Raw genomic sequence first — 57,671 nt, 5'->3', positions numbered from 1 at the left:
AATTCGGTAAATATTCAGCTGTGAATCAATATCAATGTCCAGTTCTTTATCAAAGCGTGTTGTATTCAGCCGGATATGAAACGGTGCTTCCTCCTGAATTTGAGAAGTCAGCTTCGACATCGCCTTGACTAAACCTAAATCGTACAGCAGCTGCGGCCGAAGTTCATGACATGTTTCTCTCGTGGTTTGAATCACCTTAGACATTTGTTCATTCCATGAGATAAGCGATTGTTCAATAGACGTTGGGCATTGATCGTTTTGGAAATTCGTTAAAAACATCTCTGACTGTCTTTTCAGTGATATCAAATCCTGCAGCACGGAATCATGAAGATCCCTTGCTAAATCGGAGCGCTGTTTTTCTTCCATCGCAAACATGACTTTTTTCAGCCAAGCAGGATTCGCTTCACGCTGCTTCAAATCTTCAAGATGCTCCATCAATTCTTCGATCTTGACGACATTTTCTAAACTGACACTTGTATAAAAAGCCAATGTTTTCAGCCAAGAAATCTCATCACGCGTCAATTTCGGTGTCTGTAAATTGGATAAACAGCAAATCATAAACGAGTGACCGCCCCGCTCGCCAATTTTCATCATAAACCCTTTATCAAGCTCAATGATTTTCCCGACTTCCCCTAAAATATCCTGAAATTGATCCACATACTCTTTCCATAGATTGCTATCACCTGAAGATTCATCAATCTCTTCAATCTGTCCATCTGGCTTCACTTCAAGCACAAAGGCTTTATTAACAACAAGCACTTCTAAAATGGTGTATTTCAAATGATACAGCACTTGATGAAGTGATGACGCCTCACGAATAAGCTGCGTAAATTTAAACACGCTGTCCTGGTAATTATGCTTCTCTGAAAAACGCTTCAGACGAAAACGGAAATCTAGAATTTCTTTGAAATAGAAAACAGCCAGCATGAGCGCGTAGGTGATTAATGCGAGCTTCAGTGTGTACTTCAAATCTTCTGGTTTTTGCAGAATATAAAACGTGACAACAACAAAAATGGTCGGTGTGATGGCTAGAAAGCCATAGTATTTCAGTCTACTAATCAAAAAATCCATATTGTAAAGCTTGTTTGTCATGAATTGATACACGAGTGAAAAAGGAATGAGCAAGACAAAAGAAGTTAAGAAAAAGGGATCTACCACATAAATACGAAATAAAACATATGGAATTGCAAATAAAAATATAAATGGACAAAAGGCTATGATATTAATCATGACAAAAAACTTTAAAACAGACCCCTGCTCTGTCTCTTTATATTTCCGCATTCCATTGATAATCACTTTGAATGACATGATAATAGAAGCGAAAAAGAATAAAAGATTTAAACTTGGCATGTATCTTGCTATCGCTGAATCTATTGGAACTGCTAGCTCTATCACCAGATTAATTAGTGGAAGACTGTATAAAATACGTATCATATTTTTAGTCGTTATACGCAGGTCAAATTCTTTGAAATATTGATAAATGAAATGAATATAAAAGATAAATACACTTGATAAACAAAATGTGATCACATAATGGCTAAATCTATCACCAATACCTGAAGTACCTGCACTAAGATATCCGATACAAATCGTTAATAAAAATAAAACTAAAAGAAATGCTGATTTTCGTTGGACCTCTTTGTTAATTCTAATGATAAAGAAGATACAAAATAAACAAATTGAATACAGGACGAGAGGAATTAAATAGACAAATAAACTTTCTTGACCAATCAATGTCTTATTTTTAAGGGTGATCATTTGGTTGCCTCTTTGAATATCAATTCTTTGCACATTCCTAAGCTCACCATTGATCAAATGATCTTTGTTGTTAGCAGGTTCCCCATTGATTTTAAGTATAATATCTCCTTCTTCTAATCCTGATGTGTAGGCTAAAGAAAGATATTCAACTTTGACAACTTCTGCTTGACCGTTCTTGTTCTCCGCTACATGTGCTCCATTAAAAATATCAAATACATAAATATATGAAACATAGATCACAAATAAAAAAGACAGAAAAACCAAAAAAGCAGATAGTTTCGTATAAGTTATCTTCATGTATAAAACATCCTTAACTGGAGAACTTTTAAATCATTTTTAAATGAATAGTATCATTTATAGTACCATATATAATCTGCAGACATTTGCCCTTTTTTAATGCCCTGAATGATTGCTTTCATGGTTTGCTCATCTGTGTGAATTAAACTTGCATTCCCTAAGTCCAATTCATTCACAACACTAGGATTATTCATTAAATATGCAATAACATTTTGAATGTTCAATCATTGCCCTCCTTTGTCATAAATGCATACAATTGTTCCTTATTTGTTTTAGGTAAATCAAGTTGTTCAATCCCTTGCCTCATTTTTAACAGCATAATCTCTCTCATTGATACCATGTACTGAGTCAAACCAGCTTCAAGTAATTTCTGCTTCAGCTGAAATGACTTTTGTTCTGACTCATCTAAACGACCGGAAAAGAACGTAAGAAGCTCTTGACTGGCATCGTTAAAACCTCTTTGTAAATAGCTAAATGCCAGCGTTTGTTTTTTTAGAAAATCTCCGTTTGTTTTCGAAAATAACGCAAAAAAATCGTTACTGATCTGTTCAGCAACACCATAACATATTGAATATGATTCCACAGTTGAGTTGATTTTTCTCGTCGCTAAATAAACACCCAGTACACTAGAAAGAGCTGTTAATGATCCTGATTTTTTCCTTAACACCTCTACACACTCTTCTTCTGTTTCATGCATATGACGCAAATCCTCATGTTGTCCTTCCATTGACCATTTGATGAGTTGGAACAGTTTCTCAATTAGTTGAGAATCATTTTCACCTATTGATATGATGAATTGGGTACTCAGCGTATACAAATACGTAGAAGCATTGATGGCCACTCCTTGGTCGACGTTCATCCAAGGATACGAATCATTGTCCTGATCTTCAATATCATCTAATATATCGGCTGATAAGATGAGAAGTTCAATCCCTGCTGACAATTGTGTAATCGCTTGCTTGTCTTGTCCGCCAAATGCCTCATAATGCTTGTAAGCCAATTGCCCAAAGGGAAATTCATTCTTTCTATCTGTAAATTCTAGAAGCAGTTGTTGTAAATCCTTCTGCCTGACTGCATGTTGAATAAAATCAGACATATTCTGCTTGATTTTTGTATTCTCTAGATAGTTTAGCATACTCGCTCTTGTACCTCACCCTTCCGCCTTTTATTTTACTAAAAAGACATGAGCAAATGTCCACTGACATCACTATTTAACAATTATATAATAATATATCCTTTTTTTGTATGTATTTGGATAAAAAAAAGACTTGATGATTATCAAGTCTTTAAGAAATTTTCACATATTCATATTTGTCGTATTGATCAATGCTTTTGTTAATGTTATGAAGAGAAGCCGTTGTTTCTCTAATTTCGTTTTCAAGTTTCCATAATAATTGTTTAAGTTCTTCGATTTCATACTTTTCCATCGATTCCACTCTCCTTTTTTGGAAGATCAATGTATTTGTGTATGGTGATTGGGTCATAAGTATTTGATCTGCTACTAACAGTGTAAATGTAATTGAGTATTTTTTCACCGAAAAGTATGCACAAAATGTGTGCGTGATACCGCAAAATTCAATAGGTCTTTTTTCATCATTTTCTGACTTTTCAAATCATACTTTTATCTCAATTTCAAAGGAACTGCGTCATTTTTGCGACAAGAATAGGCATCATTCGTCATACTTTTCTCACATCAGAACGTATGATCCCTTCCATATCCTCGGTTTTGCGTGTTATAGGTCAGACGACAGACCCTATTGTGGACACCGCAATTTTTTGGCGACATTCACCGAAATTGACCGCAAAAGTACCTATTTTTATGTTGGATTTATAAAGATAGAAAGATCATTTTGATTCTTTATTCTGATTTTCTACATACATTTAAAACAGATATCCGTCCAATTTCACGTCAATGAGAGAAGAGGTGACCATATGTTTTACTATGTTCCTTATCCTGCTTTGCAGGTCCCCGCAATGAGCCATGCATACCCGCGCACACCTATGACTTTTCCTCCAGTAGATGCCCACTCGTTTCAACGAGCCGCAAAAGAATCAGCCCGACTTGTTGCTGATGCTTCACTCATTACACAGCAGATTTCCAGCTCGCTTTCATTTGCACAGCGCATCATGGAGGCTGCTGAGCGCTCTGATTCGACAAGTGTCATCCGAATGCTGAAGCAAATCGGTGTGAAAAGTGGCATTGACATCCGCTTTAGTCCAGAAGGCATTCGTATCTACTTGTCTCTCGCCTCTAGCAGACTTTTTCTTCTTTTACAGTGGGCATAACAAAAAAAGCCGCTCTGACGTGAGCGGCTTTTCTTAAGATTCAAACATTTTATGACACCATTCAATGGCTTCTATATAACAGCCGTAGGCTTCTTGCTTCGGGAGTTCCCCATTTAACATCTCATCATCCCATTCATTTCGTTCAATCCGTTTGGCTACACCTAGCACAAATGAATAATCATTTTCATAGCCAAGCAGTGCCTCACCAACTTCATCAGAAAGCGGCAGCTCTTTCACAAGTTCTGTAATATCTGCCCTGACAAGCGTATCAATGAGAGAAAACATACCTGTCAGCATATAAGAGGCTGGGTGCTCTCGTTCAGTACGACTCGCAATCAGTTCACACGTTTTCGCCCGAATGAATGACATTTTGATAATTTCTTTTTGGCTTGAGTTGGCTTGGACATTCAGTTCTTTAAATGAAAGAATAAAGATCCAGCGCCGAATTTCATTAAACCCAAGCAGGATAATCGCCTGCCGGATACTTTTGATTTGATAAAGACGTCTCATGCCGCCTGAATTCAGCATTTTTAATAATTGATATGACAGCGAAAGGTCACTTTCAATAAAATGGGTCACGACCTGGATATTCGGCTGTTCCTTGCTCAGCTCATTTAAGAGCTGGTGGTACGCATGGAAGCTGGTCGATAATGCTCGTCCTGATATGACACGAGGCTCGCTAAAGAAATACCCTTGAAACAAATGGAAGCCGGCTTCTAGCGCTTCTTCATACTCTCTTCGCGTTTCCACCTTTTCTGCAAGGAAGCGAAGTCGATATTTTTTATACGTATGTAGAATATTTCTTCGTTCTTCCGATGTGGTCTTCAGAAAGTCAATTTTTAAAATATCAATGCAATAGAGGAGTTCGTCAAGCAACTTGTCACTAAAATGTGTTCCGCTTAGAAAAAAATCATCAAGTGCAATCGTATATCCCCATTTTTTTAACTGCTTACATCTCATAATAAGTGCCGGGGTAATCGGTACATTTTCTAATATCTCGATCACAAGCTGATGCGGATCAAAATAGGTGAGCAGATCAGACGAAAGTAAGCTTTCGGTGAAATTAATGTAGCATCGTTTGCCCTCTGTCAATGTTTCGATACCGATATTTAAAAAGCTATTTATAATGAGGTCCGTTGTCGCTTGGTCACCGTCTTCAGCGCTATATGTATTGGTTTCACTATCTCTATAAAGCAGCTCATATGATACGACTTGTTCTTTTCTGTTAAAAATAGGCTGTCTCGCAACAAACACCCTCAACTGCTCCAATCCTCCTTTATGCAATGACAAACAAGATGTGCTTTCAGTATACCAAATGATTGTGCTTATGGTTCACTTTGAATCGGTCAAAAAATAAAAAAAGAGATCACCCGGCTTGATGATCTCCTTTTCTTCCAATTAGCTTTCATAAAGCTCTTTTTTAATTTTATTTTTCACGTCATGGATAAACTGCATCTTGTTATCCCAGCATTTTTGACTCAAATCGACTGGATATTCTTCTGGTTTGCTGATTCGTTTATATTCCTCCCAGAAAAGTCCGAGGCTATCCTGCACATAGGCTTGAATCGTTTGAATATCCGGATTGTCATATACAAGTTTTCCTTGTTCGAAAATAGGGACATGAAGATCCTTAGCCACAAAGTTTGTAACAAATTTGCTGATAAATGTATGCACAGGGTGGAACATTTTCAGTTTATCCTCACTATGAACATCTTCCTCTTCGAGCGCAATGTAGTCACCCTCAGAATGATGATTCAATTGATTGATGATGCGGTACACACGTTTACGTCCTGGTGTTGTCACTTTCTCTGGGTTAGACGAAATTTTAATGGTATCGTTCATTTTTCCATTTTCTTCAATAGATACGAGTTTATACACTGCACCAAGAGCTGGCTGATCAAATGCTGTGATCAGCTTTGTCCCAACACCCCACACATCAATTTTGGCACCCTGTGCTTTTAAATTCATGATGGTATGTTCATCAAGATCGCTCGATGCAATGACTTTTGCATCATGGAATCCTGCATCATCCAGCATCGTTCTAGCTTTTTTAGACAAGTATGCAAGGTCACCGCTATCAAGTCTGACACCAATAAAGTTGATTTTGTCTCCGAATTCTTTCGCTACCTTAATGGCATTCGGAATACCGGATCTCACGGTATCATACGTATCGACTAAAAAGACACAGTCTGTATGGGTTTCAGCATATTTTTTAAATGCCGTATATTCATCGCGGTATGCTTGTACAAGCGCATGGGCATGAGTTCCTGACACTGGAATGTTGAAGCGCTTCCCAGCACGAACATTACTTGTCGCCTGGAAGCCGCCGATGAGTGCCGCTCTTGCTCCCCACATCGCTGCATCCATTTCATGCGCACGTCTTGTTCCGAATTCTAGTGCTGTCTCATCTTCAATGATTCCTTTAATCCGAGCCGCCTTTGTTGCGATCAGCGTTTGGAAATTCACAATATTCAGCAAGGCTGTTTCGATTAGCTGCGCTTCTACAAGCGTTGCCTCGATGCGCATGATCGGTTCATTTGCAAAGACAATTTCGCCTTCCCGCATTGAATGAAGTGTTCCTGTAAAGGACAACCCGCTTAAATAATCAATGAAATCGCTTTTATAACCGAGTTCATCTTTTAAATACGCTAGATCACTTTCGGTGAAGGAGAAGTCCGATAAATATTCAATCGCTTTCTCTAAACCAGCAAATACAGCGAAGCCATTGTCAAATGGAAGCTTTCTGAAGAAGAGTTCAAAAACTGCCTTCTTCTCATGAATGCCGTCTCTCCAATACGTTTCTGCCATGTTAATTTGATAAAGATCTGTATGTAGTGATAAACTGTCGTCAATAAACCGATGCTCCAACTTCCATTCTCCTTCCCTTACTTAACCACTTTCGCACCAAGCGACTGCTCAAAGTGAGAAAGTGCCCACTCGTGCCCCGCTTCATTAAAACTCGCTACAGCATTCTGGTGAATCACAAGTTCGAAGCCTTTATTGTACGCATCAACAGCTGTATGAAGTACACAAATATCGGTACATACGCCGGCTAAATGAAGTTCAGTGATGCCGCGTTCGCGCAGTTTCATTTCTAATTGAGTGCCTGCAAAAGCAGAGTATCTTGTTTTTTCCATATAGTAGACATGCTTTAAATGTTTTGACGTGTGAAATAGTGAACTTAGTTTGCCATAAAGTTCAATTCCCTTTGTCCCGCGAATATTATGGGGCGGAAATAACTTTGTCTCTGGATGATAAGGGTCCTGCTCTTCATGATGATCGACTGCAAAGACGACAAAGTGTCCTTCATCAATAAACGAAGAAGTGATCTCTGTGACCTTAGGCTCAATCGCCTGTCCAGGCTTTCCGCATGTCAATTTTCCATCGTCTGCAACAAAATCAACGGTATAATCAATACAAACCAATGCTTTGCCCATCCGCATCTCTCCCATATGCTCTTTTGACTCATTATAGCCTATTCATTTCACTAGGGAAACCTATTCAACAGATTCGTGAGAAAAAGCCTTCTGAAACAGCTCATCTTCTATATAGATGTGCTCTTGATTGACCGCATTTGATAGCTCTATCACAAGACCAAAAGGAGAATGCGCCTCATAATGATTCACCACTTTAAAGGAACAACCAGCGGCATTAGCCATTTTCACATATTGAGAATAAGATGCATAGGACAACTCACCATTTAAAAGAACAGTGGCCTGACGGTTGGACTTTAAGACTTGTTCTACCTCTTGATACGGTTTATTTCGTAATACCTGTCCCTTTGTCAGGGCGAGAAGCGCTCGTTCCCTTAATGAACCGAGAAACATTCTTCGTTCATCGGGTTTTGTTTCAGCATGTCCAAATATTCCTTGCTGCAAATAAAAGTCTACGGATTCTTCTTTCATCGCTGTTTTCACTCCTGGTTTTAAAATTTACATTTCTGTGACCCAGTGCACAATCTTTAGTGCAAGCTCACGGGCTTCGTCTGTTTCTGCTCTTTCCATTAAGGATTGCTCGAGCGTATGGATCAGCTGCTCTTTTTCGTCCTCGTACGCAATGGATATACTCCATTCAATGTCAGGTACGGCAACAAGCGTTTTATATTCTTTTTTATTTTCATGTAAATATACATTGTAGGTCTTTGGTTGCCGGCTTGTGATGTGTGCTTTTCTAATTTTCATTTGACTCTGTTCACACCTCTTTTTTCTTCTTACATCCATATCCATTGTACCATAAAAAAAGACAGCTTCTGAAAAGGAAATCCCTTTCAAAGCTGGCTACGCATTGAAGCTCTTTGCTGACTAATAAGATTTAAATCCCAAACAAATGTGACGTTTGGACTGTTAAAAAATTGGACGAGGTCCCCTGCATTATAGGTACCTGAACCACCGGCGGAGTAATCAACACTTTTTGGCGAAATGGGAAAAACACCGCCGAAATGTGCCGCCCCATTTCCGTACACACGATCTATATGAATAGGTCCAACAATCGCTGGCATTGTCCACCACCTTTTCTATCCACATCATTTGCCCAGCTCAACAATACGTGTATCACAAATAAAAAAAGACAGCTGATATTTGATCACCAGCTGTCTTTCTATGCATTAAATGATTGAGGCTGGTCAAACAATGTGAAGTCCCAAAGCATCGTCGCATTAGGATCACTTGTAAGAGACATATAATCACCTGAATTAAAGGCTCCCGCCCCGCCAGTGGAGTGGTTTACAGCCAAAGGGGCAATGGCCAGTACATCACCGAAAGTAGCTGCACCGTTTCCTCCTAATGACTCGATATGAATAGGTCCAACGATTGCAGGCATCAGAATCTCCCCCTATCTGCTTATGTCAACCATCTTATGCAAAAAGGGAAAAGTTGTGCATCTGCCCTATACGTTTAAATGCTGTTCTTTACGAGACCGCTGACGCAGCTGAACCAATCTGACAATATTCAAGGTGATCGCTTTGAGCAGTGCATAGACAGGAACCGCAAAGATCATGCCAAGGATGCCGCCAAAGCTTCCTGCCCCAATTAACAGCAGGATAATGGTCAAAGGGTGTGTGTTAAGGCGTTTCCCAATGATCAATGGAGAAATGACATTTCCGTCAATTTGCTGAACGACAAGAATCACAATCACTGTCACCACTGCTTTTCCAGGCGAATCAAGAAAGGCAATCAGCACAGCTGGTGCCGCGCCAAGATATGGTCCAAGGTACGGGATCACATTTGTGACCGCAATGATAATACCGAGAATAAGCGCATATTTCACACCAATTAATAAGTATCCGATAAAACAAGCCACTCCAACAAATAAACAGACAACAATCTGCCCCTGTATGTAAGCCGCAAGTGTGTCGTTTAATTCTTTAAAAATTTTCAACCCTTCCTTACGGTAAGGCATTGGCAAAAATTGAACGAGCTTGTCCGGAAACTTATGCCCGTCTTTCAGCATATAAAACAAAATGAACGGAACTGTGATGACGGCTAAGGCGATATTGGCAATCACGCCAAACACAGCAGACATACTTGAAGCGATATTTTCCGGCAAATCTTTTAATGTCGAAACGATCGTCTGTTCAAATTTTGAGACAGACACATAATCTTGGTTCATCATCCAAGTAAATGTTTTAGAATGCGAAAAGTCATTGATAAACTTCTGCATGTCCGTCACATAACCAGGGAAGCTTTTGACAAGTCCACCGACCTGCGAGACAATCACCGGTCCAGCAGCATTGACGATAAACGTGATGAGTCCAATGAACAAGAGATAAATGATCAGGATAGCGAGTGTCCTAGGAATTTTCTTGGACAAAAATCGAACAATTGGATTAAAGATGAAAAAGAGAATACCCGCCAGTAAGATGGGGACAAACAGTGTTGATGCAAATAAAATAATCGGCTGAAATAAAAACGAAACCTTAGTTGATACATAGACAATGAGTAAAACAAGTAATATTTGGAATGTCCAAAAATGAACTTTAGATTTTAACAAAGATGCTCCTCCTGTTACGTATTGATCTTATTAAAAAACTACTATTCAACCCACCTTCTGTCAACTGCTTCTTGTTTTAGAACCTCATTTTTTGAAAAAAAAAGAACAATTGGTATATCATGCACTTTTTCCAGATATACATTCTATAAGCATGAAAAAAAGCAGACATCTATGCGTCTGCTTGTTACACTCTTTCACTGTGATCAGGCATCACCGACACGATTTGCTGGATCCGCACATAAAAAACTGATTTCGCCCCCGCTTCAATCACAATATGATCCGGCATAACTTCCTTCAATTTCCCACGCACCGTATCTTTCACTGTTTGCACAATTAATCTCATACCGACCACTTTCTGCAATGTTTGATAAACATATGGATCAACTAATGAAACAAGCTGTGGACTTCCTTGTTGTGCCATCCTACCTGCCCCTTTACTTGTGTATTTACCCACAGCGTATGCATGAACCCATGTGAATGTCACTCAGGGCAAACCCACAACATTAATACCGTATTTTTACAAATAGTGCGTTTTTACATTTTTTAGAAGTATAATAGATTGGTGCTGCCAACAATTTAAATCATTCGAAGAGGTGAATTGTCTTGAAAAAACTCATCTGTATTGTTGCTGTCATGCTCTTTCTATCCTCTGCAAGTTATGCGTATGCAGGCACAATTGGAGATCCACCTGGGACGCCGGGGAAGTGGTTTAAAGGAGAAGAGCCCGTTCAAAAAGACGAATCAAAACCACCACTTGTTTTTGTTCATGGCATTAACAGCTCCTCCTCCACTTGGTCCGATCGAAACGATATGGCAAAGCAGGCTGTTCTGAACGGATACGAAAGCGCATTCATAGATTTGCATCCAGATCAGGACATGAAAAAGAACGGCAAACTATTAGCAGAAAAGCTCAAAGAAATCTATGATGCGTTTGGTAGAAAACTCATTGTGATTGGTCATAGTAAAGGCGGGGTCGATACACAGTCCGCACTGGTGTATTTCAAAGCCCATCCCTATGTGGAAAAGGTCATTACTCTCGGCTCTCCTCATAACGGGACACCGCTTGCGGATCTAGCGTATAGCAAGGGCGGAAGCTGGCTCGCGCAAATTCTTGGACAAAAAAGCGACGCGCTTTATTCTTTGCAAACCGGTCTGATGGCGGCTTTTCGAAGTGAAACCGACCAGCTGGAGGCGTTTCCCAATAAATATGTCACCTACTCTGGCTCGGAATGGGGAACATTTGGCGGTGTGCTGTATTTAGGCGGCATGTATTTAAAGAGCTTTGGTGCAAATGATGGCGCCGTCACGGTAAACAGCACAAGACTATCGTATGCAAACAATATTTTAACAGGAAAATGGGATCATCATTCAATCAAAAACGGCACAAGTATGTTTCCTGTGTTCCAGCATCAGCTTATGGCAAATGTCGCAAGCGCTGAAAATGAAAATAAAGAGGAACAAGAGCCCGTTTCTGCTGAGCTGAATACAGATGTTTATGTGAAAGGTGGAGAAAGTGAAAAGGATAAAACAGAAGCGTTCTATGTAGAGGAAGGAACGAATGGCTTATCGATTCAGTGGTTAAATGAAAGGCAGGAGACGCGGCCAGAAATCATCGCCCCAAATGGAGACGTCTTAACAAACCTTAAGACATCGGAAGCATCTTTCCCATATGAAGGCGCATATTCACACCATGTGCAAATCAATAAGCCCGTTCCTGGAAAATGGACGATTCGATCGAATTCAGGAAAAAAGGCTCCTTATCTGCTGCTTGTATCCTTTGATTCACCATTAAATGAAGAAATTAAAGCAGCTGCATCGAAGTCAGGGGATGCATCGACCCATTCAAGCGGTCTGATTAAACGGTTAAGCAAATCAGTGGAAACCAATTACTTTAAAGATGCACAAAAGGATCATCCACTGAAAACAAGTACCTCATCAGCCATTCAATTGAAAAAAGAAGGTGCTTATTCCGTCACGGTGCATTACACCGGACTCACTACGTCAGGAACATCTGCGTTTAACCGTACCGTTATTCGCACGTTGTATGTCGATCAGCACGGAACGATTCATGGAGACATTCCATACTAAACAGAGCGTTTCATGGGCTGGAGTGCCTGCTGCACTTTCTGATCCAAATCGGCAATCTTTTTCATTGCCAATGATTCGTCTATTTGTCTGTAATGGTGGTGTCCGCCAGGCTCTTCATCCATTTCATCTGCTTTCTTCACAATTTGCTGGAGTGTGTCCTTATGGAGGTCGCCCTCTGGCAAATATGAATCCGTATGAAGCAGAATCGCAAGTGCAATATCTTTGGCTGCTTTTGGTTCCTCCCCGAGCCGTATGAGCAGTTTGTGTGCCCGCTCTGCACCTTTAATGGCATGAATATCATTTCTTCTATATGTCTCGTAATCCCATTCTCCGCCGGCTGTATACCATTCATAGTGGCCGATATCATGCAAGAGTGCTGCTTTCACAGCCAGATCTGGGTTAATTCCCGCCTGCATCGCCAGCTTGAATGCGTGATAAGCACAAGCAATCGCATGGGCTTTTCCTGAACGATTTAAATACTTTTGAGCAACTGGATGGGTGTAAACATCCATTAATGTAACCTTTCTCATGGAAACCCCTCCTTATCTATATTTTTAGCATCCTAACATATTCTGAAAAGAAACTCAAATGTTCTGTTATATTTTCTATGAGTCTCAAGATTAGCTTATGTCAAATCAACTGGTTTTGCTTGTACAAGACGAAAAAAAGCAGTCGTGATGACTGCTTTTTTCTTCTTTACAGTGTGATATGAAAACCCTTGAAGTCTAGCTGGCGCGGAGCGAATTTGAGATTCGTGAGCACCGGCATGCAGGACTGACACCGAATGCGAGGGTTTGTCTTCACGCTGCTACAGTCGTTATGACTGCTTTTTCACATACTCACGTGCATCGTATACGCATCCGCCAGCTGGATCATCCGCTAAAAGATCGAGCAAAATACCTGCGACTTCATCTGGACTCTTCAGCGTGCCTGTTTCATATAATTGCTGAAAACGGTCAATTTGTTCGAAGTCCTGTTTTGATGACTTCCGAATCTCCCCCTGCATATCTGTATCAATGGTTCCGGGGGAAAATGAAAACGTGTTGATTGGATACGCCTCGTCCTGCTGTTCCTCATGCAAAGTCCTCATAAACATATCAAGTCCTGCCTTTGAGCTGCAATACGCACTCCAGCCTTTATAAGGGTTTTTCGCCGCTCCAGAAGAAAGGTGAACGATCGTTTTCTTTCCGCTATATGATTGAGTCTGCTTGGTAAAAACATGGCTCAGCAAAACAGGGATGACAAGATTCAACGTATAATGCTGATGAAGCGTATCCTGTCCGCCTTGCCCCACACGTTTGATAGGTGTCACCATGCCTGCATTATTGACGAATAAGATGTCATCAGCAGCTGCCAGTGTTTGCGGCGTGAGACTATCTTGAAGCCATTTGGCTGCTGCTTTCTCATCTGTCAGGTCGACCTGTGTATGTGTGAGCTCCGGATGGTAAATCGGCGATGCACTTCTTGCTGCCGTATACACATGGTCCCCGCGTGAAAGCAGCCGGTTCACAAGTGCTAGACCAAATCCTTTTGATCCGCCTGTAACGATTGAAATTCGAATGACAATCTCCTCCCTTGATAACACTATTTTACGTAGTGGAACGGTATGACATCAAGCAATCTGCATAAGAAAAGCCTGCCTCTTTTCAAAGAGACAGGCTATTTCTTTTCAGCCTTCACATTCACCTTAGGAATCAGAATGAACATCACGACAATACCAAAGACGATTAAGAAACCAAAGATGATCGGAAGCAGTGCTGATGTCTGCTTCTTGTGATCATCGCCAGAAGGTGCTGATACAGCGGCATCACGAAAAGAGATATTCATCTCTTCCATCATGTGAGCTGATGTTTTGGGCGGGTTCTCTTTTAGATCACTGAAAAGCTGCGGAGAAAGAGACCCTCCCGGAGTTTTAGGCGGTTCAGCAAAATGAATGTCTGTTTTGACTGTTGATGTCTTTTTGCTTTGTTCGTATTTCGTTTGATCCCTCAATATACTTGAGTTAATATTGAGTTCTTTTTCCTGATATTCATTCGGCTTGACATTTGTATCCGTATCTTCACCAGCAGCGAAAGCAGCAGGAATGAGGAGAAAAAGGGACATGACACCAAGTGCCACCCCTTTCACGAACAGATTAAGCCTCATGAGTCACATCACGTTCCTCCGTTTTATCTTTCCATAACTTTGTCACAAGCGGGATAGCCATGAAGAGGACAGTTAAAATCACTAATCCTATAACACCCATTCCAAAGTGATCTCCATTTCCATATTGGATGGACAGGTACACGTCTGTCACTGGATTTATGAAATGGAAATTCGGCATCACCAAATCAATTAATGGTGCGACAAAGAAGAAAATAAGCGCCGTTGCTGCCATCCATCCGGCAATATAGCCGAAAAGGAACGCCGTGCGAATAAAGGCGGAACAAGCCACTAATAGTAAAATCGTGAAAATGGACCACTGAATCGCTTGATCATCTGCAAGCTTGTAAATGTTCAGTCCAAACAAGCTGATCATGAGTCCGACTAATAGATTTAAGATGCCAAACAGTGCACCTTTAACCAGCATCGGAGCTGCCGCATAATACGAGCTGAAAAAGCCAATTAACAAACTGCTGATCATCACAATGACCAAAATGACCACTGGCGGTACCGTCTGCGTTTTTTCTTCCGGCACATCACCGCTGATTTTCAGCGGATTGGCTAAGTGGTTATACACATAGTTGCTGTTGCCTTGATCACTCAATGTGTTTCCTAAAATACCTTTCAAATCTTGCTGAACAAGCTTCGTAGAGTTGACATTCTTACTCCAGTTTTCATTCAGCGTATCCGCTTTTTCTTGAACTGTTGTCACACTCTCTTCAATGTTATTCGTATAATCCGCCACCCCTTTTTGGCGGTCGGTTAACGAACTCATATTTTCAGAAAGACGAAGCACTTCCTGTCCAATTGAATCCTGTGCACTGACAACAATTGAACTGCCTGCAAGGTCTGCCGTATACACTGCATCTCCTTGATCAGCCATTTGCTCCGCAACATTGTCCGCACTTTCAGAGATTGTATTTAATTCCTGTTCCATGCTTGCCTGCTGAGTCAAAATGTATTCTGCATAGCCATCTGAAAACTTCTGCATCTCATCAATAAAAGTAGACACATCATCGTTTGACGTCAGCATTTGTTTTTTGAGCGTATCCCAGTTTTCTGTTTCCTCTTTTTTGATGGAGAGGATGGATTCTATTTCCTCTTTCTTAATGTCTAGTAGGGATGAAGAATTTGTGTAGAAACTATTAAGTAACGCTTCATACTGTGCTAATTCATTTGAATAATCTAATAGGTTAGATACAACTGTTGATTTTGTATTAAAATCTATAAGTTTCTCCATGTTAGATGTATATTTATTTAATGGAGATTGATTTGTTTGTAACTCCTCTAATTTACGTGTAATAGAAGATTCTTGGTTTGTGATTTGTTTCTTTATACTATCAATATCTTTATTAGATTTAGTTTCTATCTCTATTATTTTCTTCTCTAATAAATTTATTTTAACTTTTAAAGATTTTAATTCCTTGCTCAATTGGTCTACTTTTCCCTCTAATTGATCATTATGAGCTGTTGTTTTATCCTCTATATTTTTCTTAATATCTTCTAATTTCAAAGAAAGAGCTTTTAATTGTTCTTTCGGTTGAGTTGAAATTGATTTTGTTTCAGTTGTTTGATCAGAGTTTATTTCCTCTTGTTCAGTAACTGGATCCTTTGGCTCTTCATTTTCTGTCATTTCGTCTGCCAATTGACTTATTTCTGTTGAGATTTCAGTTATTTTTTTTGTTTCGTCTTCAAGATTTATTTTTAAATCATCAGAGGGATTTTGAGGTTCTTCATCCTTATTGTTCGTATCTTCATTTGGATCCTCTGGCTCTTCCTTTACTTTAGTCAATTTTTTTCTTGAGGTTTTTATTTGTTCTTGCTGGCGATATATTTTGTTTCCCATATAAGCTAGATATTGTTTCTCATAATTTCTAATCAGTTCTTCCTGAGACTCCTGAACAAGCTTAGTTAATCCCGTTGCTTGCTTAGGAATGGCGTCCTCTCTTGACTTTTGAACAGATTGAATGGCGCTGTCAGTTGTGTTCAGCTGACTTTGTACCCCGTTGATGTCTGTTTTTAGTCCGCCCATTTGATCACTAAAGCTGCGGGCATTTTGGTTTTGAATATCAGCAAGCTGTTTGAGCCCTTGCTGGATTTGTTTTTGACTTGTCGATTGCGCTTTGATCAAGAGATCCTTTTGTTTGTCTTGATACTGCTGGTATTGATCGACTGCTTTCACAAAGTCCTTTAACTGGTTCTTAGCTTCTTCTGTTGTACTCAAACCGTCTTTATACTGCTTCTGTGAGTCGGTCATCGCATTTTTTAATTCTTCTATTTGTTTCTTCTGCTGCTGAACGGCATCTGATAGTTTGTTTGAGTTCGGCTTATAGAAATTATACATTGTGTTTTGGAATTCGACTTCTTTGCCGACAATATGCTCAAACTCTTCTCTAACATTGCCGATTTCCTGTGATACAAAACTCCAGTATAACGTTGACATCTGTTCATTCATTTTCTTTTGCGCATTTTCCAGCTCTCTTTGCACTTTCTCTTTATTGACTGAATTGAGCTGGTCTTGAATAGAAAATTGAATGGATGCCTTTTCAGGGTGGTCTTTATCATAGCTGAGCACATTTTTAGAGAAATCAGACGGAATATAGAGGACAGCGTCATACTTTCTGTTTTTCAGTCCATTTTCCGCCGCACTGCGATTCACTACGGTCCATGTATAATCTGGACGCTCTGATAATGCTGCCACGACATCCTGTCCGAAACGAGCGGTGTTTTCACTTTCGCTCGCTCCCATATCTTCATTGACCACAGCAATATTACGTGTGGCATTCTTTTTCTGTTTTGCCGGGTCATCTCCAATGAGGTGGAAAAATAAAACCGGCAGAACAAGAATCAATATCATGGTCGATACGATTTTGATGGAGCTTTTTTGCTGCTCTGTCATTGAACACTCTTCCTTTCTACCGCACATAAAGGAACCTGGATTTTCTTCTCTTTCCCGTTTTCAACCAAATACCCGAACCCTGGCTGAATGTCTGGTTCTTGTCTTGCATATGGAAGCGGTATGATGTTTTGCTCTGATTTTTTCATGAGTAACATGGCATGACGAACTTGTTTAATTTCGTTTGTGAGTGCATCATAGCCTTTACTGAATTCGGTATGATTCCCTGATGCGATCAGGCTAAAGCCTAGGTGTGCATATGACTTCATGAAATCAGCCAATTGATCTTGAAGACGCGGATCGATCGTCTGCTGAAAACGCGTAATGCCATCAATCACAAGCACAATTTGAGGGAACGACAACTGATCGGTCTCTCCCCTGCGTACAGCTTCGACGTACATCTCTTCCCGCACCTTGAATAAACGGTCTATTTCCTCTGCCCATTCAGTGATATCATCTTTTGTTTCAAGGTAATCGATATTCTCTTCCTTTGCATAATGGGAAAGACCCCGATCAATCGAATCAAACACGGCCAGCTTCTCAGGTCTTGCTGCTAAAAGCTGATCAAGCATCAGTTTTGTCACATTTGTTTTCCCTCGCTGCGTTTGACCGATGATGAGGCAGTGTTTATTCTTTTTCAAGTCAAAGTAAACAGGTGCAACAGATTCCTCATCTAGTCCGACTGGAATGTCATACGGCTGTTTTTGTTCTTCTAAACGACTCTCCAGCTCCCAAATGGTCAGTTTATCAGGAAGCATTGGCACAGGCTTTGGTTTTTCAGCTGATTCAAAGCGATCATGAAGAAGCTGTATCTCTTCTTTCAAATGCTCAAACAGTTCGAGATCGTTCTCTCCTTCAACTGGCAGGAACATTTGCGCAAAGTAAAGCTCTTCTTTATTGATAATGACTCGTCCTGGAATCGGTTCTAAGCTGAATTTCGGTCTGCCAATAATCGAATACGCCTCTCCTTGATCCATTAAGTAATGAACAACCTTTGTTTTCAGGTTATTCATAAGAGATTGGCGGACTGCGTTTACCCGAGTCGCTGTAATCAAGAAGTAAATTCCTAATGATTGTCCATCACGGCTCAGCTGGATAAATTCAGATTCAAGTTCATGCATTTCGTCTTTGACAATGTCAAAGTTGTCGATCACGATGAAAATGAACGGGAGCTTTTTCTCATTTAAGGCGTTGTACATTTTGATATGACTCATTTCTTGCTGCCTGAATAACCGCTTGCGGTATTCAACCTCTTCCCGCAAACGCGTCATTGACTTTTGAATCTTTCTCATTTGATCCATTAAGAAATAATCCGCCGTGTGCGGCAGCTTGGCTAACGGAAGCAATGTCCCGTTTCCGAAGTCATAAATATACGCATGCCATTCTTCAGGTGAATATCTCTCCGCAAAGCTCATGAGCAGTGTTGTCGCAGCAAGTGATTTGCCGTAGCCGGAGGAACCGAAGATGCCAATGTTCCCATCTTCCATCATTTGATAAGAAAGTGGATGCTGGCTTTGCTGATCTGGCTCATCGACAAGCGCAAAATGGAAGACATGCTCTTCACTCGACGCATAACGTGTTTTTGGAATCCGTTCTTCAAGCGGTGGAAGCCATGGACTTGGAAGCTTCTCAATCCCAAGCTCCTGCTGCATACGTTCAATTTCATCCACAACAGCAGAAATCTCCGATACTGTCTCTTTCTTCACTGCCGGCTCTGTACTTACCCCTGATAACGGAATGAGTCCAGTATCTGTCACAATGGCAATGTCATCTTCTGATCCGTAGCCATCTTCCATATATGGCGCACCGCTCCAAGCTGATTGGAACAATTCATAAATTTCATTGTTTCCCACTTGTAAGTAGCCGCGGCCTGTAACGGTAATGGACGCCGCATCACTATTTTTCAATATTTCCTTACTGTCTGACGCATCTTGTACTTTTAGTGCGACCTTAAAGCGGGAGTTACTCCAAATCTGATCATCGATGACTCCGCCTGGCTTTTGGGTAGCCAAAATGAGATGGACCCCGAGGCTTCGGCCGATACGTGCAGCACTGACAAGCTCCCTGATAAAGTCCGGCTCTTCACTTTTTAATTCAGCAAACTCATCAGAGATTAAGAATAAATGAGGCATTGCCTGTTCAGCCTTTTTCTCCTTATAGAGCTTCGTATAATCATTGATGTGATTCACATGATATTGATCAAACAACCGTTGTCTTTTCTTCAATTCACTTTTAATTGAGGCAAGCGCTCTTTCACTAAAGTTTTTGCTGCCTTCAATATTGGTGATGGTGCCAAGTAAATGAGGAATATTTCGGAACGGCTGCGCCATTCCGCCTCCTTTATAGTCAATCAGCAGGAAAGCGACTTCATGCGGGTGAAAGTGTACAGCGAGCGATAAAATGTACGTCTGTAAAAATTCACTTTTCCCTGATCCTGTTGTTCCCGCCAACAGGCCGTGCGGACCGTGTGCTTTTTCATGCAGATTCAGATCCACAATGTCATTTTTCCCTTTATAACCGATTGGCACAGATAGTGATTTGGCCGTTTCTGATGTGAGCCATTTTTCACGAATACCAATCTCGTCTACCTGTTTGGCATGAAAAAGGTCAAGGAAGGAGACCGTTTCAGGAATCGAATTGGTCATGCCAACTTGATGATCTAATGTTCTCAGCGTTCTGGCAAACAGCTCATTGTCCCCGCGCTCATGTGTATCAAGCTGAAATGGAATTCGGACGGCTTTCTTGTGCTGAATGAGAATATCTCCTTCTTCTTCGTTAATATAACGGACAAGCGTCGAGATATTTTCAGCTAAGCTTTCCTTTGTTTCAGCAGCAAAAATAATTGAGATGCCAAGGTCTGTCCGGCTGCCTTCTAAATATTCTAAAATCACATGTTCAGCAATAAGCTCGTGATTTGTCACGATAAACACAAAGTGAGGCGTAAAGATTTTTTTCTCTTTTTCTTCTTCTAAATCACGTTCACGTAAAATTTCATAAATCGAGGACAACAGCTGATCGCGTGTTTGTTCGTTGTAAATAAACCCTTTGCCGTATGTATGAGGCAGCTGGAAATGCGGAAGCCATTTCATCCATTCCCAATTCTCATACTCCTGCTCATGAAAGATAAAGACAAATCTCAAATCGTGATAGCTGTGCGAGAAAGCAAGCTGTCCAACAAGCTGATGAAGCTCCTTTTTCACAATCGCTGGCTTTCCAATCAAGCCTGTTGGGCCATCTGCAAGACCAAATGTAATGGGTACATCCTTCACTTCACGATAGACCTTTTGCATGTGCTGCGTTTGTTCCATTAAGTCATCCATGTCACGATTGGCCATATCGCCGCCGCTCATCGATAATTCATAGCTTGATGGGACTGCACCCGTCCCAAGACGCAGCTGCAAGAAATCGTCACTCACAAGTGTTTTTTCCCAAATTCGGCCGCTAATTTCTGACGTTAAGTACTTCATTTGTTCAAATGACGGATAATGATACGTCAAAATATATTGCTGGCGGTCGTAGAGCTCTTGCAGCTCTTTTCGTTTATTTTCTAAGTATAGAGAATAGACTCGCTGCCGTTTCTCTTCCCGTCTTTTGCGTTGTGATTTCTCTTTAAAGTATTGAACGGACGATGTGATTAATGTCATGATAAACATCGCCATCGACACGATAATAAAGATCCCGCGTGGCTGGACAAGAGCGACAATCCCCATCACAAGAAGCATCACAAGCGGCGGAAGGACAACAAGCCAAAGCCCTCTGCTGTTATTTTCACTCTCCTGCGAAGGAAAGCTAAAGGATACCCGGTCATCTGGCAGGTCATAAATTAAACGAGGTGTTCGTCTATATAAAGGATATTTTTGTTTTGTTTCTGTGCTTGGTGCTCTTGTTTTTTCCAAACGTGTTTGAAATGGTTCATATGCAGTCACCTGCAATAAATCATCATCTTTCAATGTCACCGTTAGAAAGTTCCAGAACAGTTCATCTCCAGTATAAACCTTCTCTGGACCATGGATTTTTTTCCCGTTCACATAAATCGTCTCGTCCTGAGGCATGACATACCAAGTTCCTTCGATCTTCTCCAAAGTAAACTGGCTCGCATCTTGAAACATGGAATGCGCTTGTTCTTTCCACACATCAATACCATCTTTTTCCTCACGTGAAAAAGACAGCTCGACTCTATTTCCTAGGTAATAAATGTGTTGGTCATGATGTGCTTCCATTAACATAAGTGTAAGTGATCCAAGTTTATATGGTTCATGTAGAAGTAATGTGCCTTTCTTCCCTTCACCCTGATAAATGGAAAAGCCATCATTCGGTTCATCGGGAGATAAACGGATGACCCCTTCATCAAACGAAAGTGTAGGGATTGTCACCGTATGCTCTATTTCAGGTCCAATCACAGCTTCTCGATTGAACTGCTCGTCTAAACGGACGGTTTGATAATCCTCCTCATAAAAAACCCAAAGAAGACTCAAACGCTCCACCTCCTCATGGGACAGCAGCAACTGTCAGTTGTATCGAAAGAATTATTTTTTCTCATCTTTTTTCGTCTGAGAGGTTTTCTTTTTCGCTTCAGATTCTTTCTCTTTTTTCTCTTGATCGGCTTTTGACTGCTCTTTTTGTTCAGCTGTTTCATCTGTTTGGCTTGCGCCCGAGGAGTCGTTGGTGCTTGTCTCCGTTGTTTCTTTTTCTTCATATTTCGCCATTTCCTTAATAATCGGGTCTAGCTGTTTTTGTTTTTCTTCTGCAGTAAGACTGTCATCGTTTTGAATGTCATTGCGGTAGGCGACGAGTGCCGTGAATATGTACCGGTCGTCTCCAAGTACACGTGCAATATCAAGTGCTTCCTTGCTATTGCCTTGTCCAATATGAATCCAGAAAAGGAAATATTGCGGATCAGTCTGTAATGTGTATGTATCTGTGATTTCTTTTTTATGCTGATCGAGTAACAGGTTGCCTTGATTCGTTTGTACATACGAAATGGCCAGTTCATATTGAAGAGAGACCGGCATTTGATTGGCTGAATATTTTTCTAACGTATCCACCACTTGGCTGTACTGTTTGTTGAGATAATATTTGTTTGCCTCGACATACGCTTCTTGTTTCGGCATCGCAAAAAAGAAGGTGTAAATGGTGTACACCAATGCCGGGATTAATAGGACAAGCAGACCTAGTCCGATATATCGTTCGATCTTCCATTTCTTTTTCGGAATGGTTAATAGCGTTTTCTCTTTCGTTTCAATCGCTTCGATTTTTTGCTGAGTGAGGGCAGACAATTCTTCCAGCGACTGCGTTTCAACGATTTCTTTTGCCAGTTCAGATAATTTCAGCGTCTCACTGTATGCCACATATTCCTGAAACTGATATTCATGGTCCACCACTCGAAGAATGATAGCTTTGACTTCTTTTAATAAACGATGCTCATCCGTTTCATATGGCGGAATGCTTTCTTTGACGCCGTAATGCAAAAATGCAGGAGCTAAGCCTTGATGAAAAACAATGTTTTCAGGAGATACAATAGGATGCAGCCGCTTCACGTCGTGTTTGCAAACTGCATCGACAAGCTGGTATGAAAAAATCCATTTGCTTTTTTCATCCTTTGCATGGATGAAACGAAATTCCTGATAGGCAGGAGGCGGTTGAATCGAAATGATGACCTCATCTTCAGTTAATTGAATCTCTTTTTTGAATGAAGGATTGATGTCTTTGATCGGTGCCGCTTCTAAACCGTCTAAGAGTTTAATTGTCTCTCTTTGAAAAATGAAGCTGTAGGTGCCACCCTCTTTTTTCATAACTGCTTCTAATTGTTCTTCTAAATAGGAACTCTTTTTATCTGCCATTTACAAAAGTCCTTTCATAGTATTTCCAGCCTGTCTCCTGTGGTGATTCCACAGTCTGACAGCTTATATTCGCCTGAAAACACAGCTTTCTTATTGACTACTCGCACCCAGCCGCCTTCTCGCTTAGGAAGTGAGATTTGTTTTGCCTGCCAGGCGATATGGATGACTTGTTTAATATGTAAATAATTTGATAGTCTCAAATCAAACACACTGCCATCATAATTTTTTAAGTCGATGGTAATATCGATATACACAAATTTCCACCTCACAAAATAGAAAGAGCGCCGGCATCCATTGACACACTCGGCGCTTTTTCTGCTTTTCACACTTAGAAAGGAAATCCCTTTGATTAGCCGCGGATTTGGCTTGCGATGTCTTGGTCAGTGCTTTCAAGTGTATTTGCCGTTTGATCAAGCTGATTGCTGACATCTGTTAATAGATCAGACATTTTGATGAATGAAGGCTTTAACTGCTCGTATTGATCAGCAAATGCTTCACTAGAAGCACCTTCCCACATTCCTTTTAAATCAGAGATCATTCTATTTAGACGATCAACTTGGTTTAACACTTCTTGACTTTCAACACCATATTGCTTAGCGGTCGCTCTTAGTTCTTCTGGGGTTACGCGAATAATTCCTGACATATTCCTCATTACCTCCCGTGCATAGCCGCCATATAATGGGCTAATCCACTTATTTTTTGACGTTATTATTATAAAAACAGAAATGATACACAGTCAAACAAATCTGTTTTTATTTTACAAAATGAGTCTATGGAATTACTGTTTTTTCGCTTTTTATCTAGTATTTAACATTTTTTTGGTCATATATTCTTAATAAGTGTAGACACACTTCACTGAATCTTTCCGCCTATTGATTTATTACTACGTTATTATTGTACTATTTCTTTTTCGCCTACTTTTAGCATCGATGCGCTCGCTTCTCAGAGCGATCTCTTTTTTAAATTTATGGCATTTTGTTATTGATTTACGTACCTCTTTCTCTTCATAATGTAAGTACGTGAAATATTCGAAAAAGCAGGGGTTTTTATGACAAAAAAGACAGATCCATTTAAGTACAGCCTTGATCGTTTAGAGGATGTGGCAGACCAAATTAGTGATGTGCTCAATTGCCCTATTACTATAGAAGATACGCATCATCGATTGTTGGCTTATAGCACACATAATGATTTTACTGATCCCGCCAGAACTTCAACCATTATCTCCCGCCGGGTACCGGAAAAAGTCATTAATCGGCTTTGGAAGGACGGCATCATTCCTACACTCCTTAAAACAGACGAACCGCTTCGTGTCCCTCAAATTGCAGAGGTGGGTTTATCTAGCAGGGTTGCCATTTCAATCTGGAAGGACAAAGAAGTACTCGGTTTTATCTGGGCGATTGAGTCCACACAGCCTTTTTCAGAAGAAGAAATGGACCTTCTGAAGATGGCAGCACATGCTGTTAAAAACAAATTACTTAACTTACAAATTCGCAAAACGAAAACAGAAGAACGCAATCAGGAGCTTTTCTGGAAGATGCTCACAGGTCATATTCATGAAAAGGATGAGATGCTAGACCTATTTTTAAGACTTGGCATCAGATGTCCAGACACGTATGCCATCATCATCTTCCGCCTTCGTGACGAACTCACAGAAGACACTGAAAAAAAGCTATCTTACCTGCTTGAAACAACGCAGCAAGTCCAAGTGCTGTTAACAACTGTTGATTTTCACGAATTCATTATTCTTGTCTCACCCAAAACGGAACACCCGCTGCACGATATTAAACAATTCACAAGCGGCATGCTGCAGCAGCTGTCTGACCGTTATCATATCCATCACGTTCAAGCAGCGATTGGTGGAATTTACGATAACATCTCTTATATTCAGCCTTCCTATAAAGAAGCACTGGCTGTATTAAAAACAAAAGAGCGCTTTCCTGTTGAAACCGAACGTTTACACAGTTTTTCTGAACTTGGTATTTATCAATATTTAGATGTCCTCGCTGAAAAACGAAGGGGCTCATCTTACTCCAGTTACTCTTTATCAAAGCTGGAAGATTACGACCTGAGGCATCATTCCAACCTAGTCGAAACCCTTGAACGATTTATTGACTGTGACAGCAATGCCAATATTGCCGCAAAGCAATTAAACATCCACATCAATACATTGAATTACAGATTAAAACGTATTACAGACATTGCAGAAATAGATTTAAAAAACATGAATGAGAAAATGACCATATACCTTGATATGAAGCTTAAAAACGTCCATTTGTGAAATTTCACAAAGAGGCGTTTTTTTATTTTTTATTTCAACCGAAGCATTTTTTAAACATTCAGGATACACTAGACATACAATATGAATAGATAAGCATGGGAGGAATAAACATGATCATCGGCATTCCGAAAGAGATTAAGAACAATGAAAACCGAGTGGCATTAACACCAGGAGCAGCTTCTCAATTACTTTCAGCTGGACATCAGATTTTAATTGAAACAAACGCTGGTTTTGGAAGCGGATTCACTGATGACGATTATGTATCTGTTGGTGCAGAAATTCTTGATCAAGCGAAAGATGTGTGGGCATCTTCTGATATGATCATGAAGGTAAAAGAACCATTACCTGAGGAATATTCATATTTCAGAGAAGGACTCATCTTATTTACGTACCTGCATCTTGCCGCAGAGCCCTCCTTGGCTGAAGCTTTAAAACAAAAAGGCGTCACAGCTATTGCTTATGAAACAGTAACGGACGGAACATCACTCCCTCTCTTAACACCAATGTCTGAAGTGGCAGGAAGAATGGCCGCTCAAATCGGTGCACAATTTTTAGAAAAGCCAAAAGGCGGTAAAGGCATCTTGCTCGCAGGCGTACCAGGGGTATCAAGAGGGAAAGTCACAATTATAGGCGGCGGTGTTGTTGGAACAAACGCAGCGAAAATGGCGATTGGACTTGGCGCAGATGTCACTCTTATTGACGTAAACGCAGAACGCTTGCGTCAGCTGGACGATCAATTTGGTCATCAAATGAAAACGTTAATGTCTAACCCTGTCAACATTGCAGATTCAGTCAGTGAGGCAGACCTTCTCATTTGTGCGGTGCTGATCCCAGGTGCCAAAGCACCAACGCTTGTGACGGAAGAAATGGTGAAGCAAATGAAGCCTGGTTCCGTCATAGTAGACGTAGCGATTGACCAAGGCGGAATTGTTGAAACAATCGATCATATCACAACACATGATCAGCCTACTTATGAAAAACACGGTATTTTACATTATGCTGTCGCCAATATGCCTGGAGCCGTTCCACGGACATCGACTGTTGCTTTAACGAATGTCACCGTTCCATATGCGCTGCAAATTGCTAATAAAGGCGCTGCAAAAGCCATTCAAGAAAACAAAGCCATCGCAGAAGGTGTCAATGTCATGAACGGACATATCACATATGAAGCCGTCGCTCGTGATCTCGGCTATGATTATGTGCCTGTTCATCAAGCGATCGATGCGTCTTCTATGACAGAAGCTTAATACAGACCCGCCCTTTTCATGGGTGGGTTTTTTGTTAACCAATAATAAAAACAGGTTGACAAATACTTCTCATCCCCTTAATCTATTTGTACAGATAAGACAGGGGGAAACATCATGCAACAGAAAACAAAAACCGCTGATTTTGTGCTAGTCGGAATGTTTGCTGCACTCATGGCGATTGGAGCCAATATCACATCCATTGTGCCGTTTTTGCAGGTCGGCGGAATTCCACTTACAATGCAGCCGTTTTTTTGTGTACTTGCTGGTCTCTTACTCGGCAGACGGCTTGGCGCATTGGCTATGATTGTATATGCCTTAGTTGGAATTGCTGGTGCACCTGTATTCGCACAGTTCTCAGCGGGCTTTGGGGTTATTTTAGGCAAAAGCGGTGGTTTTGTATTATCGTATATTCCTGCTGCCTGGCTAGCTGGATTCATTTTAGAAAAAAGAAAAAATCCTGGCTTTGGCCGCTTTTTGCTTGCAGCTATTGCAGGTACGACCGTCATGTATGTGATCGGAACGACTTATACGTACCTCGCATTAAATGTGTGGCTGAATGCACCCATTTCCTATCAAACCACATGGTTGTTTATGATCTGGTTTATGGTGAAAGACTACGCATTGACCATATTACTTGCGATGATGGCACCTAAAATTTATCGCTCTGTTTCAAAAGCCACGTCCTTTCGAAAACAACAAGCCGCATCATAAGGGCAGACATCATCTACAAGTCGCATAGAAAAGAGCCTGTCTCCATTCAGGCTCTTTTTCCATCATTTATTCAGCGTATTGATCGATGATTCCTTCTAGCATTCCCTCAAGCACTTCTACATCTTCAAGATCTGCTGGACTGAAGCGGTAGCGTACCAGCTGTTCTCCATCGTTATACATCTCCTCAAGCCACCCTCTGAGGCCTCTTGCTCTGCGGTCGACTTCAAACACAATGTCTAAGCCGCCTTCATCTATCAGAAAAATCAGCTCTAGCTCATCAAGCATATAGCGATAGTAGTCTGATGTCGGAATAAACTCAAATTCTTGAACAAATGGCAGACGGCGCTGGAAGTAAGGCGCTTGTTCACAGTCTGCTTCGTTCAGGTGGAAGCCAAGATTTCTAGTGGCCTCCAGTACATTTCTCACCCAAGGATGTGCTTCAACGAAAATGCGGTCATAGTCAGATTTATCGATTCCTCCTTGGATATCAAGGTCTGTCATTACTGCAATTTCTACTTTTCCGATCGTCATCGGGGTATCGATAGGAAGAATAAATGAAAACGGAAATTCATGCTTTTCTCCAGGCTGGATGGTAAAAGAATCCGTCACCCGTAAAGTAAAGATATTCACATATTTTCTATGCTCTTCATCATCTTTCACAATCACATACTGTGTTTGAATCTTGACATTGATATAGCGGATGTCCTGAGAGATTTTCCCGCCCTTTACATGGACGGTTCCCCTTACCTCTTGTCCTGGATAATAGGCGTTTTTCTCCAAAATAGTATCTACTTTCGCTGCACCAATCCCAGCACTTGCCGCTAGCTTTTTAAAAAATGACATCTCTCATCTTCCCCTTTTCATTTTTATCAGCATATATACGTAAGAAAGAGAAAGAAAGATTCATTTAATTCATACTTTAGACCTAATTATTTTTCACCTTCAGAAAGTGAACAAATGGATAAAACATCACAAAAAAAGCTTATAGAAAAAACAACGTTTTCTCTACAAGCTTTCATGTTAAAGAATAATTGCCGCAAGCCAGCCGAACAGGACAAGCGGAACATTATAAAATACGAAGGTTGGAACACAAGTACCCCAAATGTGGTGATGCTGTCCATCCATATTCAACCCAGATGTCGGTCCAAGCGTACTGTCACTTGCAGGTGAACCTGCATCCCCAACAGCCGCAGCTGAACCAATAATGGCAATGGTGGCTAGTGGGCTAAATCCTAGGTGCATACATAACGGAACAAAAATGGTTGTAATGATTGGAATCGTCGCAAAGGATGAACCGATCCCCATTGTCACAAGTAAACCAACTAATAGCATTAAAATGGCCGCTACGCTTTGATTGTTTCCAATGAACTGAGAAGATGCTTTCACTAGTTGTTCAATATCTCCTGTTTTCGTTAATACGTTGGCAAATCCAGCCGCTACAAGCATGACAAAGCCGATAAATGCCATCATATTCATCCCGGAAGTAATCAGCGCATCCGCTTCATCTCGTTTCATCATGCCTGTGGCAAACAGAACAAGAAGGCCTGCCAGTGCACCGAAGATCATTCCTTCCACGCCAAGGCTCTGAGATAAATAAAGCTGGACAATAAGCGAGACAAGGATAGCCAGCACTGCAAGCAATAAGCTCTTTTTCGTATAAGCTGATTTCTCTACGTCCGTGATATCTCGATCCTCATATACCCTTGGTTTCCGATACACGAAAAGTGAAACAAGCAGCCCGAGCACCATGCCCCCTACAGGAATAAGCATGGCTAGTGGAACATCTGATAATTGTACAGTTAATCCTGCCTCTTTCATGTTATCAAGGAGCATTCCGTGGAAAATCTGTCCAAAACCGACTGGAAGTAAAATATATGGTGCAGTGAGTCCGAAGGTCATGACACACGCTAGCAGTCTGCGGTCAATTTGAAGCTCGTTAAACACTTTTAATAATGGCGGAATTAAGACCGGAATAAAGGCAATGTGAACAGGAACGACGTTTTGTGAAAAACAAGATACGATCAAAATCACAAGAATGATCAGTACTTTTGATAATGTTTTTCTTCTTGAGTCGCCTTCTTTTCCTAGAAGCTTCACTGCTCCTTCAACCATGGCATCTGGAAGACCCGTTTTTGTCAGCGCCGCAGCAAATGCCCCTAAAAGTGCATAGCTAATGGCAACTGTCGCATTTCCTCCGAGCCCGTCAGTAAAGGCTTCCACTGTTCCTCCCAGGCCTAACCCACCTGCAAGTCCGCCAGCTAAAGCACCGAGTGCCAGCGCAATCACGACATTGACCCGCAGCAAGCTTAATATCAACATTAAAATAACCGCTAAAACAACTGCATTCATGGTGAAACCCCCGAAATCCTTTAGTTTACTAATGTAGTAGATAATTAAAGTACCAACGTATGTTACCATAGAAAATTTTCTTCGTCAAATGGCGTATGCCCTACATAAAAAAAGCTCCGCCATTTGGCAGAGCCTGATCCTTTATTTCTTTCCTTCAAATCGTTCCACAAATGTGGCCAATGACCGTACCATCACACCTGTCGCCCCTGTTGGCCCAAAGCATGAAGGCTTTTCTGTTGTTGCTGTTCCTGCAATATCTAAGTGAACCCAAGGCGTATCCTCAGCGAATTCACCAATGAATGCTCCTGCCATGATCGCATGACCATCGCGGCCTGGTGAGTTATTGAGATCCGCCATTTTGCTGTTTCGTACGCGCTTTTTATCTTTTTCAGTGATTGGCAGCTGCCAAATCATTTCACCGCATTCTTCTGATGCCTCTTTAAACTGAGCATATAGTTCATCGTTATTCGTCATGACGCCTGTTGTCTCATTTCCAAGTGCCACAATGACCCCGCCTGTTAATGTGGCCACGTCTACAAGGACAGAGGCACCGTGCTGCTTCGCATATGTCACACCATCTGCTAAAACAAGACGTCCTTCTGCATCCGTATTCAGCACTTCGATTGTTTTACCGCTAAGTGACACAATGACGTCATCCGGTTTCATGGCGTCAGCTGAGATCATATTGTCTGTCGAGGCAATGACAGCAATGACATTTTGCTCTGGGCGCAGTTCACCAATGATTTCCATGGCGCCTAAAACAGAGGCAGAGCCGCCCATATCTGTTTTCATCCCAACCATACTGGCTCTTGGCTTTAAAGAATAGCCACCAGTATCATACGTGATGCCTTTACCAACAAGCCCGATAACGTCTGTCCATTCTTCCTTGCCTTGATATTTCAGAACGATCAGCTTTGGTGGTTCTGTTGAGCCTCTATTGACAGCTAGAATCCCGCCCATGCCGAGCTCTTCCATCTGTTCTTTATCTAAAATTTCAATCTCAAATTCGTATTTATACGCAAGCTCTGCCGCGTACGAAGCCAGATCAGAGGATGTGAGCATGTTCGGCGGCATATTCACAAGGGTACGGGCCGAATTGACGGACTGTCCGTAGACCTCGCCCACTTTCAGACTTGCCTGAATTTCAGCTGTATCATGATCCGTCGTTGCATAAACAAACTCGATGAAGCGATCCGGTTCATTTGTTTTATGTTTAAAATCTTGTAATTCATATGTAGCTAAAAGGCAGCTTTCAGAAAGGGCATGGGCTGCATCTTGGGCAGGCAGATCCTTTCCAATAAACGTATCCAGCAAGACCGAAACCGCTTGCTTTTTATCTTGATGGAGCTTTTTAAATAAATGGGCAAACCCTTCTTTTGCCTCTTCAAACGTGTAATCTGATTCCTTCCCAAGTCCGACAAAATAAATGCGTTTGATGCCTGTCTCAGGGGATGGGAAAAACTTCGAAAGCTGATTTCGTTTAGATGAAATATCGCCTTCTTTTAATAATTCAGTGATTCTTCCTTCAAGTAATTCATCCATTTCTTTTGCTTTTCCTGATAATTGGCTCTTTTGAAAAAGTCCGATCACCAGTGTATCTTTATGTTGCAATTCATTTGTCGAGAAAAACATATTTATCACACGCTCCTTCAATGAACTCCATTTTTCACATTGGAACTTCTATTATATCAAAATTTACGTGCCTATACGATCATTGCCAGTTGTCTTTACTTGATGAACATTTATATTTTCACACGCGGAAGGGCATCATGAAAAAAGCGATGAAAACTTGAGCAGCCCGCCTGCATTCTCCTCGTTCCACATCTACTTTCTTTAATGTTATAATTGAACATGGACTTGGCAGCATTTGATACTGCTATCATTTTTTCATCTTACTAGGGTATACAGTCCATCATTTCGCACCATATTTTTTCTTACAGAGAGGATGTTTCTTGTTCATGAGCGTACTGATGAATTTTCCGCTGCTTGCCAGCCTTGCAGCCATCTTTTTTGCTCAATTTGTAAAAGTACCGATTCAATTTATCATTTCTAGACGACTAGATTGGTCGCTCATTACAAGCACAGGCGGAATGCCAAGTTCACACTCCGCAGCCGTAACAGCACTCTCAACAGCAGTGGCTTTAGAGCACGGGCTAGATACATCTATCTTTGCCATTTCCGCCATCTTTGCCATTATTACCATGTTCGATGCGACAGGTGTGCGCAGACAGGCAGGAGAACAGGCGACTGTACTTAACAAGCTGGTGACAGATTTTAACCGATTTGTTTCTGAAGCAAAGAATTTCCCGAGTGCAGAAGAAAAAGAAAAGCAAAAGAAATTAAAAGAGCTTCTTGGTCATAAGCCGATTGAAGTCTTCTTTGGCGGCTTAACAGGGATCTTACTGACACTCATCTTAGATTATTACTTCATGTAGAAGCGAAAAAAGCTTTGGACCTAAAACTTGTCCAAAGCTTTTTTATTCTTTATTGGCTTGAAACTGCTGACGGAACACTTGCATTGATTCTGCTTCATTGAGCTGGTTTAAGTCTTTTTCCGTTAACGTCCCTTCGCCCTTTTTGATGATATACACATCAAGCACTTTTTTACCCCATTCTCTATACACATCATCTACGGTTTCATAGTATAAATCAAGCTTATGACCTTTAATGGCTTTTCCCGTATCTGCGACCACTCCGTAGCCATAGTTTGGGATAAACAGCACGGTTCCAATCGGAAAGACTGATGGGTCTGCTGCCACAGTTGAATATAAGTCACGTTTCACTTTGACGCCTGAATATGTAATGCCATATGCATGGTGTTCCTTCGTTTTACCTGTTGATTCCACACCTGCTGTATAACCTGTGGCGACAACCTTTTGCTTCGGGTAATCGTTCCAATTAAACGCTTCTTCGAGAGAAACAGCCCGCAAGTCATCACTTTTGAGTGCCATCGTTTCCCTTTTTTGCTGTTGGAAAAAAGAAGATACTTGCTTGCCAGGGTCAGTCTCTTTCACCCAGGCAGCTAAATCACTTGGTTCAACTCCAGATATGCCCGTAAAGCTTGTCAAGAGAGCAAGCATGAAAAGGGCTGTCATGAACAATCGTTTCATCCATGTTTTCATCTTTATTTGTCACTCCTCTACCCATCTATTTGTTTCCAAACAAAATGGAAACTATGCAAAGGAGAAACAAAAAAACCCACTTGCATGTCTACAAGTGAGTTAAAACATTTGATACCCTCTTTTTCGAAGTGCATTGATGACAAAACCTGATGCAATTGCACCAATCAGACCGCTTAACAAGATAATGATATCTGCCGCAGCGAGAGAGACAATGCGTTCTCCTATCCCTGAAAAAGCAATGCCCGGTTCTCTGACATAAGCGATCATCTTTTGATTATTGATAATGAAAAGGCATACAATTGGATATAAAATAGCCATAATCCATGACATTCTGAGCAGCATATTGAGCAAAAAGCCAATGCCGAAGAATAACACGAAAAATAAAATAACTGAAATGATAACGACTGGTAAACTGATCACTTCAACTCCACCCCCAAATATCCCATCATTAGTTTAACTTGGAAATAGAGATGAAGTCAATCAATGGAAAAAGCAGATGGATTAAAGCTTCTTTCCTGTCCCTTTACATTCCTCACATGTTTCAGATCCGCCGAGCAATAGCTGAAAATATCCTTTCCCCGAACAATATTGACAGGTAGACTTCTTTTCTTTTGTCTGTGCATTCATATTGCTCACTCCCTTAATCTAAATTTTCTGATAATTTATCATACCATACTTTACTGCCGATGACCAAGTAAGAAAATATGCCATATATCATAAAAAAACGTGTATCACGAGGATACACGTTTTTGTCTATTAAAGTTTAGAAGAACTTGAATTTTCCTTTTTTCAGAACAAGTCCTGGGCCGCCAACCATGAATAAAGAACGGTTGTCGATGATTTTCTTCATTGCAGAAGCTTTTGTTCCTTGAAGTTTTTTACCAAACGCAACACCTACAGCGTCGTGTTCACCAAGAGAAGCAACTGTTCCTTTGATGTCTGGCTTAAAGCTTTCAAGAGAACCACCTTTAACTAGTGCTGCAAGGTTTTTCGCTACTGTTTCACCTTGCTGCATCGCGATTTGTGCAGTTGGTGGGTATGGACGGTTGATTTCTTCATTGATGATCAATGAACAGTCACCGATGATGAATACATCATCATTTTCTGGTACACGAAGATCTGGAGACACTTTTACGCGGCCGCGCATGTTTTCAAATCCAGCTTCTTCAACGATTGGGTTACCGCGTACACCAGCAGCCCAAACAACAGTTTCAGCTTTGATTTCTTCTGTATCATCGTCTTTTCCAACAATGATGCCTTCAGGCGTACATTCTTTGATCGCTGTACCAATTTTGAACTCAACACCTTTACCTTGAAGGTAGTTCATTGCATAGTCGATCAATTCAGGATCGAATCCTGGAAGAGCTGTTGGTGCAGCTTCTACACAGATGATACGTACGTCTTTTTGATCAATATCATACTCTTTGCAAAGCTCAGGCACACGGTTTCCAAGCTCACCAAGGAACTCAATACCTGTGAAGCCTGCACCGCCGACAACGATTGTCAAGCGCTCTGGACGTTTTTCAGCTTCCGTATTATACGTCGCAAATTGAAGCTCAATGTGCTCACGAAGCTGACGAGCAGAGTTGATATTAGAGATTGAGAATGCATATTCTTTCAGTCCTGCAATACCAAATGTTTCAGGAACAGCACCAAGTGCAACAACAAGGTAGTCGTAAGAAAGTTCGCCATCTGATGTCACAACTTTCTTTGCTTCCTTATTAATGCTTTCAACTGTTGCTTGTACAAAGTTGACACGGGAACTGTTAATCACATCTTTGATTTGATAACGACAGCGGTCATGATGAAGTGTACCTGCACTTGCTTCATGTAACCATGTTGTTTCGTAATGATAATTATGCTTGTTCACAAGAGTAATGTCCGCATCATTTGTGCCAAGCTGTTTTGTTAATCTTGTTACAGTCATTAATCCGCCATAACCTGCACCTAATACAACGATTTTCGGTTTATTCACTGGAATCACATCCACCTTTTTTAAATTTGCTGTAAAACGGATAAAGAATTACATATTGCTATTCTCAACCGCTTTCCGGCATTTTATGAAATTTAAACAAAAAAATAAGTATGTGAAAATCTGAACTTTCACCTACATAAAACGAAAGCATTTGACCGTATCCGACAAAAATTCATAAAAAATTAATATTTAGTTCCCTTAACAATAATAGCGAGTTCTGCTCCTTTTTTCAAGGCTTTAAACTGAAAATCCTTATGATAAACGGTCTTTCTCGCTTTTTCCTCTTTTTCAAAGCTTCGGCATCAAAAAACGACAAGTTTTTCAAAACAAGTCAAACGACGATATGTGGTATGATATGATATAGTGATAACAATTTTCATTTGGGAGGATTAAAGGAATGCAAGAAGATTCTAAGGTATATGACATTACCGTTATCGGGGGCGGCCCAGTAGGATTGTTTACTGCGTTTTACGGTGGCATGAGACAGGCAAGTGTGAAAATCATTGAAAGCCTTCCTCAGCTCGGCGGTCAATTATCCGCTCTTTACCCTGAAAAATACATTTATGATGTGGCTGGTTTTCCAAAAATCCGCGCACAAGAATTAGTTGATAACTTAAAGGAACAAATGGATAAATTTGATCAAACCATTTGCTTAGAGCAAGCAGTTGAAACGGTTGAAAAGCAGGCAGATGGCATTTTTAAACTTGTGACAAATCAAGAGATTCATTATTCTAAAACGATCATCATCACAGCTGGTAACGGTGCATTCCAACCGAGAAAGCTTGAGCTAGGTGCAGCAGAATCATTTGAAGGAAGCAACCTGCATTACTTCATTAATGATTTGAACCAATTTGCCGGCAGACGTGTGGCCGTTCTTGGCGGCGGAGACTCTGCAGTGGACTGGGCTCTGATGCTTGAACCTATCGCAAAAGAAGTATCCATTATTCACCGCCGTGATAAATTCCGCGCCCATGAGCACAGTGTAGAAAACCTGCACAATTCGAAAGTCAATGTAGTGACGCCATTTGTCCCAACTGAGCTCATTGGTGAAGACCGCATTGAACAGATTGTGCTGGAGGAAGTCAAAGGCGACAAAAAACAAGTGCTTGATGTGGACGACGTGATCGTCAACTTCGGTTTTGTTTCCTCCCTTGGACCAATTAAGCAATGGGGTCTTGAAATCGAAAAGAACTCGATCGTCGTGAAATCCACAATGGAAACAAACATTGAAGGCTTCTATGCGGCAGGAGACATCTGTACGTATGAAGGAAAAGTCAAATTGATTGCCAGCGGATTTGGTGAAGCACCAACGGCTGTCAACAATGCGAAAGCCTACATGGACCCGAAAGCCCGTGTACAGCCTCTTCATTCCACAAGCTTATTTGAAAACAAATAAAAACGGATCAAAAAAAGGAGTTCCCACTAGCGGAACTCCTTTTTCGTTTATTTAAAAACCCCAATATAGGCATTCGCCATTCCAAGTACCATTGCAGCAAGCAGCACCACAACAATCCCTGCCACAACCAAAATCACCCGATCCTTCACACGTTCCTTTTTCGGAAGCGGCTTCTCAATCCCGCAAGCTGGACACGTTTTGGAACGATACGGAATCAGTTCATGACAGTTCCTGCAATTGATTTGTTCACTCAAACCTCAGCAACCTCTTTTCTACCTACAGTTTATGTTTGGTTCTCATGATACTCTTTTTGGGTGGAAATAGCCAGTTGTGAGAGCAAGCTGTAACAAAATTGAGCGATTTATAAATTGTTGAAGAGATAATGGAATCAATGAAGCTTTGATCTGTTCAACCGATATAGGAAATGAAGAAGTTCATAATGAAGGATAGGTGGAAAGATGTTAAAGCGTTTAATGATCAGTTTGAGCTTATTACTGATGATTGGTGGCTCAGTTGAACTGTTTACAAAAGACTATAACAAACATTATGCGCAGTTCGCAGCAGGATTGAATATTAATGTTGATCAACTAGGACCTTTTTTAAAGCGTGGTCCACTTCAATTTTAGATTCTGGTTTGAGTGATCAAGAAATCAAACAGATACTCTCCAAAGTTCAAAAAATGAATAAAAACAATGAAACGAAAAAAATGGGCACTTATGAAGTGATGTACCATGAAAAACTCGCAAATATTAAAATTGTGATTGAAGTCCATGTGGAAGATGGCAATAAAGAAGTGGTGATCTATATGTTTAGCACCCAAGAGTTGGTGGATGTCCTGGATAAAGAACTGTTGAAAATAGAAGAAGCAATATGAGAAAGAGACACTGAATGAGTGTCTTTTTTTATGGTTCATTTTCCTCATCAAAAAAGCCTCCTCGATCGTGTTGTTTATAAAAACAAACGAACAAGAAGGCTTATCTTAATCCATGATCAGTTGTTAACACTCTTCCGGCGTACCGGTATTCGTCGCTGTTCGGAAAGAAGAACCGCATCCGCATGAAGCAATCGCATTCGGATTGTCGATGGTGAAACCGCCGCCCATTAGTGATTGTTTGAAATCAATGATGGTGCCGTTCATGATATCAAGGCTTTCGGAGTCGACAAGGACCTGGATGCCTTGCTGTTCGAACTGTGTGTCTTTCTCTGAGACTTCATGGTCAAAGCCCATGCCGTATGAAAGACCGCTGCATCCGCCGCCTTTTACGCCCACTCGTAGGAACGCATTTTCTTCTTCATGTTCTTTCATCATATCTTTAATCTGCAGTGCAGCAGCTTCTGTAATGGTTACTGGTGTACTCATGATCATCCCTCCTTTTGACTGGATGTTTCTTTTCAATTATAAACGTGATGGTGCCTTTTCTCAAATAAATGGTTTACAGATAAAATGTGCCGTCACAAATCGTTTCAGCAGGCCCTGTCATGAGCACATGGTCGTTGTCTTTCCAGCGAATGATGAGATCTCCGCCTGCTAAGTGAACCGTCATGTCCGTTTCTTTTTTCGCCTGTCCATTCACAATCGTGGATACAGCCGCAGCGCAAGCTCCCGTTCCGCAGGCTTGAGTAATGCCAGACCCTCTTTCCCACACACGAAAATGCAGTTCTGTTTCACTGACAACTTCTACAAATTCTACATTGACACCTTCTGGGAACATGTCATGCTTTTCGATGATTGGCCCAAGTGTATCAAGCGGTGCTTTTTCAATGTCCTCTAAATAAAAAACGATGTGCGGGTTTCCCATTGAAACAGCCGTTCCATTTAAAGTCACAGTGCCAAAATCAAGTGCTTCATGAATCGTTGTGCTGGCCGGTTCACCAAGCATTGGCATCGCTTTTTTTTCAAAACGAGGTTTCCCCATATCTACTGTCACTAAATGAACGTGACCATCCTGCACGTGAACGGTAGCTTCAACGAGTCCTGACAATGTCTCAATCTGGAACGTTGTGTCTGTTACGATTTGATGCTCATACACATACTTTGCGACGCAGCGCAGACCGTTGCCGCAGTTTTTACCCTCTGATCCATCATTGTTGAAAATGCGCATTTTCACAGGTGCAACATCTGATGGGCAAATAAGGATCATTCCGTCTGAACCGATTCCTGTATAAACAGAAGAAACGCGGATCGCTATCTCTGATAGCTGCTCTTCTGGAAGCTGTTCCTTCATCTGATTGACGTATATATAATTATTTCCTAATCCGTGCATTTTCGTGAATTGAAATGATGTCATGAGCTTCCTCCAAAAATGTTGTTTCTTTATAGTATAAAAGGAGTCGATTCAGGAGACAATCTTATCATCCCCCGTTTTTCATACATAGAAGCTCTTTGCTGCCATGGCAAAGGGCTTTTATTATGCATATGCCTCTTTTTTTCTCGTGTGATGCTTCATTTTGATGATATTTTATTAGCATAACATATTGGATGCGCTTTCTATGCATTCTCCTTAAAAATGGAAGATTGAAGTAAGAAAAAAATGCACCTCATGACCCATGTGGTGCATTTAAAACATCTCATTTTCCTCTATAAAAGCATAAATACGCTCGACTAGCTGCTCTGCATTTTCTCCTGAAACAAATTCTCCATTCACAAGTGCAAATGGGGAGTCCATACATTTGCCGCAATAGCTTAAACAGCCGTATTCCATAACGTCTAGGTTTGGGTCTTTATCAAGCTTCTCTTTTGCTTCTTGAGACCCTTGTGCAAGATTACTTACACAAAATTCGATCAGTGGGAACACTTTGCTTCACCTCACATTGCTTTACCATCCTACCGAAATTCCTTCTATTAGTCAAAACATGAGCTTCATCTGTATCGTTACGCCTATTCCTCGTAAAATGTTTTACTATTTAGGACTAACTAATGAATATGTAGGTTATTTTGAAACAATTATTGTGGTTTCACAGTAAATTCGATATAATTTTATTTGGTATTTTAACTTAAAGTTTTTTAGTATAAGTGTTTTTCAATGTCTACGGGGAAAAGGAGAATCGTCATGAAAAATTTAGTCTTGATCGGCGGAGGTTACGGGAATATGCGGGTTCTCCACCGCTTATTGCCAAATCAATTACCTGATGATGTTACTATCACATTAATTGATCGAAATCCTTACCACTGTTTAAAAACAGAATATTATGCACTCGCTGCTGGAACAATCTCTGATCATCACATCCGAGTATCTTTTCCAGAGCATCCGAAGCTGGATATTCAATATGGGGAAGTAGAAAAAATTGATATTGAAAACAAACAGATCTTATTCAGCGACCGTGAACCCATTCCTTATGACGACACGGTGATTGGACTCGGCTGTGAGGACAAGTATCATAATGTCCCTGGTGCGAAAGAACATACATACAGTATTCAAACCATTGATCAGTCAAGACATACGTATAACAAATTAAACAATTTGGGTGCAGGTGCAACGGTTGGTATCGTCGGTGCTGGACTTAGCGGGGTAGAGCTAGCCAGTGAATTAAGAGAAAGCCGTGCTGATTTAAACATTATTCTTTTTGACCGCGGAGAGCTGATTCTATCAAGCTTCCCAAAAAGATTAAGTTTATATGTGCAAAAGTGGTTTGAAGAAAATGACGTAAAGATCATTAACTGTGCCAATATTACGAAGGTTGAAGAAGGTGTTGTTTACAACCATGATGACGCCATTGAAGCAGAGGTCATCGTATGGACAGCAGGCATTCAGCCAAGCAAAGTGGTACGGGAGATGGATGTTGAAAAAGACGCACAAGGCCGCGTCGTATTAACACCTCATCACAATCTCCCTGAAAATGAGCATGTCTATGTCGTGGGTGATTGCGCAAGCTTGCCGCATGCCCCAAGTGCACAGCTTGCCGAGGCGCAGGCAGAACAAATTGTCCAATCTCTGCAAAAACGTTGGAAAAACGAGCCGCTTCCTGAGGCTTATCCTCAGTTTAAGCTAAAAGGTGTCTTAGGATCTTTAGGGAAAAAAGCCGGCTTTGGCTTAGTAGCAGATCGTCCACTTATTGGCCGTGTACCAAGACTTCTAAAATCCGGACTCCTTTGGATGTACAAGCATCACAATGGCTAACATCATGTGAATTTTTTCTCAAAGCTCCTTCATGACGAGGGAGCTTTTTTTCTATGAAACGGCATGTGCCGATGAACGGGTCAATTTGATCGGAGCAAGGGCAAGGATGCAGTCTTTACGAAAAGTTCTCATCGTTTTCTTCGATAAACAATACGCTTGGATGAGCTGGTCTGTTTGACGGTGGACAATGATTTTACGCTTCGTGCACTCTCCGTTTTTCTTCATATAAATCATCTCAATTGGTATTTGCTGATGAAGAGATTGTTTCAGTAAATAATTCATGATGCTCACGCTCCTTTCATTTGATTATAATCGAACAAACGTTCTTTTTCAACCCAAAAGGAACGTTTGTTCTGTTTGTTTTCTCAAAAAAAAGAACAGTTTATTCACTGCTCTCCGTGTAACCGTATTTCTCCATTTCTTGATAAATGTCTTTTAATTTTGGATTGCCCTCTCCAACAATTTGATCCTCCACTAAGACAAGCGGATAAAAGAATTCATCATCAAGAATTCGTTCAGACAATTCTTTTTGGTGTTCGTTTTCTGGCGGGTGCTCAATATCAATATATGTGATACGAAACGGCTGATTCGGATATTTTCGTTTTAACGCTGCATCTAACCACTCAAATGTGTCTTTTGAAGAAGGCAGATTCACGCAGCTAGCGCACAGTACATCTCTTCCATATACATAAAGATCAACGGTTTGATTCATTTGGCAAGCCCCCTATTCTTTCTTTATTTTAGCTGAATTTTCTGTATGAAAAAAGTCAAAATCACTTTTTGTTTCAAGATGAGATTGTGCTATAATGAGAAGGAAACTTTGAAACCAATCAATAGATTTTTATCGTCCAGATGAATATAATGGTGATATGTTGTGAAAGGAGCGATTATATCTAATGACTGAAGTCGAAATGAAAGACCAAGTACAGGAAGTACTGGACAAACTTCGTCCATTTCTATTACGTGATGGTGGAGACTGTGAGCTTGTAGACATTGAAGATGGCATTGTGAAATTACGTCTTCTTGGTGCATGCGGCAGCTGCCCAAGTTCAACCATTACATTGAAAGCCGGTATTGAGCGCGCATTATTAGAAGAAGTGCCTGGCGTTGTAGAAGTTGAACAGGTTTTCTAATTCATATATGACATGAAAACGACCCGAATTCGGGGTCGTTTTTTTCATTATTAGCCCTTTGTCAGCGTGATATGAAAACCCTTGAATTCTAGGAAGGACGAGTACTGGCGCGGAGCGAATTTGATATTCATAAGCACCAGCACGCAGGACTGACACGGAATGCGAGGGTTTGTCATCACGCTGAAGCGACCCGAATTGGATCGTTTTTTATTAGCTTAACTTCTCTCTAAACCAGTCCTTCATAAAGGTCAGTCTTTGAATACGCTGCCCCGGATGGCCGCTTCTGGATAAATCATGAGATGCCTTCGGGAATTTGACGAGCCTTGTGTCTTTCCCAAGCTCCTTCAGTGCTACAAAAAGCTGTTCTGCTTGATCAACTGGGCAGCGATAGTCTTCATCGCTGTGCAAGATGAGAAGCGGCGTCTTCACCTGCTTCACATACTTTAGCGGCGAACGATCCCACAGCTTATCGGCCGAATCATAAATATCCCCATCAATCTGCCATCTTGTGAAGTAATAACCGATGTCACTAATGCCATAAAAGCTAATCCAGTTTGAAATGGACCGCTGTGTGACGGCTGCGCGAAAACGGTCGGTCTGTCCAACAATCCAGTTGGTCATAAAACCGCCATAACTGCCGCCTGTCACTCCAAGTCTTGTTTCATCAAGGAAATCATAGGCTTTGAGCACATGATCAACAGCCTGCATGACATCCTCATAATCAACGTCACCATAACTCCCTCTCACACGGTCGGTAAACATTTGCCCGTATCCATGACTGCCATGAGGATTGATATATACGATGGCATAGCCTTCAGCAGCGAGCATTTGAAATTCATGAAAATACGTATAACCATACATCGCATGCGGTCCACCATGAATCTCTAAAATGAGCGGATAAGTCTTTCCTTCTTCCATTTGGGAAGGTTTCATAACCCAGCCATGCACCTCATCGCCTTCTTTTGACTGAAACGAAAATGGCTCTGGTACCGATAGGACATGCTCCTTGAGTAATTCATCATGCTCGAATGTGATTTGCTTTAGATCCGTCTCCCCTAATGTCAGCTCATACAGCTCACTTGGAGAAATGGGTGACAGCCGGCTGAGCAACAATTTGGATTCATCCGGATGAAGGCTAAAGTTTGTGATATGTTCTTCCTCTAATCGAACAGGATAGGCTAAGCCTTCAACGGAGAAATAATAAATCCCCGTACTGCCTTGATCAGAAACAAGCGCATAAAACCCCTGGCTATCCTTTGTCCACTGCGGAAGCTGATTGGCTTCGCCCATAACGCTATCCCCTGCCATACAGTTGCCCACATACATATCGAGCATTTCTGACAGCTGAACGGCATTTCCCTCCTTCAGATCATACAGCCATAATGCTGGAAAAGTAGCATTTTGAAATTCACGCTCATGTCCGATATACACGAGGCTCTCTCCATTAGGAGCAAAAGACACGGTAGAATAAGCGCCTGATGATTGTGTGATTTTCTTTGTCGTACCATCCTCTAATGATCGGAGGCACGCGTCACTTATGTAAGGTTTCTGAGGATTTGATTGAATATAGGCAAGCCATTTCCCGCACGGAGAGACCGTGTGATTCACATGATGATGCTGCCCGCTCGTGACAGCCTCTATCTCTCCTGAATGGGTATCCACTTGAATGATTTGCGTAAAACGTCCATCTAAAAAACCTCTGCCATCTGCTTTATAGGTTAAATCATCATATACCGCAGGAGCGAAATCATCTCGCTCTTCCTTTTTTTCATCATGAACAGATTCTGATTGTTTCAGTGACACTGATGCATAAATGAAAGCTCCATCTGGTGAAAAGACAGGATGAGATACCCCGTAAGGAATCGCCGTTAAGGTGCGAACGCCGCCTCCCTCGCTCTGGATAAGAGCTAGTTGAGGGACTTCCTTTGGCTTTTGCAAAATAAAAGCAAGCTGCCTGCTGTCTTTTGACCACACTGGCTGATGATGCTTTCCATCCTCAAATGTCCATTGTGACAGCTCCTCTGTCTCTTCATCTCGAACCCATAAATGGATGTTGTAATCATCTTTTTTCTCATTCACTGTGACTTTTGTAAAAACCGCTTTTTTTCCATCTGGTGAATAAACCGGATGAGAAACAGAAACAATCTTCGTTAAATCTTCTGCCGTCATCAATTTCTTCATGAATGTATCTCCTCCTTTTATGCATAAAAAATAGTTCGATCCTCTAAATAATAATCCCTGCTTCTTCCTATAAAAACAAGGATAAAAAAAAGAACGTGCATTTTTACAGCACGTTCTTTACTTGATTGACAGGATCATGCTCCACGACAACACCTTCTACCGGTACCGTCAGCAAATCTACTTCGCAATGCGGGAAGTTTTGGGCAAGCTGCTTTTTCAGCGCTTCTCCCTTCCCTTTTTCAACTAAGGTTAAGATCGTCGGTCCAGCACCGCTTAATGCCGTTCCATACGCTCCTTTTAGCGAAGCGACATGCTCTACCTTCGACAGCTCTGGGACGAGCATTGTGCGGTAAGGCTGATGAAATAAATCCTTATTCATCATTTCTCCAACAAGCGGCCAGTTTTGCGTCATTAATGCCGCTACAAGCACGTTGCTCACAGCACTCGCACTGACAGCATGTTTATAGGAAAGATCCTCTGGCAGGACATCACGGGCATCCTTTGTCAGCACTTCATAAAAAGGAATCACGACGACAACATCTATATCCACATGCTGCACTTTGACGGCATGTGTCTGGTCTTCTTCATGAAGACCAATCAGTAAACCGCCGAATAAAGAAGCACCCGCATTATCTGGATGACCTTCTACCTCACTTGCAAAAAAGAGCTTTTGATCATCTGTCATATTTAATTCGAGAAGCTGATTGGCCAGCTCAATGGCTGCCACAATTGCAGCAGCACTGCTTCCCAGCCCCCGTGCCAATGGAATATCACTCCACACTTTGACATAAACAGGCGGGAGTGTTTTTCCAAAGTGATCTGCGACCTTTTTGGCTGTTTGATAAATTAGGTTGTCGGTGCCTGATGGAATCCCGGACACGACATCTGTTTCTGCTTCAAACAGCCAGCTATCATGGTCATAGACCGATAGCTTTAAATAGCGGCTGAGCGCCATTCCAACTGAATCAAAGCCTGGTCCTAAATTGGCAGTGCTTCCCGGTACTGTGATTGTAAAAAGCATGGAGGCTTTACTCATACGCGCGCGGCCTTTTCTAAGTGTTCAAGAATTTGATCTTCATCTGCATCGAGTGTGACCGGCTTGATTTGTGAAATATCAATTGCCGTATTCGGATCTTTCAATCCGTTGCCTGTTAATACCGCAACAACTTTACTGCCTGGCTTGATTTCTCCGGATTTCACCTGCTTTAGCACACCTGCGATAGACGCACAAGAGCCCGGTTCTGCAAACACGCCTTCTTCACGTGCAATCAATTGATATGCATGAAGAATTTCCTCGTCAGTCACTTCATCAATCTTTCCGTTTGATTCATCTGCGGCTGCCACAGCTTGCTTCCAGCTCGCTGGATTTCCGATACGGATGGCAGTTGCCACTGTTTCTGGCTGTTCAATCACTTCATTTCGTACGATTGCTGCTGCACCTTCTGCTTCAAAGCCGCGCATGACTGGCAGTCCAGTTCCTTTTTTCTCATGGTATTCCTTGAAGCCTTTCCAGTAGGCGGTGATGTTCCCTGCATTTCCAACAGGAATCGCCAGTACGTCCGGGGCCGAGCCTAGCTGCTCACAGATTTCAAATGCCGCAGTTTTTTGTCCTTCAATTCGGTACGGATTGACAGAGTTAACAAGAGCAATCGGCGCTTTTTCACAGATGCTGCGGACGATTTTCAGCGCATCATCAAAGTTGCCGTCAATCGCAATGATCTCTGCTCCGTACATCACAGCCTGTGCAAGCTTCCCGAAGGCAATTTTCCCGTCTGGAATGATGACGATACATTTCATATCAGCACGGGCTGCATAAGCCGCTGCCGCTGCAGAGGTATTCCCTGTCGAAGCACACATGATCGTATCATTGCCTTCTTCTTTTGCCTTTGCAACAGCCATGACCATTCCACGATCCTTGAAAGAGCCAGTTGGATTGACGCCTTCTGTTTTCACATGAAGCTCAATCCCCAGCTTTTCCGAAAGTTTGGCAAGGTGGATCAGCGGTGTATTCCCTTCATTTAATGTTAGTTTTGGTGTTGATTCGTTTACTGGTAAGAATTCTTGGAATTCCTCAATAAGTCCATTCCACTTCATCAGCTTAAACCGTTCCCTTCTACTCGGTACGTGCTCTTCACTTGAAGCACCACGTCGAGATCGTTTAATTTTTGCAGAATATTTGAGAAATCTTCTTCTGAGGTCCGGTGTGTAATAATCACAATTTCAGCCAGCTCATCATGCCCTTTCACAGGAAGCTGAAGGATCTTTTCAAAGCTGATGCCTCTTTCAGAAAAAATAGATGTAATGCGGGAAAATGCCCCGACTTGATCTCTAACATGAATTCTTAAGAATTGCTGAGCAAATACTTCCGATGGAGATTTGATCTTTTTCTCAAACTGCGGTGCGATAAATCCGCTTCCGTTCACGCCAAGGCGCATGTTTTTCATCACTGCGACTAAGTCTGATACAACAGCTGTTGCCGTTGGGAGACTTCCTGCTCCAGGGCCGTAAAACATCGTTTCTCCTACAGCACTTCCATAGACATACACCGCATTGAATTCATTGTTGACCGATGATAGCGGATGGTGATCAGGGAGTAAGGTTGGCTGGACACTGACTTCCACTTTCTCTCCGTCCCGCTGGGCAATTCCGATCAGCTTCATTGTGTAGCCAAATCGTTTACTGAAATTAATGTCTTCATCAGAAACGTCAGAGATGCCTCTGACCTTCACATCCTCTAATTCCACATTCATGGAAAAACCGAGTCTTGCAAGAATCGCCATTTTCCTTGCTGCATCAAGTCCTTCTACATCAGCTGTCGGGTCTGCTTCTGCAAAGCCAAGATCCTGCGCTTCTTTTAAGACATCTTCATATGCGCTTTTATCGACGTTCATTTTCGTTAAAATAAAATTCGTTGTACCGTTCACAATCCCCATCATCTTCGTAATTCGGTCAGAGGCCAATCCTTCCTCCAGCGTACGCAGAATCGGAATTCCTCCGGCGACACTTGCTTCATAATAAAGATCACAGCCATTTTCTTTCGCAACATGTAAAAGCTCTGTTCCGTAAAGCGCCATTAAATCTTTATTGGCTGTAATGACATGCTTCTTCTCATTTAACGCATCTATTAAATATTGTTTTGTCTCTTCAATGCCGCCCATCACTTCAATAATGACGTCGACCTCTGGATCTCTAATCACATCGTATACTTCAGTTGTGAAGACCTCTCTTGCCACATCCACATCTCTCTTTTTATCGGGATTGCTCACAAGCACTTTTTGTATTAATACCGGACAGCCGATCTGGTGCATTAATTTATCCTGGTGATCTTGGATAATCTTGACGACACCGCTTCCCACTGTTCCTAATCCTAATAGTCCAACTCGAATTGCCTTCACCTGAAATTCCACCTTTCTCCGTCAATGTCCTCTCTAAAAAGACATTTGTTAACCTAACACAGACATTCAATGTACACACATTATAAAGGGGTATCCTCATTTTGACAAGGTAATAAAATAAGAGATTGTCAGAATGAAACCGCTTAACAGCTATTTATATCAAGATTCTATATTTTCGAAATATTTTTGTCAGAAAAGCTCCCGAAACTCAGGGAGCCTTATATGATGAACGAACCGGCGTTTTGGCTTGCTGACCTTGTAAGACAAGCGCAATATTTTCAGCACACAAACGCATCATCGTTTTTCTCGTTTCGACACTTGCACTTCCAATATGAGGGAGAACCGTGACGTTAGGTAATGTTGTTAACGGATGAGACGGGCTGACAGGCTCCTGTCTAAATACATCCAGACCGGCTCCGGCAATTTTTCCTGTCGTGACCGCCTCATATAAAGCATCCTCATCTACAGTCTGTCCTCTTGATACGTTAATAAAATAAGCAGAGTTTTTCATCTGATCAAATGCCTTTTCATTAAACATGTCTTTCGTCTCCGGGGTTAACGGCGTCAGGCAGACGATGAAATCAGACTGCGTGAGCAGTTCCTCAAATGGCGCATAAGTCACGCCGAGCTGCGCTTCTGCCTCTGGCTTTCTTGACCGGTTATGGTACAGCACCTTCATGTCAAAGCCTGCTGCCCGCTTGGCAAGCGCTGTTCCGATACTTCCCATGCCAACAATTCCAAGGGTTTTGTGATGAATATCAGCGCCGGCAAGAAGAAGAGGCCCCCAGCCTGTCCAATTTCCTTCCTTAATCCAATCACTCGCCTCGACAATCCGTCTAGCTGACGCCATCAGAAGGGCAAAGGCTAAATCAGCCGTGGATTCTGTTAATACATCCGGTGTATGACAAATAGTGATATTGCGCTTTTCAGCGGCCTCAAGATCAATATTGTCATAGCCAACAGCAAGGTTTGCGATCACTTTAACATTTGGAGTTTTTGATAAAAGGGCTTCATCTACTTGATCTGACAGCATGGTGAGAAGCGCATCCGCTTGAGCTGCTTGTTTTTCTAATTCTTCTCTTGGACATGGCTCATCCTCGCTCGGCCACATCTCAATATGAGCGACTTCTTTTAATGGTGTAAGTGATGCTTCATCCAGCTTTCTTGTGATATAGACATATGGTTTCGTCAAGAAGAACACTCCTTTGATTGATTTCTTTAAGCATAACGAAAAACGCCTCAAGAGAAAAGAGACGTTTCATCTGTTCACTGAAACTTCAAATCCGTGGACCTGTGATCCAGCCAACTGCCGGTATCGGGCTCTCGCCGCTTCGCATGGCACTCATTTCTTGAAAGACCTTCAGAAAGTATTCATAGCGATTGGCATCATTTAGGACGTAATCTAACCGCTCTTCATAATATGATTTTTCATTTTCTCCTGACATGTAGTAGCCTTCCACAATTTCAAAATAATGAAGCGGGAACAACAAGCGGCTGTATAACAAACGCTTAGAAAAGGTAGAAAGAGGTGTCACCTGCTCATATTGCTGAAGAAAGGAGAAGCCTTCTTCAATTAAATCTTCCTTATGCTGGACAAAGGTTTCTCTTAAGTATTCGGCAATATCCCGGGTTGGATGATCAAAGACCCAATCTACAGGTAAACGAAGCGGCTGCTCATGCGGCCAAGTCCTCCGCGAAAAACGCTGGTGGCAGACAGTGCCTGAGTCACATTCCTTCGGTTCATCATCAAGCTCAGTATCCACTAAATATTGAATGGCATTTTCCGTTAATCCAAGATAATACGGAAAGGATTCGATGAATTTTTTTTCAAACTGTTCCAGTGGTTTTTGGTGCATTTGCTGCATCCAAAAGCCTTCAAGCTGATCTAACCGTTTTGCCCACAATTCCTTCCAGGCTCCCACACGTTTTGTTTCAGATACCTCATATGGAAATCCTCTTCCCCTGACATGAAAGGCCGCCAGCTCTGATGCCTGCTGAAACGATCTGCTTGAGATCGGCGGTGCTGCCTTTAATAAAGCATACAGCTCCTTTCCATGAGTAAAGGTGGGCTTCTCTTCATTTGTTAATTCAAACACAGCGACGTATGGGTCTCCGGCATTCAGTAAATACTGACTGATATGATACAGCTCTGTGAGTTCTTCTTCTCGCAAATGAGACACAGGAACAATGATAAAGAGAGCCTCCGACGTTTGAAAGCTCTGATAACTGCCATATGGCATAAATTGACGCACATCAATACCAAATGTGTGATAAATGGTTTCTTTCATGTTTTCACCTGCGTTCATATGATCGATCTCTTATCATATCGTAGTCGCAGGTTGAGGGATTTATGAATACTATTTACTATCCGAAGCTTTTTACACGTTGTGGACCAAATTACGAGGATTGGGTGAGGAATATATGCCGCATCATCATGAGATGAACGAAGTAGAAAAAACAGCAAGACGCCGTTTACAAGAACGAGGCGTATCCATTCAAGATATAGCAGACCTTGTCTACTTTTTACAGGAAAAATATCATCCTGGCTTAGACATGACAGAATGCATCCACAATGTGGAGCGTGTCATCGCAAAACGAGAAGTCCAAAATGCGATATTAACAGGCGTCGAACTAGACGTACTAGCCGAGCAAAAAAAGCTAACCGAGCCGCTTCAGTCCATTTTAGAAACAGACGAAAGCCTGTATGGTGTTGATGAAATTCTATCCTTTGCTATCGTCAATATTTATGGTTCGATCGGCTTTACGAATTACGGATATATCGATAAAGAAAAACCAGGGATTCTCGGGAAACTCAATGATAAATCCACAGGCGAGTGCCACACCTTTTTAGATGACATTGTCGGCGCCATTGCTGCTGCAGCATCAAGCAGGCTTGCACATAGTACGAGAAATGCGGAATAAAGCAAAAAAGAGGACGCGCGCGTAACGCTTGTCCTCTTTTTTTTATGATAATCGCTCAATCCACTCGGATAATGAATCAATGACATAGGTTGGCTGTTTGTCATACTTCTGAAGCAGCTCTTTTGTTGTCACGCCTGTATGAACGAGTAATGTGTCCATTCCTGCATTCATCCCTGCCATAATGTCCGTATCATAGTTATCACCCACCATAAGCGTCTCAGACAGATCGGTCCCGAGCACCCTCATCGCTTGTTCCATGATGATGGATTCTGGCTTCCCGATAAACGTTGGCTGGACCGTAGTGGTGACGGTCAGCACAGATGTTAATGAGCCGTTCCCTGGCAGAAGCCCTCTTTCTGTTGGAATGGCGATGTCTCCATTTGTTGAGACAAATTGTGCGCCTTGACGGATGGCAATCGCACCTACTGCGAATTTTTCATATGTAATGTCTCGGTCAATTCCAACAACAACGAAATCAGCGTCTTCCTGACCGAACATTAGCCCTTTTTCTTCAATGGCCTGCTTGATTCCTTCTTCACCGATGACGTAAACAGACGCGTCTTTCTTTTGCTCGGCAATATAATTGGCTGTCGCCATACTTGTTGTAAAGACTTGTTCTTCAGTTGCTGGGATATCGAATGAAACAAGTTTTTCCGCTACCTGCTTTGGGGTGCGTGACGAGTTATTTGTGACAAACAAGTAGGGAATGTTTAGCTCATTTAACTTTTGAACAAATTGACCTGCTTCTTCGATCTTTTCTGTTCCTTTATACATTGTTCCGTCTAAATCAATTAAGTAGCCTTTGTATTTCATGATGCTCACAACTCCAATGGATTATTTAAACGCTGATACTGGGCCAAGCTCCTGCTCCAAGTAGGTACGGATGCGGCTTGGGAAAACCTCTAGCGCATGCTCAACCTCGCTGATCACCTGCAGCAAGTCGTGATGAACCACTTCCTGGTATTGCTGCACAAGTGTTTTGCGGCACGAGACAAGCTTTTTCAGCTGACTGCCTTCCTCTTCGGGTACAACCTTTTCATCAACAAGAATATCCATGATGTCATCATAGCTTCCTGGATCACGCATAATAAAGCCATCAATCATATCATTTCCCGTATCAAGAATACATTCGACGAGCAAATGAACAATTCGTTCCAGCGCTTTTTTCTCTAGTGGACTTGTCCATGTTTGATGACTGCGCATCAACTCATATTGCTCCTCGAAAAAACGTAATGTCTCTTCAATTTTTTTTCTGTCTACGAAATACATCATGACGCTCCCCTTTGCGTTATTTTCTGATTCGTTTTAAGACAAAATAGGCACAGCCAAAATTACAGTATTCATAAATGTATTCATCGAGTGTGCTGATTTTTGTATCAAATGTGGCCTTTTGGTTTTGGTCATCAAAGAACCCCTTCAGTCTCAGCTGATTGTAGCCCCAGTCCCCCACAATATAATCGTACTTATTTAAAATATCTGAGTACCTTGCTTTAAACGCTTCTTCATCAAAACCGCTTTTGATATCTCTTACAAGATCAAAAGTAGCATTCTGAATGACGATCATCTTCTCACCTCTTTTTAAACGATCCATCTTTAATGATAATTCATTGGAAGAACTCCATCAATTGCTAAAGCATGTTTTTTCCGTTTTAGCCGAAGCTAAAGAAAAAAGGAGGTCACATTTATGAAGAAACAACTGACAGCCGCGATTCTCCTCAGCATGCTTTTAGGCGGGTGCGGCTTTCAATCAGGTATGAACCGGCAAGTGGATGAAGATTCTTCAAGTAAAACCATCCGTCTATCGGATCGTCATGAAGGAAATAATTCCAACATGCCAGAAGCAGACACAAACAGAGCAGGATATGTTCGTTATCAGCGCCAGCAAGTAACGGATCAGAAAGAAAGAACACCTGCTTTAAATCGCGAGCATCTTGCCCACGTCATTACAAGTTTAACTGTGCAGCTCCCAAACATCAAAGATGCAGCCACACTTGTGACAGATGAGGATGCACTGATTGTATATCGAACAGGAAACAAAAACCGGGATGAATCTGCCGATCAAGTAAAGAAAACGGCGGTTTCTGTTCTCCCTCGTTATTATCATGTATACGTCTCTGATAATCCAGAGCACTTTCAATCCATTGCCAATTTTTCACGTCTTCAAACCAATTCACGTGATTTTGATCAAATTTTAACCAAAACGATTCAACAAATGAAATATTCCCCTCAAGGTGGAGATATTTCTACGAAAGAAGATGCCAATGGTATGACGAATTCTGACCGTACCATGAGAAGAAACGCCCCTTACGGCCAAAATTAATATGAGAAAAAACGCCAGAGATCTCTGGCGTTTTCTTTGTTATGCTTGCGCCTGACGCTTTTTAGACGCTTCGTTTACTTGTTCATCTGCATGGTAGGAAGAGCGCACAAGCGGTCCAGCTTCACAATGGCTAAAGCCTTTTGACATCGCAATTTCTTTCAGCTCTGCAAACTCATCCGGATGGTAGTATTTTTGAACTTTCAAATGCTTTTTCGAAGGTTGTAAATACTGACCAATCGCCATAATATCCACGTTGCTCGCAAGAAGATCATCCATGACTTCAATGATTTCTTCCTTCGTTTCACCTAGTCCAATCATAATGCTTGATTTCGTTGGAATGTCGGGCTGCATTTCTTTTGCGCGGCGCAAGAATTCTAATGAACGATCATATGTAGCACGTGCACGAACCCTTGGCGTTAATCTGCGAACTGTTTCAATATTGTGATTTAAAATATCAGGACGTGTGTCCATTAACGTCTTCAAATTATCGTAATTGCCGCCCATGTCTGAAGGGAGAACTTCAATTGTCGTGAATGGGCTTTTTCTTCTAATGGCACGAACGGTTTCAGCAAACACACCTGCTCCGCCATCCTTTTGATCATCCCTTGCAACCGCTGTTATGACAGCGTGCTTTAAGTTCATTAAGGCTACTGAATCTGCCACGCGTTCTGGCTCTTGCAGGTCAAGCTCAGTTGGAAGTCCTGTTTTCACCGCACAGAAACGGCATGCGCGCGTACAAACAGATCCAAGGATCATAAATGTAGCGGTTCTTCTCACCGCCCAGCATTCATGGATATTCGGACATTTTGCTTCCTCACAAACGGTATTCAGGTTGTTTTCCCGCATCATTTTTTTCAAACCGGTATAGTTTTCATTCGTATTCAGCTTAATTTTAAGCCAGTCCGGTTTTCTTACGTGCTCTTCCTTCTTTGCCAATTCCATCATCTCCATATGAATTCGTTAAAGGTGCATCTACAAAAATCTTCCTGCTATATACGATGGATGCAGCTAAGAAGCTGCAAAAAATTGAATCTTCGGCCTAAAGCCTTTTCTTTAGACACTTTAACATAGTACAGATTGAACAACAAGGGAATGAGCTGCAAAAATACCCAAAAGCCTCCTAAAAAAATCAGAAGAAAATTACTAACATTTTCTTCTTATGAAATAGGATGATCTAACCACACTAAACGGTAGAAGACGATGCTTGATGAAAGGAGATGGACGTTTGTGAAAGTGGTTTTAGCCATCATGATCGCTCTTTCAATGCTTCCTTTACCTGTTCATGCACAAGGGGAAGGCAAGCAGCCAGATGTACTGAAGCAGCGAATGGCACTATACGAAAAAGTCGCCATCACGACACAAGTTCCATGGTATGTACTTGCTGCGGTTGATCAGTATGAGCACAATATTCGAAAAAGCAGAAGAGATTTACCGAAACAAAAAGGCATCATTGGTATCTTCATTCCCCGGGAAATGTGGATCGGCCCTGAAAACCCGAATAAGCAGGATACCTCTCCTTTAAGCATTAAAGTGTTTGATGGAATTGGACTTGATGGAAACGGGGATGGAAAAGCGAACAGCGATGACGATGAGGATGTATTATTCACGTTTGCTCAATACTTGCTTCATTACGGCAGCAGCATTGATCAATTAAAAATTGCTTTATGGGACTATTATGGCCGAGATCAAACCGTTGGAATCATTTCATCTTTTATGAAGCTATATCAGCACTATGGCCATCTTGACCTCGGAAAGCATGCTTTCCCTCTTCCGGTTGGAGCTGACTACAGCTACCGGAGCACATGGGGAGATGCAAGAGGATTTGGAGGCAGAAGAATTCACGAGGGCACGGATTTATTTGCCCATTATGGACTTCCCGTTCGTGCGACATCGTATGGCGTGATTGAAATGAAAGGCTGGAACCGCTTTGGCGGCTGGCGGATTGGCATTCGAGATATTCATAATCATTATCATTACTTCGCTCATTTAAATGGCTTTGCAAAAGGACTCAAAACAGGTCAAATTGTTGAACCCGGACAGGTCATTGGATCTGTCGGAAGCTCCGGTTATGGCCCCCCAGGCACAGCAGGAAAATTTCCGCCGCATCTTCACTATGGCATGTATAAAGACAACGGCAGAACTGAATGGTCATTTGATCCATACCCTCATTTAAGGGCGTGGGAAAGAGCTGAGCGGAAACGCAAATAAAAAAACAGCCCAATCATTCCTTGGGCTGTTTTTCATTATTCTTTCTTCTCCTTTTTCTCTGGGAGAACAATCGATGGAGCGCCTGAGTTTGTTCCACTGCCGTTATAATAATCTGGTACGTCCCCTTGAACGGCTTGTATGGAGACGGGAACTGAGTTCTTGACCACGATTGTTTCAGATGCAAACGGGATGATGACTCTCACCTTGACCTCGATCAGAACACTAATATCAATCAAGGCATTGTTGATGCCATAGGGCTTAATATTTTTTTCAACGTCCGTATGCGGGTCACCAATGACACTAAAGCGTACAGGCACTTTTGGCCCTAGATTGGCGATGAGTGCATTTCCGGACGCTTGCCCAAGCGGAATGTTATATATAATGCCGTCATGTCCATCTGTTTGATCCTTTAACGCTTCTTTTGCCTCTTTTTGAAAGTTCCCCTTTTCAATGTCCTCTAAATTTTTTTGAAGATGACGTGACAGATCAGCCATTGCTTTCGATGTTGCCTGCGCATTAAAATCGATGGTCGTTACTTTTCCGTTCTCACTTGTATTCATGACCACCATATCCTTCATATTCTCCTGATCGTCTGCAAAGTCTTGAACAGAATATTGAATCAGATGATTGGCGATACGCTCTGTTTCTAGTTCAGCAATGTGAATAAGGGTTGGTTTAATTGAACGGTTAATAAAAAATAGACTAATGACGGTTGAGAGTACAAAGAATAAGATTGCAAGCAGCATGACGTATCGAAATGGCAAAGGGCCCTTTTTATAGGGGCGATAACGGCGGTTCATTCTCAATAAAAAATCCCCCCTTCTCCACTACAAGTGTATGCAGACAGGCGGGGGGATAGGAATCATCTATCCATTTTTATTTCACCATTTTTAATAATGCGTCTCTTCCATTGGTTCCAGCTGTAATGCCTAGCGCTTCTGCGGCGTATGTCACAGATTCTAAAGGGGCATCAAGCAATTGCTCAATGGTCCTCACACCAACTGCTCTCCCTGCGATAATTCCTCTATCTGCAAGCTTTTCATTTAAGAGCCCGACATCCAGTGCACCGCACATAATATACCCATGTTCATTTGTCACCGCCATAAAATTCGTCTTCGGCAGTTTGACGGTGACGGCTGTAAAGGAATGTCCATCAATTTTAATAGGTGTTAAATTCACCAAATCCCTTCACTCCTCTCATCACAATCTATGTGACAAGAGGGCGAGTGTTGTTAGGCTAAAGCGGATTTCATGTGGTTTCCTTCAGGCGCCAAGTAAGCACATCACGTAAAAATTCCGGCATGAAATATTCAATGTGTTCATGGTCACGGATATGAGGAAATAGAGAGCCTAATGTATACATATCGACTGTGCCAAGCGTATAGGAAGCGTCCTTTTTGATCAATTGATCATGTACAAAGACATCCTTTACCCGTTTGGTTTCGCCTTCTTCTACTGTATAGGTGAGGCCGCTATACAGCATTTTCCCCATCAGCTCACCTCTAAAGCCGAAGCCCTTAATGCGCAGCTGTTCCATTTTTTCTTCACAGGCACGCCGAACGGTTTCGATGAGCTGTTGACCGGTAAGCGTCACCCGAATGGGATTAATGGGATGCGGGCAGATTCGGTGGACTTCTTCTCTTGTCACGATTCCTGCCTCTAATGAATCAAGCACCATACCTGCATTCATCATGCCGATATCTGCCCCGCACCAATCTTTAATGGCATCTGTTAAGAGCTGCGGAAGCGGGGATTCATCAAACCACTTCGTTTCTAACCTTGACTCAATCGCTGTTACTTTTTCCTGCATGAGGGCTTTGGCTCTTCTTTCTGCTTGCTGTAAGGTAGTGATGGCTTCATCTGATTCACTGATCAGCTGATCCACTGACTGCACCGTTGCTTTTTTCTCGATCAGCTCTTTGCGCGCTATGTCAATTGTCAGCTCGACACAGCCAATATAATGCCCATACTTTTCAGCGCATGCAAGCAGCACCCCATTGTCCATTTCACCCTGCTCTAACAAATGATGCGTGTGTGAGCCTAGGATGATGTCGATGTCAGGAAAATCACGGGCGACCTCCCGATCATGGATGATACCAAGATGGGATAAGAGTACAATGACATCTGCCTGTCCCTTCACTTCCTGCAGTATGTCCCGTATGCTGTCAAACGGATCTGTAATGTCCCAGCCCAGCTTTTCATAGACGGGTGTATACGCAATGGTCACGCCTAAGAGACATATTTTCAGTCCGTTTTCCATTTGGATCATATGATAGGGCTTTGCCCACGATGGCCTTTTGCCTTTCTCAAATAAATTAGACAGAACCACTGGAAATTGTGCATGCTCGTACAATTGATCGAGTTGATCATGAGGCAGCGTAATGCCTTCATTATTTCCAATCGTGACCCCATCATAGCCAAGTTGATTGAGAAGCTTGACGTTTACCTTTCCATAATCAGCTTCTGACACAAGGTTCACTCGGTCCATATGGTCGCCAATATCAAACAAGAGCATCTGATCGTGAACTTGACGCTTTTCCTCAATATAAGCTGCGATTTTTGGCCAGTTCTCAAAGTGGCTGTGCAAGTCGTTTGTATGATATAACCATAGCTTCTGCAGCATGTTGATCTCTCCCTCAAGTTGTCACTGAACCGTCATTCAGGTTGAAAGCCGCAGCTCTCAATTAACTAAATAAATCTAACTGCTTCGGAGAAAGGCTTGAATACGTAATATCCAGCAAATCAATCATCTGCTGGCCATTCGCCGCTGCATCTCCGCCGGAGTTATTATTAAACACGACATAGACATCTTTTGATTGCTGATGCAGAATGTCGAGATTCTTTTTCCACTCTTTTAATTCAGCTTCATTATATAAATATAAGTATCGCACTTCACGCCAATTCTCATGGTCTGCTGGGTGAAGCCAGCCTTGTTTATTTCTTCCGTGAAAACGGACCAATGTTTTATCACGGTGCGTAGCTTGTATGACTGGCGGAATGGAGCCTTCTCCAACTTGCGGC

The 57,671-nt window shown here is 41.7% G+C and carries 61 protein-coding genes and 1 pseudogene (2 of these 62 only partly in view); 14 read left to right on the top strand and 48 right to left on the bottom strand.

The features are described from left to right. From C6Y03_RS07805 to degQ, 4 genes are all read right to left on the bottom strand, one after another. Positions 1-2,055, bottom strand: partial view of an ATP-binding protein gene (locus C6Y03_RS07805; protein WP_034659826.1) — the 5' portion only. Its footprint begins 258 nt before the window's first position; 2,055 of the gene's 2,313 nt are visible here — the first part of the coding sequence; the start codon lies at positions 2,053-2,055; the stop codon falls past the left edge of the window. Between the two features lie 53 nt (positions 2,056-2,108). Continuing rightward, positions 2,109-2,279: a competence pheromone ComX gene (locus C6Y03_RS07800; RefSeq protein ID WP_080869541.1), complete on the bottom strand. Its 171-nt coding sequence runs from the start codon at positions 2,277-2,279 to the stop codon at positions 2,109-2,111. Then, on the bottom strand, positions 2,276-3,190 hold the full coding sequence (locus tag C6Y03_RS07795; RefSeq protein WP_034659828.1) for a polyprenyl synthetase family protein: 915 nt from the start codon (positions 3,188-3,190) through the stop codon (positions 2,276-2,278). The genes C6Y03_RS07800 and C6Y03_RS07795 overlap by 4 nt, the downstream gene beginning before the upstream one ends. A gap of 151 nt (positions 3,191-3,341) precedes the next feature. Beyond that, positions 3,342-3,482, bottom strand: coding sequence for a degradation enzyme regulation protein DegQ (gene degQ / locus C6Y03_RS07790; RefSeq protein ID WP_003213123.1), 141 nt, complete (start codon positions 3,480-3,482; stop codon positions 3,342-3,344). Positions 3,483-3,987: 505 nt separating this feature from the next. Here degQ and C6Y03_RS07785 point away from each other — a divergent pair. Further along, the gene (locus C6Y03_RS07785; protein ID WP_060597216.1) at positions 3,988-4,341 is read left to right on the top strand and encodes a YuzC family spore coat inner layer protein; all 354 of its coding nucleotides are present in this window, start codon (positions 3,988-3,990) and stop codon (positions 4,339-4,341) included. A gap of 33 nt (positions 4,342-4,374) precedes the next feature. Here C6Y03_RS07785 and C6Y03_RS07780 read toward each other — a convergent pair whose 3' ends face one another. The 9 genes from C6Y03_RS07780 to C6Y03_RS07740 form a co-directional block, all read right to left on the bottom strand. Beyond that, positions 4,375-5,601: an EAL and HDOD domain-containing protein gene (locus C6Y03_RS07780; RefSeq protein WP_034659830.1), complete on the bottom strand. Its 1,227-nt coding sequence runs from the start codon at positions 5,599-5,601 to the stop codon at positions 4,375-4,377. A gap of 138 nt (positions 5,602-5,739) precedes the next feature. Then, positions 5,740-7,209: a nicotinate phosphoribosyltransferase gene (locus C6Y03_RS07775; RefSeq protein ID WP_034659831.1), complete on the bottom strand. Its 1,470-nt coding sequence runs from the start codon at positions 7,207-7,209 to the stop codon at positions 5,740-5,742. A 17-nt stretch (positions 7,210-7,226) separates the two neighbouring features. Next, on the bottom strand, positions 7,227-7,778 hold the full coding sequence (locus tag C6Y03_RS07770; protein WP_034659832.1) for a cysteine hydrolase family protein: 552 nt from the start codon (positions 7,776-7,778) through the stop codon (positions 7,227-7,229). 60 nt (positions 7,779-7,838) lie between these two features. Continuing rightward, positions 7,839-8,246: a YueI family protein gene (locus tag C6Y03_RS07765; RefSeq protein ID WP_034659833.1), complete on the bottom strand. Its 408-nt coding sequence runs from the start codon at positions 8,244-8,246 to the stop codon at positions 7,839-7,841. A 27-nt stretch (positions 8,247-8,273) separates the two neighbouring features. Beyond that, entirely contained in the window at positions 8,274-8,522 is a 249-nt protein-coding gene (locus tag C6Y03_RS07760; protein ID WP_034660684.1) for a YueH family protein, read from the bottom strand. An 86-nt stretch (positions 8,523-8,608) separates the two neighbouring features. Beyond that, positions 8,609-8,839 (bottom strand): spore germination protein, encoded by a 231-nt coding sequence (locus C6Y03_RS07755; RefSeq protein WP_034659835.1) that lies wholly within the window; start codon positions 8,837-8,839, stop codon positions 8,609-8,611. 98 nt (positions 8,840-8,937) lie between these two features. Beyond that, entirely contained in the window at positions 8,938-9,159 is a 222-nt protein-coding gene (locus C6Y03_RS07750) for a spore germination protein (protein WP_034659837.1), read from the bottom strand. Positions 9,160-9,225: 66 nt separating this feature from the next. Continuing rightward, the gene (locus tag C6Y03_RS07745; protein WP_034659839.1) at positions 9,226-10,329 is read right to left on the bottom strand and encodes an AI-2E family transporter; all 1,104 of its coding nucleotides are present in this window, start codon (positions 10,327-10,329) and stop codon (positions 9,226-9,228) included. Between the two features lie 184 nt (positions 10,330-10,513). Beyond that, on the bottom strand, positions 10,514-10,750 hold the full coding sequence (locus C6Y03_RS07740; RefSeq protein WP_003213721.1) for a YuzF family protein: 237 nt from the start codon (positions 10,748-10,750) through the stop codon (positions 10,514-10,516). Positions 10,751-10,932: 182 nt separating this feature from the next. On the opposite strand from C6Y03_RS07740, the gene C6Y03_RS07735 reads away from it, so the two are divergent. Continuing rightward, entirely contained in the window at positions 10,933-12,417 is a 1,485-nt protein-coding gene (locus C6Y03_RS07735; protein ID WP_034659840.1) for an esterase/lipase family protein, read from the top strand. On the opposite strand, the gene C6Y03_RS07730 is transcribed toward C6Y03_RS07735, so the two are convergent. The 8 genes from C6Y03_RS07730 to C6Y03_RS07695 all read right to left on the bottom strand — a co-directional run bounded on the left by C6Y03_RS07730 (position 12,414) and on the right by C6Y03_RS07695 (position 23,938). After that, positions 12,414-12,947: an HD domain-containing protein gene (locus C6Y03_RS07730; RefSeq protein WP_060597222.1), complete on the bottom strand. Its 534-nt coding sequence runs from the start codon at positions 12,945-12,947 to the stop codon at positions 12,414-12,416. The genes C6Y03_RS07735 and C6Y03_RS07730 overlap by 4 nt on opposite strands. Positions 12,948-13,234: 287 nt before the next feature. Further along, positions 13,235-13,978, bottom strand: a complete 744-nt coding sequence (locus tag C6Y03_RS07725) for a (S)-benzoin forming benzil reductase (RefSeq protein WP_034660685.1) — start codon at positions 13,976-13,978, stop codon at positions 13,235-13,237. A gap of 98 nt (positions 13,979-14,076) precedes the next feature. Beyond that, the gene (gene essA / locus C6Y03_RS07720; protein WP_034659843.1) at positions 14,077-14,562 is read right to left on the bottom strand and encodes a type VII secretion protein EssA; all 486 of its coding nucleotides are present in this window, start codon (positions 14,560-14,562) and stop codon (positions 14,077-14,079) included. Beyond that, complete coding sequence (gene esaA / locus C6Y03_RS07715; RefSeq protein WP_106039125.1) at positions 14,552-17,458, bottom strand: type VII secretion protein EsaA; 2,907 nt, start codon at positions 17,456-17,458, stop codon at positions 14,552-14,554. Before esaA ends, essA begins: the two co-directional genes overlap by 11 nt. Next, positions 17,455-21,930 carry a type VII secretion protein EssC gene (essC, locus tag C6Y03_RS07710; protein ID WP_106039124.1) on the bottom strand — a complete coding sequence of 1,492 codons (4,476 nt, stop codon included), beginning with the start codon at positions 21,928-21,930 and terminating at the stop codon, positions 17,455-17,457. Before essC ends, esaA begins: the two co-directional genes overlap by 4 nt. A gap of 51 nt (positions 21,931-21,981) precedes the next feature. Next, the gene (essB, locus tag C6Y03_RS07705) at positions 21,982-23,295 is read right to left on the bottom strand and encodes a type VII secretion protein EssB (RefSeq protein WP_106039123.1); all 1,314 of its coding nucleotides are present in this window, start codon (positions 23,293-23,295) and stop codon (positions 21,982-21,984) included. Between the two features lie 14 nt (positions 23,296-23,309). After that, on the bottom strand, positions 23,310-23,549 hold the full coding sequence (gene yukD / locus C6Y03_RS07700) for an ESX secretion system protein YukD (RefSeq protein WP_003213579.1): 240 nt from the start codon (positions 23,547-23,549) through the stop codon (positions 23,310-23,312). Between the two features lie 95 nt (positions 23,550-23,644). Then, positions 23,645-23,938, bottom strand: coding sequence for a WXG100 family type VII secretion target (locus C6Y03_RS07695; protein WP_003213769.1), 294 nt, complete (start codon positions 23,936-23,938; stop codon positions 23,645-23,647). Between the two features lie 405 nt (positions 23,939-24,343). Between C6Y03_RS07695 and adeR the strand changes: the two genes are divergently transcribed. The 3 genes from adeR to C6Y03_RS07680 all read left to right on the top strand — a co-directional run bounded on the left by adeR (position 24,344) and on the right by C6Y03_RS07680 (position 27,531). Then, positions 24,344-25,573 carry a sporulation transcriptional activator AdeR gene (gene adeR / locus C6Y03_RS07690; RefSeq protein ID WP_034659848.1) on the top strand — a complete coding sequence of 410 codons (1,230 nt, stop codon included), beginning with the start codon at positions 24,344-24,346 and terminating at the stop codon, positions 25,571-25,573. Positions 25,574-25,683: 110 nt separating this feature from the next. Further along, positions 25,684-26,820, top strand: a complete 1,137-nt coding sequence (ald, locus tag C6Y03_RS07685) for an alanine dehydrogenase (RefSeq protein WP_060597226.1) — start codon at positions 25,684-25,686, stop codon at positions 26,818-26,820. 114 nt (positions 26,821-26,934) lie between these two features. Then, positions 26,935-27,531, top strand: a complete 597-nt coding sequence (locus C6Y03_RS07680) for a biotin transporter BioY (protein ID WP_106039122.1) — start codon at positions 26,935-26,937, stop codon at positions 27,529-27,531. A 66-nt stretch (positions 27,532-27,597) separates the two neighbouring features. Here C6Y03_RS07680 and C6Y03_RS07675 read toward each other — a convergent pair whose 3' ends face one another. The 3 genes from C6Y03_RS07675 to C6Y03_RS07665 form a co-directional block, all read right to left on the bottom strand. Then, a complete protein-coding gene (locus C6Y03_RS07675) occupies positions 27,598-28,374 on the bottom strand; it encodes a sporulation protein (protein ID WP_106036547.1) in 777 nt (258 codons plus the stop codon). 177 nt (positions 28,375-28,551) lie between these two features. Further along, a complete protein-coding gene (locus C6Y03_RS07670; RefSeq protein WP_106039121.1) occupies positions 28,552-29,880 on the bottom strand; it encodes a Na+/H+ antiporter family protein in 1,329 nt (442 codons plus the stop codon). 141 nt (positions 29,881-30,021) lie between these two features. Further along, a complete protein-coding gene (locus C6Y03_RS07665) occupies positions 30,022-31,512 on the bottom strand; it encodes a leucyl aminopeptidase (RefSeq protein ID WP_106039120.1) in 1,491 nt (496 codons plus the stop codon). A gap of 326 nt (positions 31,513-31,838) precedes the next feature. Here C6Y03_RS07665 and C6Y03_RS07660 point away from each other — a divergent pair, with 326 nt between their 5' ends. Continuing rightward, on the top strand, positions 31,839-32,315 hold the full coding sequence (locus C6Y03_RS07660) for a divergent PAP2 family protein (protein ID WP_034659857.1): 477 nt from the start codon (positions 31,839-31,841) through the stop codon (positions 32,313-32,315). Between the two features lie 42 nt (positions 32,316-32,357). On the opposite strand, the gene C6Y03_RS07655 is transcribed toward C6Y03_RS07660, so the two are convergent. The 4 genes from C6Y03_RS07655 to C6Y03_RS07645 form a co-directional block, all read right to left on the bottom strand. Beyond that, positions 32,358-33,002, bottom strand: coding sequence for a 3D domain-containing protein (locus C6Y03_RS07655; RefSeq protein WP_106039119.1), 645 nt, complete (start codon positions 33,000-33,002; stop codon positions 32,358-32,360). Positions 33,003-33,101: 99 nt separating this feature from the next. Continuing rightward, positions 33,102-33,422 (bottom strand): YuiB family protein, encoded by a 321-nt coding sequence (locus C6Y03_RS07650; RefSeq protein ID WP_034659859.1) that lies wholly within the window; start codon positions 33,420-33,422, stop codon positions 33,102-33,104. Positions 33,423-33,503: 81 nt separating this feature from the next. Further along, the gene (locus tag C6Y03_RS19160; RefSeq protein ID WP_159049984.1) at positions 33,504-33,629 is read right to left on the bottom strand and encodes a YuiA family protein; all 126 of its coding nucleotides are present in this window, start codon (positions 33,627-33,629) and stop codon (positions 33,504-33,506) included. A 136-nt stretch (positions 33,630-33,765) separates the two neighbouring features. Further along, entirely contained in the window at positions 33,766-34,983 is a 1,218-nt protein-coding gene (locus C6Y03_RS07645) for an NAD(P)/FAD-dependent oxidoreductase (RefSeq protein WP_161937191.1), read from the bottom strand. A gap of 391 nt (positions 34,984-35,374) precedes the next feature. Here C6Y03_RS07645 and yumC point away from each other — a divergent pair, with 391 nt between their 5' ends. Continuing rightward, positions 35,375-36,373: a ferredoxin--NADP reductase 2 gene (gene yumC, locus C6Y03_RS07640; protein WP_034659862.1), complete on the top strand. Its 999-nt coding sequence runs from the start codon at positions 35,375-35,377 to the stop codon at positions 36,371-36,373. Positions 36,374-36,420: 47 nt separating this feature from the next. On the opposite strand, the gene C6Y03_RS07635 is transcribed toward yumC, so the two are convergent. Next, positions 36,421-36,627, bottom strand: a complete 207-nt coding sequence (locus tag C6Y03_RS07635; RefSeq protein ID WP_012011136.1) for a hypothetical protein — start codon at positions 36,625-36,627, stop codon at positions 36,421-36,423. 204 nt (positions 36,628-36,831) lie between these two features. Here C6Y03_RS07635 and C6Y03_RS19345 point away from each other — a divergent pair, with 204 nt between their 5' ends. Together C6Y03_RS19345 and C6Y03_RS19340 are read left to right on the top strand one after the other, a co-directional pair. Beyond that, positions 36,832-36,999 (top strand): hypothetical protein, encoded by a 168-nt coding sequence (locus tag C6Y03_RS19345; RefSeq protein ID WP_223260739.1) that lies wholly within the window; start codon positions 36,832-36,834, stop codon positions 36,997-36,999. Between the two features lie 8 nt (positions 37,000-37,007). Further along, entirely contained in the window at positions 37,008-37,247 is a 240-nt protein-coding gene (locus C6Y03_RS19340; RefSeq protein WP_223260738.1) for a hypothetical protein, read from the top strand. A 123-nt stretch (positions 37,248-37,370) separates the two neighbouring features. Here C6Y03_RS19340 and erpA read toward each other — a convergent pair whose 3' ends face one another. From erpA to C6Y03_RS07615, 3 genes are all read right to left on the bottom strand, one after another. Continuing rightward, positions 37,371-37,733 (bottom strand): iron-sulfur cluster insertion protein ErpA, encoded by a 363-nt coding sequence (erpA, locus tag C6Y03_RS07625; RefSeq protein WP_012011138.1) that lies wholly within the window; start codon positions 37,731-37,733, stop codon positions 37,371-37,373. 73 nt (positions 37,734-37,806) lie between these two features. Continuing rightward, entirely contained in the window at positions 37,807-38,661 is an 855-nt protein-coding gene (dapF, locus tag C6Y03_RS07620; protein ID WP_106039118.1) for a diaminopimelate epimerase, read from the bottom strand. A 270-nt stretch (positions 38,662-38,931) separates the two neighbouring features. Further along, complete coding sequence (locus C6Y03_RS07615; protein WP_003213414.1) at positions 38,932-39,168, bottom strand: YuzB family protein; 237 nt, start codon at positions 39,166-39,168, stop codon at positions 38,932-38,934. Between the two features lie 255 nt (positions 39,169-39,423). Here C6Y03_RS07615 and C6Y03_RS07610 point away from each other — a divergent pair, with 255 nt between their 5' ends. Further along, positions 39,424-40,491, top strand: a complete 1,068-nt coding sequence (locus C6Y03_RS07610; protein ID WP_106039117.1) for an NAD(P)/FAD-dependent oxidoreductase — start codon at positions 39,424-39,426, stop codon at positions 40,489-40,491. Between the two features lie 51 nt (positions 40,492-40,542). Here C6Y03_RS07610 and C6Y03_RS07605 read toward each other — a convergent pair whose 3' ends face one another. Together C6Y03_RS07605 and C6Y03_RS07600 are read right to left on the bottom strand one after the other, a co-directional pair. Then, positions 40,543-40,773, bottom strand: a complete 231-nt coding sequence (locus C6Y03_RS07605; protein ID WP_058013767.1) for a hypothetical protein — start codon at positions 40,771-40,773, stop codon at positions 40,543-40,545. 100 nt (positions 40,774-40,873) lie between these two features. Next, complete coding sequence (locus C6Y03_RS07600; RefSeq protein WP_003212989.1) at positions 40,874-41,203, bottom strand: YuzD family protein; 330 nt, start codon at positions 41,201-41,203, stop codon at positions 40,874-40,876. A gap of 121 nt (positions 41,204-41,324) precedes the next feature. On the opposite strand from C6Y03_RS07600, the pseudogene C6Y03_RS07595 reads away from it, so the two are divergent. Continuing rightward, positions 41,325-41,624 (top strand): annotated as a pseudogene (locus C6Y03_RS07595) (NifU family protein). A gap of 210 nt (positions 41,625-41,834) precedes the next feature. On the opposite strand, the gene C6Y03_RS07585 reads toward C6Y03_RS07595, so the two are convergent. From C6Y03_RS07585 to yutH, 6 genes are all read right to left on the bottom strand, one after another. Further along, positions 41,835-43,805: a S9 family peptidase gene (locus C6Y03_RS07585; protein WP_106039115.1), complete on the bottom strand. Its 1,971-nt coding sequence runs from the start codon at positions 43,803-43,805 to the stop codon at positions 41,835-41,837. Positions 43,806-43,908: 103 nt separating this feature from the next. After that, entirely contained in the window at positions 43,909-44,841 is a 933-nt protein-coding gene (gene thrB, locus C6Y03_RS07580) for a homoserine kinase (RefSeq protein ID WP_106039114.1), read from the bottom strand. Continuing rightward, the gene (gene thrC, locus C6Y03_RS07575; protein WP_024423361.1) at positions 44,838-45,899 is read right to left on the bottom strand and encodes a threonine synthase; all 1,062 of its coding nucleotides are present in this window, start codon (positions 45,897-45,899) and stop codon (positions 44,838-44,840) included. Before thrC ends, thrB begins: the two co-directional genes overlap by 4 nt. Then, complete coding sequence (locus tag C6Y03_RS07570) at positions 45,899-47,200, bottom strand: homoserine dehydrogenase (RefSeq protein WP_060597237.1); 1,302 nt, start codon at positions 47,198-47,200, stop codon at positions 45,899-45,901. The genes thrC and C6Y03_RS07570 overlap by 1 nt, the downstream gene beginning before the upstream one ends. Before the next feature lie 208 nt (positions 47,201-47,408). Next, positions 47,409-48,392: a 2-hydroxyacid dehydrogenase gene (locus tag C6Y03_RS07560; RefSeq protein WP_106039112.1), complete on the bottom strand. Its 984-nt coding sequence runs from the start codon at positions 48,390-48,392 to the stop codon at positions 47,409-47,411. 85 nt (positions 48,393-48,477) lie between these two features. Then, positions 48,478-49,506 carry a spore coat putative kinase YutH gene (gene yutH / locus C6Y03_RS07555; protein WP_106039111.1) on the bottom strand — a complete coding sequence of 343 codons (1,029 nt, stop codon included), beginning with the start codon at positions 49,504-49,506 and terminating at the stop codon, positions 48,478-48,480. Between the two features lie 115 nt (positions 49,507-49,621). Between yutH and C6Y03_RS07550 the strand changes: the two genes are divergently transcribed. Further along, positions 49,622-50,122 (top strand): phosphatidylglycerophosphatase A family protein, encoded by a 501-nt coding sequence (locus tag C6Y03_RS07550; protein WP_060597240.1) that lies wholly within the window; start codon positions 49,622-49,624, stop codon positions 50,120-50,122. Positions 50,123-50,164: 42 nt separating this feature from the next. Here the strand turns inward: C6Y03_RS07550 and C6Y03_RS07545 are convergent, their stop codons facing one another. From C6Y03_RS07545 to C6Y03_RS07535, 3 genes are read right to left on the bottom strand one after another with little or no spacing between them, the layout of a single operon-like run. Next, a complete protein-coding gene (locus C6Y03_RS07545; RefSeq protein ID WP_106039163.1) occupies positions 50,165-50,938 on the bottom strand; it encodes a TIGR01457 family HAD-type hydrolase in 774 nt (257 codons plus the stop codon). An 18-nt stretch (positions 50,939-50,956) separates the two neighbouring features. After that, entirely contained in the window at positions 50,957-51,391 is a 435-nt protein-coding gene (locus C6Y03_RS07540) for a DUF86 domain-containing protein (protein WP_034659878.1), read from the bottom strand. Positions 51,392-51,410: 19 nt separating this feature from the next. Continuing rightward, positions 51,411-51,686 (bottom strand): YutD family protein, encoded by a 276-nt coding sequence (locus C6Y03_RS07535; protein ID WP_106039110.1) that lies wholly within the window; start codon positions 51,684-51,686, stop codon positions 51,411-51,413. A gap of 120 nt (positions 51,687-51,806) precedes the next feature. Between C6Y03_RS07535 and C6Y03_RS07530 the strand changes: the two genes are divergently transcribed. Beyond that, positions 51,807-52,442 carry a YhcN/YlaJ family sporulation lipoprotein gene (locus C6Y03_RS07530; RefSeq protein ID WP_034659879.1) on the top strand — a complete coding sequence of 212 codons (636 nt, stop codon included), beginning with the start codon at positions 51,807-51,809 and terminating at the stop codon, positions 52,440-52,442. A 39-nt stretch (positions 52,443-52,481) separates the two neighbouring features. Here C6Y03_RS07530 and lipA read toward each other — a convergent pair whose 3' ends face one another. After that, positions 52,482-53,378 carry a lipoyl synthase gene (gene lipA / locus C6Y03_RS07525; protein ID WP_034660686.1) on the bottom strand — a complete coding sequence of 299 codons (897 nt, stop codon included), beginning with the start codon at positions 53,376-53,378 and terminating at the stop codon, positions 52,482-52,484. 327 nt (positions 53,379-53,705) lie between these two features. Here lipA and C6Y03_RS07520 point away from each other — a divergent pair, with 327 nt between their 5' ends. After that, positions 53,706-54,650 carry a M23 family metallopeptidase gene (locus tag C6Y03_RS07520; protein WP_223260745.1) on the top strand — a complete coding sequence of 315 codons (945 nt, stop codon included), beginning with the start codon at positions 53,706-53,708 and terminating at the stop codon, positions 54,648-54,650. Between the two features lie 35 nt (positions 54,651-54,685). Here the strand turns inward: C6Y03_RS07520 and yunB are convergent, their stop codons facing one another. The 4 genes from yunB to C6Y03_RS07500 all read right to left on the bottom strand — a co-directional run. After that, positions 54,686-55,450 (bottom strand): sporulation protein YunB, encoded by a 765-nt coding sequence (gene yunB / locus C6Y03_RS07515; protein WP_034282711.1) that lies wholly within the window; start codon positions 55,448-55,450, stop codon positions 54,686-54,688. A gap of 76 nt (positions 55,451-55,526) precedes the next feature. Further along, positions 55,527-55,832, bottom strand: a complete 306-nt coding sequence (locus tag C6Y03_RS07510; protein WP_034659881.1) for a YunC family protein — start codon at positions 55,830-55,832, stop codon at positions 55,527-55,529. A 67-nt stretch (positions 55,833-55,899) separates the two neighbouring features. Then, positions 55,900-57,273 (bottom strand): bifunctional metallophosphatase/5'-nucleotidase, encoded by a 1,374-nt coding sequence (locus C6Y03_RS07505; protein ID WP_106039109.1) that lies wholly within the window; start codon positions 57,271-57,273, stop codon positions 55,900-55,902. Between the two features lie 61 nt (positions 57,274-57,334). Continuing rightward, positions 57,335-57,671 carry the final stretch of a DUF72 domain-containing protein gene (locus C6Y03_RS07500; protein ID WP_034659883.1) on the bottom strand. It continues 515 nt past the right edge of the window, so the window shows 337 of its 852 coding nt (coding positions 516-852); the start codon falls outside the window, past its right edge — the gene reads right to left on this strand; the stop codon is at positions 57,335-57,337.

The organism is Bacillus sp. LNXM65, from assembly GCF_002998575.1.
Taxonomy (GTDB): domain Bacteria; phylum Bacillota; class Bacilli; order Bacillales; family Bacillaceae; genus Bacillus.
The sequence above is the reverse complement of the archived record's forward strand: the minus strand, read 5'-3'. Positions and strand labels throughout refer to the sequence as shown.

Excerpts from the sequence above, each read along its gene's own strand:
- thrB (WP_106039114.1), bottom strand. The coding sequence starts at position 44,841 with ATGAGTAAAGCCTCCATGCTTTTTACAATCACAGTACCGGGAAGCACT.
- C6Y03_RS07660 (WP_034659857.1), top strand. The coding sequence starts at position 31,839 with ATGAGCGTACTGATGAATTTTCCGCTGCTTGCCAGCCTTGCAGCCATC.
- C6Y03_RS07760 (WP_034660684.1), bottom strand. The coding sequence starts at position 8,522 with ATGAAAATTAGAAAAGCACACATCACAAGCCGGCAACCAAAGACCTAC.
- C6Y03_RS07550 (WP_060597240.1), top strand. The coding sequence starts at position 49,622 with ATGCCGCATCATCATGAGATGAACGAAGTAGAAAAAACAGCAAGACGC.
- C6Y03_RS07610 (WP_106039117.1), top strand. The coding sequence starts at position 39,424 with ATGAAAAATTTAGTCTTGATCGGCGGAGGTTACGGGAATATGCGGGTT.
- C6Y03_RS07750 (WP_034659837.1), bottom strand. The coding sequence starts at position 9,159 with ATGCCTGCAATCGTTGGACCTATTCATATCGAGTCATTAGGAGGAAAC.
- ald (WP_060597226.1), top strand. The coding sequence starts at position 25,684 with ATGATCATCGGCATTCCGAAAGAGATTAAGAACAATGAAAACCGAGTG.
- C6Y03_RS07600 (WP_003212989.1), bottom strand. The coding sequence starts at position 41,203 with ATGAATCAAACCGTTGATCTTTATGTATATGGAAGAGATGTACTGTGC.
- C6Y03_RS07585 (WP_106039115.1), bottom strand. The coding sequence starts at position 43,805 with ATGAAGAAATTGATGACGGCAGAAGATTTAACGAAGATTGTTTCTGTT.
- degQ (WP_003213123.1), bottom strand. The coding sequence starts at position 3,482 with ATGGAAAAGTATGAAATCGAAGAACTTAAACAATTATTATGGAAACTT.
- C6Y03_RS07730 (WP_060597222.1), bottom strand. The coding sequence starts at position 12,947 with ATGAGAAAGGTTACATTAATGGATGTTTACACCCATCCAGTTGCTCAA.
- C6Y03_RS07680 (WP_106039122.1), top strand. The coding sequence starts at position 26,935 with ATGCAACAGAAAACAAAAACCGCTGATTTTGTGCTAGTCGGAATGTTT.
- C6Y03_RS07670 (WP_106039121.1), bottom strand. The coding sequence starts at position 29,880 with ATGAATGCAGTTGTTTTAGCGGTTATTTTAATGTTGATATTAAGCTTG.
- C6Y03_RS07665 (WP_106039120.1), bottom strand. The coding sequence starts at position 31,512 with ATGTTTTTCTCGACAAATGAATTGCAACATAAAGATACACTGGTGATC.
- C6Y03_RS07655 (WP_106039119.1), bottom strand. The coding sequence starts at position 33,002 with ATGAAAACATGGATGAAACGATTGTTCATGACAGCCCTTTTCATGCTT.
- dapF (WP_106039118.1), bottom strand. The coding sequence starts at position 38,661 with ATGACATCATTTCAATTCACGAAAATGCACGGATTAGGAAATAATTAT.
- yutH (WP_106039111.1), bottom strand. The coding sequence starts at position 49,506 with ATGAACGCAGGTGAAAACATGAAAGAAACCATTTATCACACATTTGGT.
- erpA (WP_012011138.1), bottom strand. The coding sequence starts at position 37,733 with ATGAGTACACCAGTAACCATTACAGAAGCTGCTGCACTGCAGATTAAA.
- C6Y03_RS07605 (WP_058013767.1), bottom strand. The coding sequence starts at position 40,773 with ATGAATTATTTACTGAAACAATCTCTTCATCAGCAAATACCAATTGAG.
- yunB (WP_034282711.1), bottom strand. The coding sequence starts at position 55,450 with ATGAACCGCCGTTATCGCCCCTATAAAAAGGGCCCTTTGCCATTTCGA.
- C6Y03_RS07520 (WP_223260745.1), top strand. The coding sequence starts at position 53,706 with ATGCTTCCTTTACCTGTTCATGCACAAGGGGAAGGCAAGCAGCCAGAT.
- thrC (WP_024423361.1), bottom strand. The coding sequence starts at position 45,899 with ATGAAGTGGAATGGACTTATTGAGGAATTCCAAGAATTCTTACCAGTA.
- C6Y03_RS07675 (WP_106036547.1), bottom strand. The coding sequence starts at position 28,374 with ATGTCATTTTTTAAAAAGCTAGCGGCAAGTGCTGGGATTGGTGCAGCG.
- C6Y03_RS07740 (WP_003213721.1), bottom strand. The coding sequence starts at position 10,750 with ATGGCACAACAAGGAAGTCCACAGCTTGTTTCATTAGTTGATCCATAT.
- essA (WP_034659843.1), bottom strand. The coding sequence starts at position 14,562 with ATGAGGCTTAATCTGTTCGTGAAAGGGGTGGCACTTGGTGTCATGTCC.
- C6Y03_RS19345 (WP_223260739.1), top strand. The coding sequence starts at position 36,832 with ATGTTAAAGCGTTTAATGATCAGTTTGAGCTTATTACTGATGATTGGT.
- C6Y03_RS07795 (WP_034659828.1), bottom strand. The coding sequence starts at position 3,190 with ATGCTAAACTATCTAGAGAATACAAAAATCAAGCAGAATATGTCTGAT.
- C6Y03_RS07535 (WP_106039110.1), bottom strand. The coding sequence starts at position 51,686 with ATGATCGTCATTCAGAATGCTACTTTTGATCTTGTAAGAGATATCAAA.
- C6Y03_RS07785 (WP_060597216.1), top strand. The coding sequence starts at position 3,988 with ATGTTTTACTATGTTCCTTATCCTGCTTTGCAGGTCCCCGCAATGAGC.
- C6Y03_RS19160 (WP_159049984.1), bottom strand. The coding sequence starts at position 33,629 with ATGAATGCACAGACAAAAGAAAAGAAGTCTACCTGTCAATATTGTTCG.
- essB (WP_106039123.1), bottom strand. The coding sequence starts at position 23,295 with ATGGCAGATAAAAAGAGTTCCTATTTAGAAGAACAATTAGAAGCAGTT.
- C6Y03_RS07770 (WP_034659832.1), bottom strand. The coding sequence starts at position 7,778 with ATGGGCAAAGCATTGGTTTGTATTGATTATACCGTTGATTTTGTTGCA.
- C6Y03_RS07695 (WP_003213769.1), bottom strand. The coding sequence starts at position 23,938 with ATGTCAGGAATTATTCGCGTAACCCCAGAAGAACTAAGAGCGACCGCT.
- adeR (WP_034659848.1), top strand. The coding sequence starts at position 24,344 with ATGACAAAAAAGACAGATCCATTTAAGTACAGCCTTGATCGTTTAGAG.
- C6Y03_RS07755 (WP_034659835.1), bottom strand. The coding sequence starts at position 8,839 with ATGCCAGCGATTGTTGGACCTATTCATATAGATCGTGTGTACGGAAAT.
- esaA (WP_106039125.1), bottom strand. The coding sequence starts at position 17,458 with ATGACAGAGCAGCAAAAAAGCTCCATCAAAATCGTATCGACCATGATA.
- C6Y03_RS07505 (WP_106039109.1), bottom strand. The coding sequence starts at position 57,273 with ATGCTGCAGAAGCTATGGTTATATCATACAAACGACTTGCACAGCCAC.
- C6Y03_RS07530 (WP_034659879.1), top strand. The coding sequence starts at position 51,807 with ATGAAGAAACAACTGACAGCCGCGATTCTCCTCAGCATGCTTTTAGGC.
- C6Y03_RS07540 (WP_034659878.1), bottom strand. The coding sequence starts at position 51,391 with ATGTATTTCGTAGACAGAAAAAAAATTGAAGAGACATTACGTTTTTTC.
- yumC (WP_034659862.1), top strand. The coding sequence starts at position 35,375 with ATGCAAGAAGATTCTAAGGTATATGACATTACCGTTATCGGGGGCGGC.
- C6Y03_RS07765 (WP_034659833.1), bottom strand. The coding sequence starts at position 8,246 with ATGAAAGAAGAATCCGTAGACTTTTATTTGCAGCAAGGAATATTTGGA.